Origin of the sequence: Candidatus Roseilinea sp. NK_OTU-006, assembly GCF_012931985.1 — a bacterium.
In the GTDB taxonomy this organism is placed as follows: domain Bacteria; phylum Chloroflexota; class Anaerolineae; order J036; family Brachytrichaceae; genus JAAFGM01.
In genome coordinates, this window is record NZ_JAAFGM010000015.1 from 1 (window position 1) to 57,671 (window position 57,671).

The 57,671-nt window shown below is 63.5% G+C and carries 42 protein-coding genes, 3 tRNA genes and 1 pseudogene (1 of these 46 running past the window's edge); 25 read left to right on the top strand and 21 right to left on the bottom strand.

Going from position 1 to position 57,671, the window contains the following annotated elements; genetic code table 11:
* From GXH28_RS09275 to GXH28_RS09340, 13 genes and pseudogenes are all read left to right on the top strand, one after another.
* Positions 1-353, top strand: a pseudogene (locus GXH28_RS09275) (restriction endonuclease); the annotation flags it as partial.
* A gap of 455 nt (positions 354-808) precedes the next feature.
* Entirely contained in the window at positions 809-1,279 is a 471-nt protein-coding gene (locus tag GXH28_RS09285; protein ID WP_169238749.1) for a hypothetical protein, read from the top strand.
* 345 nt (positions 1,280-1,624) lie between these two features.
* A complete protein-coding gene (locus tag GXH28_RS09290; protein WP_169238750.1) occupies positions 1,625-6,061 on the top strand; it encodes a S8 family serine peptidase in 4,437 nt (1,478 codons plus the stop codon).
* A 188-nt stretch (positions 6,062-6,249) separates the two neighbouring features.
* Positions 6,250-6,322, top strand: a tRNA-Phe gene (locus GXH28_RS09295).
* 38 nt (positions 6,323-6,360) lie between these two features.
* A tRNA-Gly gene (locus GXH28_RS09300) sits at positions 6,361-6,433 on the top strand.
* A gap of 47 nt (positions 6,434-6,480) precedes the next feature.
* Positions 6,481-6,553: transfer RNA gene (locus GXH28_RS09305), tRNA-Ala, on the top strand.
* A gap of 110 nt (positions 6,554-6,663) precedes the next feature.
* Positions 6,664-7,584 carry a nucleoside hydrolase gene (locus GXH28_RS09310; protein ID WP_169238751.1) on the top strand — a complete coding sequence of 307 codons (921 nt, stop codon included), beginning with the start codon at positions 6,664-6,666 and terminating at the stop codon, positions 7,582-7,584.
* Positions 7,581-8,906, top strand: coding sequence for an amidohydrolase family protein (locus tag GXH28_RS09315; RefSeq protein ID WP_169238752.1), 1,326 nt, complete (start codon positions 7,581-7,583; stop codon positions 8,904-8,906). The genes GXH28_RS09310 and GXH28_RS09315 overlap by 4 nt, the downstream gene beginning before the upstream one ends.
* A 43-nt stretch (positions 8,907-8,949) precedes the next feature.
* Complete coding sequence (locus GXH28_RS09320; protein WP_169238753.1) at positions 8,950-10,089, top strand: BMP family ABC transporter substrate-binding protein; 1,140 nt, start codon at positions 8,950-8,952, stop codon at positions 10,087-10,089.
* A 131-nt stretch (positions 10,090-10,220) separates the two neighbouring features.
* The gene (locus GXH28_RS09325; protein WP_169238754.1) at positions 10,221-11,816 is read left to right on the top strand and encodes an ABC transporter ATP-binding protein; all 1,596 of its coding nucleotides are present in this window, start codon (positions 10,221-10,223) and stop codon (positions 11,814-11,816) included.
* Between the two features lies 1 nt (position 11,817).
* A complete protein-coding gene (locus tag GXH28_RS09330; protein ID WP_169238755.1) occupies positions 11,818-12,945 on the top strand; it encodes an ABC transporter permease in 1,128 nt (375 codons plus the stop codon).
* A gap of 34 nt (positions 12,946-12,979) precedes the next feature.
* Positions 12,980-13,927, top strand: coding sequence for an ABC transporter permease (locus GXH28_RS09335; protein ID WP_169238756.1), 948 nt, complete (start codon positions 12,980-12,982; stop codon positions 13,925-13,927).
* 22 nt (positions 13,928-13,949) lie between these two features.
* Entirely contained in the window at positions 13,950-14,981 is a 1,032-nt protein-coding gene (locus GXH28_RS09340; RefSeq protein ID WP_169238757.1) for an ADP-ribosylglycohydrolase family protein, read from the top strand.
* Between the two features lie 11 nt (positions 14,982-14,992).
* Here GXH28_RS09340 and ssnA read toward each other — a convergent pair whose 3' ends face one another.
* The 5 genes from ssnA to GXH28_RS09365 form a co-directional block, all read right to left on the bottom strand.
* Positions 14,993-16,342 (bottom strand): putative aminohydrolase SsnA, encoded by a 1,350-nt coding sequence (gene ssnA, locus GXH28_RS09345; RefSeq protein WP_169238758.1) that lies wholly within the window; start codon positions 16,340-16,342, stop codon positions 14,993-14,995.
* A gap of 75 nt (positions 16,343-16,417) precedes the next feature.
* Complete coding sequence (locus tag GXH28_RS09350; RefSeq protein WP_169238759.1) at positions 16,418-16,816, bottom strand: hypothetical protein; 399 nt, start codon at positions 16,814-16,816, stop codon at positions 16,418-16,420.
* A gap of 280 nt (positions 16,817-17,096) precedes the next feature.
* Positions 17,097-18,494, bottom strand: coding sequence for a PLP-dependent cysteine synthase family protein (locus tag GXH28_RS09355; RefSeq protein ID WP_169238760.1), 1,398 nt, complete (start codon positions 18,492-18,494; stop codon positions 17,097-17,099).
* A gap of 93 nt (positions 18,495-18,587) precedes the next feature.
* A complete protein-coding gene (locus GXH28_RS09360; RefSeq protein ID WP_169238761.1) occupies positions 18,588-19,403 on the bottom strand; it encodes an MBL fold metallo-hydrolase in 816 nt (271 codons plus the stop codon).
* Positions 19,404-19,407: 4 nt separating this feature from the next.
* Entirely contained in the window at positions 19,408-20,121 is a 714-nt protein-coding gene (locus GXH28_RS09365; protein WP_169238762.1) for a VOC family protein, read from the bottom strand.
* Positions 20,122-20,733: 612 nt separating this feature from the next.
* Here GXH28_RS09365 and GXH28_RS09370 point away from each other — a divergent pair.
* Positions 20,734-21,729, top strand: a complete 996-nt coding sequence (locus GXH28_RS09370; protein WP_169238763.1) for a S1 RNA-binding domain-containing protein — start codon at positions 20,734-20,736, stop codon at positions 21,727-21,729.
* A gap of 70 nt (positions 21,730-21,799) precedes the next feature.
* Positions 21,800-23,359, top strand: a complete 1,560-nt coding sequence (gene lysS / locus GXH28_RS09375; RefSeq protein ID WP_169238764.1) for a lysine--tRNA ligase — start codon at positions 21,800-21,802, stop codon at positions 23,357-23,359.
* A gap of 18 nt (positions 23,360-23,377) precedes the next feature.
* Here lysS and GXH28_RS09380 read toward each other — a convergent pair whose 3' ends face one another.
* Positions 23,378-24,307 carry an SDR family NAD(P)-dependent oxidoreductase gene (locus tag GXH28_RS09380; RefSeq protein ID WP_169238765.1) on the bottom strand — a complete coding sequence of 310 codons (930 nt, stop codon included), beginning with the start codon at positions 24,305-24,307 and terminating at the stop codon, positions 23,378-23,380.
* 476 nt (positions 24,308-24,783) lie between these two features.
* Between GXH28_RS09380 and GXH28_RS09385 the strand changes: the two genes are divergently transcribed.
* From GXH28_RS09385 to GXH28_RS09405, 5 genes are read left to right on the top strand one after another with little or no spacing between them, the layout of a single operon-like run.
* Positions 24,784-25,152, top strand: a complete 369-nt coding sequence (locus GXH28_RS09385) for a hypothetical protein (protein ID WP_169238766.1) — start codon at positions 24,784-24,786, stop codon at positions 25,150-25,152.
* Between the two features lie 17 nt (positions 25,153-25,169).
* Entirely contained in the window at positions 25,170-25,934 is a 765-nt protein-coding gene (locus tag GXH28_RS09390) for a hypothetical protein (RefSeq protein ID WP_169238767.1), read from the top strand.
* A gap of 49 nt (positions 25,935-25,983) precedes the next feature.
* Positions 25,984-27,123, top strand: a complete 1,140-nt coding sequence (locus GXH28_RS09395) for a M50 family metallopeptidase (RefSeq protein WP_169238768.1) — start codon at positions 25,984-25,986, stop codon at positions 27,121-27,123.
* Between the two features lies 1 nt (position 27,124).
* Positions 27,125-28,120, top strand: coding sequence for a HEAT repeat domain-containing protein (locus GXH28_RS09400; protein ID WP_169238769.1), 996 nt, complete (start codon positions 27,125-27,127; stop codon positions 28,118-28,120).
* Between the two features lie 42 nt (positions 28,121-28,162).
* Positions 28,163-31,546 carry an O-antigen ligase family protein gene (locus tag GXH28_RS09405; protein ID WP_169238770.1) on the top strand — a complete coding sequence of 1,128 codons (3,384 nt, stop codon included), beginning with the start codon at positions 28,163-28,165 and terminating at the stop codon, positions 31,544-31,546.
* On the opposite strand, the gene GXH28_RS09410 is transcribed toward GXH28_RS09405, so the two are convergent.
* From GXH28_RS09410 to GXH28_RS09455, 10 genes are all read right to left on the bottom strand, one after another.
* The gene (locus GXH28_RS09410; RefSeq protein ID WP_169238771.1) at positions 31,543-32,244 is read right to left on the bottom strand and encodes a ThuA domain-containing protein; all 702 of its coding nucleotides are present in this window, start codon (positions 32,242-32,244) and stop codon (positions 31,543-31,545) included. The genes GXH28_RS09405 and GXH28_RS09410 overlap by 4 nt on opposite strands.
* A 42-nt stretch (positions 32,245-32,286) precedes the next feature.
* Complete coding sequence (locus tag GXH28_RS09415; protein ID WP_169238772.1) at positions 32,287-34,374, bottom strand: histidine kinase N-terminal 7TM domain-containing protein; 2,088 nt, start codon at positions 34,372-34,374, stop codon at positions 32,287-32,289.
* A 21-nt stretch (positions 34,375-34,395) separates the two neighbouring features.
* The gene (locus GXH28_RS09420) at positions 34,396-34,932 is read right to left on the bottom strand and encodes a GNAT family N-acetyltransferase (RefSeq protein WP_169238773.1); all 537 of its coding nucleotides are present in this window, start codon (positions 34,930-34,932) and stop codon (positions 34,396-34,398) included.
* A gap of 2 nt (positions 34,933-34,934) precedes the next feature.
* Entirely contained in the window at positions 34,935-35,912 is a 978-nt protein-coding gene (locus GXH28_RS09425) for a hypothetical protein (RefSeq protein ID WP_169238774.1), read from the bottom strand.
* A gap of 47 nt (positions 35,913-35,959) precedes the next feature.
* Positions 35,960-36,823, bottom strand: coding sequence for a purine-nucleoside phosphorylase (locus tag GXH28_RS09430; RefSeq protein WP_169238775.1), 864 nt, complete (start codon positions 36,821-36,823; stop codon positions 35,960-35,962).
* A gap of 75 nt (positions 36,824-36,898) precedes the next feature.
* Positions 36,899-37,789 (bottom strand): tyrosine recombinase, encoded by an 891-nt coding sequence (locus GXH28_RS09435; RefSeq protein WP_169238776.1) that lies wholly within the window; start codon positions 37,787-37,789, stop codon positions 36,899-36,901.
* A gap of 81 nt (positions 37,790-37,870) precedes the next feature.
* Complete coding sequence (locus tag GXH28_RS09440) at positions 37,871-40,144, bottom strand: ComEC/Rec2 family competence protein (protein WP_169238777.1); 2,274 nt, start codon at positions 40,142-40,144, stop codon at positions 37,871-37,873.
* 73 nt (positions 40,145-40,217) lie between these two features.
* A complete protein-coding gene (locus GXH28_RS09445; protein ID WP_169238778.1) occupies positions 40,218-41,252 on the bottom strand; it encodes an NAD-dependent epimerase/dehydratase family protein in 1,035 nt (344 codons plus the stop codon).
* A complete protein-coding gene (gene galK / locus GXH28_RS09450) occupies positions 41,249-42,406 on the bottom strand; it encodes a galactokinase (protein ID WP_240550306.1) in 1,158 nt (385 codons plus the stop codon). Before galK ends, GXH28_RS09445 begins: the two co-directional genes overlap by 4 nt.
* A gap of 78 nt (positions 42,407-42,484) precedes the next feature.
* Positions 42,485-42,748 (bottom strand): hypothetical protein, encoded by a 264-nt coding sequence (locus GXH28_RS09455; RefSeq protein WP_169238779.1) that lies wholly within the window; start codon positions 42,746-42,748, stop codon positions 42,485-42,487.
* A 511-nt stretch (positions 42,749-43,259) separates the two neighbouring features.
* On the opposite strand from GXH28_RS09455, the gene trpS reads away from it, so the two are divergent.
* The 5 genes from trpS to murJ all read left to right on the top strand — a co-directional run bounded on the left by trpS (position 43,260) and on the right by murJ (position 53,333).
* Positions 43,260-44,273 carry a tryptophan--tRNA ligase gene (trpS, locus tag GXH28_RS09460; protein ID WP_169238780.1) on the top strand — a complete coding sequence of 338 codons (1,014 nt, stop codon included), beginning with the start codon at positions 43,260-43,262 and terminating at the stop codon, positions 44,271-44,273.
* Positions 44,274-44,405: 132 nt separating this feature from the next.
* A complete protein-coding gene (gene glpK / locus GXH28_RS09465) occupies positions 44,406-45,905 on the top strand; it encodes a glycerol kinase GlpK (protein WP_169238781.1) in 1,500 nt (499 codons plus the stop codon).
* Between the two features lie 176 nt (positions 45,906-46,081).
* Entirely contained in the window at positions 46,082-48,115 is a 2,034-nt protein-coding gene (locus tag GXH28_RS09470; RefSeq protein WP_169238782.1) for a protein kinase domain-containing protein, read from the top strand.
* Positions 48,116-48,184: 69 nt separating this feature from the next.
* Positions 48,185-51,721, top strand: a complete 3,537-nt coding sequence (mfd, locus tag GXH28_RS09475; protein WP_169238783.1) for a transcription-repair coupling factor — start codon at positions 48,185-48,187, stop codon at positions 51,719-51,721.
* Positions 51,722-51,740: 19 nt separating this feature from the next.
* Positions 51,741-53,333, top strand: a complete 1,593-nt coding sequence (murJ, locus tag GXH28_RS09480) for a murein biosynthesis integral membrane protein MurJ (RefSeq protein WP_169238784.1) — start codon at positions 51,741-51,743, stop codon at positions 53,331-53,333.
* Positions 53,334-53,355: 22 nt separating this feature from the next.
* On the opposite strand, the gene GXH28_RS09485 is transcribed toward murJ, so the two are convergent.
* The 5 genes in view from GXH28_RS09485 to GXH28_RS09505 are tightly spaced (at most 39 nt apart) and all read right to left on the bottom strand, a layout consistent with a single transcriptional unit that may run on beyond the window.
* Entirely contained in the window at positions 53,356-54,534 is a 1,179-nt protein-coding gene (locus tag GXH28_RS09485; RefSeq protein WP_255464560.1) for a cystathionine gamma-synthase, read from the bottom strand.
* Positions 54,535-54,573: 39 nt separating this feature from the next.
* Positions 54,574-55,050, bottom strand: a complete 477-nt coding sequence (locus GXH28_RS09490; protein ID WP_169238786.1) for a hypothetical protein — start codon at positions 55,048-55,050, stop codon at positions 54,574-54,576.
* A gap of 36 nt (positions 55,051-55,086) precedes the next feature.
* A complete protein-coding gene (locus GXH28_RS09495) occupies positions 55,087-56,175 on the bottom strand; it encodes a D-alanine--D-alanine ligase family protein (RefSeq protein WP_169238787.1) in 1,089 nt (362 codons plus the stop codon).
* A 13-nt stretch (positions 56,176-56,188) separates the two neighbouring features.
* Positions 56,189-56,704: a GNAT family N-acetyltransferase gene (locus GXH28_RS09500; protein ID WP_169238788.1), complete on the bottom strand. Its 516-nt coding sequence runs from the start codon at positions 56,702-56,704 to the stop codon at positions 56,189-56,191.
* Positions 56,701-57,671, bottom strand: partial view of a D-alanine--D-alanine ligase family protein gene (locus GXH28_RS09505; RefSeq protein ID WP_169238789.1) — the 3' portion only. The gene runs 55 nt beyond the window's last position; 971 of the gene's 1,026 nt are visible here — the last part of the coding sequence; its start codon lies beyond the right edge, outside the window; its stop codon occupies positions 56,701-56,703. Before GXH28_RS09505 ends, GXH28_RS09500 begins: the two co-directional genes overlap by 4 nt.

Here is a 57,671-nt window from a genome sequence, read left to right on the forward strand (position 1 = left end):
TCAAGAGCAAGCGCAAACAGATTCAGGAAAAGCTCATCAAGCTGGCGACGCGCATCCCCATTTTTATGTATTTGACCGACCATCGGGAACAAACGCTGCGCGATGTGATCACGCAGTTGGAGCCGGGGTTGTTCAAGAACGTCACGGGGCTGACGGTGAAAGACTTTGAACTCCTCGTCAGCCTCGGCGTCTTTAACAGCGCGCTGATGAACGATGCGGTGTACAAGTTCAAGCGCTACGAGGACCCCAGCCTGGTTTATATGGGCGTTGACCGTCATTCAGGGCAGGATATAGGTTTGTACGATACCGTTCTGCGGCGGTCAGAGTACGAGGCAATTCTCGCAGAAGAATAAGCCGCGCGCGCATGCAACGAACACAAACAACGCGCGGCGCGTGTTGCAACCCGTAATGGGCTTGTGCATGTCCAATCGGATGTCGGCGTGCGTTGCTCGACCGCTTGCCCGCTGCGCGTGGTGAAGCGCAGCACAGCGCGCCGCGCCGATGAATATCCGCGCGATGCCTCCACTTCGCCGACGACGGCGGTCACAGCGTGAGACAGAGCGCGCCATCACAACCCCCCCGCCGCCAAGAACAGGCCCCCGGTGCGGTCAGCGGCATGGCAATCATCAAACGCCGCGTCGCCATACGGCGAAATGTTGGTGAAATCACCACGAAAGGCCAATCCACTTTCGCCGAAGAGGCGGCAGAAACGTTATATGCTTTCCCCATGACGCCTGATGACCCAACCCCTGCCAGACCTGCGGCTGTGCACCAAAGCGATCAACTTTTCAGGGAGGAGGTCTTGGCCTTGCGCTCAGAAGTCATGGCCCATGCTGTGCAGTGGCCGCTGGCGGCGCTGGGCATTGCGGGACTGCTCTTGTCGCTTTTGGCCGATACGCGAGTCAACAGTTTGATGCACATTGTCCCTTACGAACTCGCAATAGCGGCGGCCATCATCGGCCTGTGGCAATCGCACCATCGCCCTCGGTTGGCGCTGATGATCGTGGGTTGGGGCGCATGGGGAGTTGCGCTCTCTTTCAGCTTGATTCACGCCATCGGCGCTGCGATGATCGGCATTAGGGTGGCATGCGCAGCCGGCATCATTCTGATCGGGTCATGGGCCGGCTGGGCAATGTGGGCGGGCGCAGTGGTCATCCTGGCCGCTCATGGCACCCTCGCCGCCTACCCCTACCCCACCCCGGCTCAACTGGCCGCGGTGACCATCGGGGCCGGATTGGCCAGAAATTCTTTGTGCAGGGCATCGCACTCACCGGACTAAAAGGCTAAGCCCCATCCGAACGTCGTCAGCGTGAAGCGCTCCGACACCAAGCCCGCAAGCAGAGAATGTGCGACCGCATCGCTCGGTAGGGTTCAAGGCAGGGTGAAACAGATAGCAAGGTGATTGCCTCGGCGCTCTGGTCGGCATACAATCTCACGCTGTGGCCAGACGTCCTGACGCATCTCGCGTTTGCCCCCGTCTGATTCCCGAACCGCCTCCAGCGCCGCAAGCTCATCGCCGAACCTCACCGCAGTTGGCTGGCGCGCACTCGGCCTGGCGACATACAAGACAGCGCCAGACACATCCAAACTCAAGATTGATTCATACCGGCAGATAGGCCCGAACATGCCGCGCTTTCCGTTGCGTCTCTCGATTGCGCTCACGCTCACGCTGAGCCTCAGCATCAGCAGCACGCCGGCGCGCGCCGATCACGCGCTTCAACCGACGCGCCCATTGCGCCTGGATAAAGCGCTGGCTGCTGCGCTGAACGTGCTGCCGGCCAATGCCGATGTGCGCGTGATCGTTCGTCTCGATCCCACGGCCCATCAACGCGCCATCCAAGCGCAGTTGGGCCGGCCTATGGATGCGCGCCGCGCACAGCGTGCAACGCTGGTCGCGGCCTTGCAGGACGCTGCACAACGCAGCCAACGCGACGTGCTTGAGTTCCTCGCCCAGCCGGCTATCGCGGCGCGCACACGCGCGGTGCGACCGCTGTGGATCGTGAACGCAATTGCGCTCAGCGCCACCCCCGACGTTGTGCGCGCCCTGGCGGCTCGCGACGACGTGCTCATGGTGACGCTCGATCGCTGGCAAAAGTGGATTGCCGACGACGCCACGCCGTTCCCCGGCCCGCTCCGTTCGGCTGCGCTGCCGCCGTTCCGCACTCCGCTCAGCGCCACCCTTGGCGCGCGCGTTTACGCCGATCCTCCCGCCCCTGGCGAGGCTACGTGGGGCATCGTCCGCATCGGCGCAGACCGCGTGTGGCGTGAGCTTGGCGTGACGGGCAGTAACGTGGTGGTAGCCAACATTGACACCGGCGTGGATTGGCATCACCCTGCCCTTAAGTCGCGCTACCGCGGCTGGAACGGCGGGTCGGCGACCGACCATCTGCACAATTGGTTCGACGCCACCGACGAAGGCGCAGCCTATCCATCGGACTTGCACGGTCACGGCACGCACACCATGGGCACCCTGGTCGGCGAGGGGGGCATTGGCGTAGCGCCGGGCGCACGGTGGATGGCCGCCAAAGGGTTAAATGGCCAAGGCTTCGGCTACTTCAGTTGGCTCCATGCCGCGTTTCAATTCATGTTAGCGCCCAACGGTAACCCGGCGCTGGCACCGCACGTGTTGAGCAACTCCTGGGGGAGCAACGACGGCGGCAGCACAGAATTCCTCGCCGACGTGCAGGCGCTGCGCGCGGCGGGCATTGTGGTGGTTTTTGCGAACGGCAACAGCGGTCCTGCGGCAGGCACGGTAGGCGCTCCGGCCAGCCTACCCGGCGTCATCGCGGTGGGTGCGAGCGATCCCGACGACGACGTCGCTCGCTTCTCCAGCCGCGGCCCTTCTCCTTTAGACGGCGTGCGCCCCCACTTGACTGCCCCAGGGGTGGGCATCGTCTCCAGCTTCCCCGGCGGCGGCTACGCCAGCGCCAGCGGCACCTCCATGGCCGCGCCGCACCTGGCCGGCGTCGCTGCGCTCTTGCTCAGCGTCAGCCCCACGCTTGACATCACCGCCACGCTCTTCGCCCTCACGAACACGGCGGTCCCGCTCTCCACCACCGTGCCGAATAACGTGAGCGGTTGGGGGCGCGTTGACGCTTATCGCGCCGTGCTCAGCGTCTTACCCCACGGCGTGATCACCGGTTACGTGCTTCATGCCGGCCAACCCATCAGCGGCGCGCAGGTTCAGGCGTACGACGGCATCCACAGCCCCAGCGCAACCACGGACGCCTTAGGCCGCTATGCCATTCCTGCGCCGCCGGGAATTTACACCCTCACGGCGCAAGCGTTCGGCTTCGCGCCCTCCACCTCGCCTCCCAAGATCGTCGCCATCGGCCAGGGCGTTCACGTCAATTTCTCCCTCGCACCGCTGCCCTCTGGCATCGTGAGGGGAACAGTAAGCGACCTATCCACCGGCCACCTGCTCACCCAGACGCTCGTGCGCGCGCTCGGCACCCCAGTCCTATCGCGCGCCGATAGCGGGCCAGGCTATTACGTGCTCCATTTGCCGAGCGGCACATACACCCTTGAAGCACGCTTGACCGGCTACTGGGTGCACACCCAAGTGGTGACGGTCAGCGACGGCGTCATCACCGACGCCCCGATCACCCTCACCCCCACCCAGCGCGTGCTGCTGGTGGACAGCGGCGCATGGTACTACGCCAGCGCAGCGCACTTTTATCGGCGGGCGTTCGATGACCTGCGCCTGGCCTACGACGAGCGACGCATCAAGCGCGTCCCACAAGACACACCCACCCTCACCGAGTTGCTGCGCTACGACGCCGTGGTGTGGTCTGCGCCGTGGGATGCGCCTGGGATGGTGGGAGCGGGCGAGGCGATCTCGCGCTACTTGGCGAGCGGCGGCAGCCTCCTGCTCAGCGGGCAAGACGTAGCGTTCTACGACGGTTACTACGCGCCCCATCCCTACTTTGCCCGCCTGAACGCTGCGCTGCTCAGCGACGAGGCCCCTTCGCGACGGGTCGTGGGCCCCCCCAATAGCCTGTTGGCCGGACGGGCGTTCAGCATCACCGGCGGCGATGGCGCGAATAACCAGGATACACCCGACGTGCTCACGATGCGCAACGCTGACGTGAGCATACCCATTGCCCGCTACGATGGCGACGTCCGCGACAATGCCTGGGCGGGTGTGCTTTCCCGCCCTTGCCTGGACTATCAGGCTGCGCTGCTCAGCTTTGGCATCGAGGGCATTGATACTGCCACGAGCCGCGCTGCGGTGCTCAGCCAAACTTTGGCCGCCTTCATCGCCCCGCGGCCGAGTGAGGGCGTAGCGCTGGCCGAATCCCCCCACCCCAACCTAGAGGTGCCGGTGGTCGCCCCAGGCCAATCGCTCACTTACACCATACGCGTGCGACACATCGGCGAGCAGGGCGTCCCGCAAGCATTTGCCCTCACAGCAACCAGCAGCGACTGGTCGGTGCACGTGCTCTCCCCCACCCTTGTGCTCGGCCCATGTCAGGCGGTCAGCGTGCCGTTGCAGGTCACCGCGCCGCCCACAGCGCCGTGGAACACGCACAACGTGGTCACCCTGACGGCAACTGCGGTGACCTCCCCTCACGTCAGCGCCACGCTCACGCTACGCAGCAAAACACCGGCAGGCATCCTGTTGGTGGACGATGACCGCTTCTTTGACCGCGAGGCCGACTACGTGCACGCCTTAGCCGCTCACGGCAACGCGGCAGATCGCTGGAGCACCCGCGGCGGCGATGCACAATACGCCCCTCCCACCGAGACGCTGCGCCTGTATCCCCTGGTGATCTGGTTCAACGCCTACGATTGGTTCGATCCGCTGAGCGATGGCGAAGCGACGCGCTTGGCCGCATATCTGGCGAGCGGTGGGCGCTTGTTCCTCACTTCGCAGGCGGCGTTGTACTACGTCGCCTCAACGCACCCCTTAATCGCGCGTTACTTTGGCGTCGGCGCCATTGACGATACCGACGCCACCAGCAGCGTGGTGGGCGCGCCGGGACACGTGATCGGACGCCGCTTCCCCGACAACACCCTGCTCACCGGGCCAGGCGGTCGCTTCCCCTACAACTGGAACTTGAGCACCGCCATCCAACCAGCGCGCGGCGCGCGCGTTGTGTTGCGCGGCGAACAACACCAACCGTTTGGCTTGGCCAACAGCGGCCCGGCAACACTGCCCACCGCGCCACGGGCCACAGGCGATCTGGCGCCGGCCGATTGGCGGGCTGTGCTCATGCCGTTTGCATTCGAGGCCCTCACCGCTACAGCCCGCGCCGACCTGATGAACCGCGTTGTGGGGTGGCTCTCATGGCTAGGCGAATCCAGCCTGGTGCCGCACGCGGCCGTTGTCGGCGCAGGCCAACCCGCAACCTTCACTCTGTGGCTGCGCCCGGATCTCTCGGCGCATGGGCCGCTGACGACGCGCCTGGCAATCTCGGCGCAGGTGTCCCCCTCGGCCGACGTGCTGACCTCTGAACTCAGCCACCCCGCCGGCCATTACGCCGGCGATTGGCAGGGCGTGATCACGGCCGGCCAAGCGATAAGCTGGACCTTCGTCATCAGCCCGAACAGCGCCCTTTCACCCGGCAGCTCCCTCTCAGCGACGGCTTTCTTCTCGCTCGAGGACATCGGCATGCGCTTCTCGCAGCAAGCTGAGATACAGATAGATGCGCCGACGCTGACCGCGACGCTCGCGCTCACGCCCACACCATCGCGCTGGGGCGAGCCGATCACAGCGACGCTGTGGATGACAAACTTAGGTTACGATTCAGCGCCTGCCGCCGTCGCGTTGGCCATCGTTCCTTATCCACTTCGCTTGCTTACGCCTACCGTTAGCGCATCATCCGGCGCCGTGATCTCCGCATCGCGCTGGGTGCGTTGGCAAGGCGCCCTCAACTCAGGGCAAAGCATCACCCTGACCTACGTCATGACACTGCCGGCATTTGCGGTATGGCCTGGGGCATACTATCACGCGGTGAGCTTCGGCCCGCACGACGCCTGGCACGACCAGCGCGACGTTTGGATCGAGCCGAGGACGATGCGCCACTTCCTGCCAATCATACGACGCACCACGCCATGAGGTAACGTGATCCTTCCCTCTCCCGAAGTTGGGCAAGCGCCAACACAACGTTCGTCGGCGTGTCCACGATATGAGCTGGATCGGCGACAGGCAGCGGCGCCGGCAACGAATCATCGTGTGGAGCGGATGAGCGGATGATGGGCGGGTTGACAGATTGGCAACTTCGATTAGGATTAACAGGCCATTGCGCCGATGTAGCTCAGTTGGTAGAGCACACGACTGAAAATCGTGGGGTCGTCAGTTCGATCCTGACCGTCGGCATTGACCGGCAAGTGTGCTATAATCGCATTGCACAAAGTGCGGGAGTAGCTTAGTTGGTAGAGCGATTCCTTGCCAAGGAATAGGTCGCGGGTTCAAGTCCCGTCTCCCGCTTTGGAGCGCATAGGGGCGAGCGGGCGCAGTCGCCTCTTAACCTGTTCGGGCCTGTGGCGTAGCTGGGAGCGCGCCTCAATCGCACTGAGGAGGTCAGGGGTTCAAGTCCCCTCAGGTCCATTCGCTTTGCATCCTAACCTCCTGCGGCAAAGCCGCCCTCTGTTACGGACGAACAGCGTTGTGCTGTTCGTCCGTAACTTTTCCGCAGTTGCAGTTACCATAGCCTAACTATGCGCTGGATCATTGACACCGACGCCGGCATAGACGATGCCATTGGGCTAGGGTTGCCGTTCGCGCCAGGACTAGCGCCCACCCACATCCTCCTGGCCGTCACGACCGTCTCCGGCAACGTGCACGTCGCCCAGGTGAACGTGAACGTAGGCGCCGTGCTGGATGTGCTGGAAGCACCAACGCCGATCTACTCGGGCTGCGATCGGCCGATGATCGAACCGCGCGTTCACGCCGAGGATTTTCACGGCCCAGATGGCCTGGGCGGGGCCGGTTTATCCAAGACGACGCGCCGCCCCGAAAGGGAACATGCTGCCCTCGCCATCAGTCGTCTAGCGCGTCAGCACCGCGGCGCCTTGGGCCTGATCGCGCTCGGGCCGCTCACCAACGTGGCCTTGGCGTGCAACCTAGACCCTGAACTGCCGCATCACATCGCTCGGCTGATCGTCATGGGAGGCGCCTGGCAAGCGCGCGGCAATCAGACTTCGGCCGCCGAATTCAACTTTGCGGTTGATCCGGAGTCGGCGCACGTTGTCTTTGAGCGGTTCTCGAACGTGATCATGGTGCCATGGGAGGTTTCGCTCGACCAGATGATGCCGTTTGAGCTCTTCGAGCGCATCCGCGCCGGCGCCACCCCGCGGGCGCGATTCTTCGCCGCTATGACGCGCATCGTTTACGATTGGCGGGACCAATTTGGATTTACCGGCGTACCCCTTCCCGATCCGTTGGCGGTGGCCGTTGCGCTTGATGAGGGTGTGATCGCACGCGCGGTGCAGGCGCGGGTCAAGGTGGACATCGGCCATTCGGTCGGCCGCGCCTTATCTTCTCTCGATTACCGCCATCCCCAGCCGAACGCCCAGGTCGTTGTGCAAGTACATGCCGATGTCGCCTGGCAGATGATCGAACGCGCTTGGACCCAATGAGAACGCTTCTCCTCGCCGACATGGTCCTGACGATGGACGATCAGGGGCGCATCCATCACGACGCCGGCGTGTTGGTGGAAGACAACCGCATCATCGCCATCGCGCCACGCGGAGCATTCGAGGGAGCGGTTGCCGAGCGGGTTCCCCTCAGCCGTCGTCTGCTCATGCCCGGCCTCATCAATGCCCATACCCACACGCCGATGACGCTCTTTCGCGGCCTGGCCGAGGGTTTCTCGTTGCTTACATTGGAAGGATGGTTCCACGGCATACGACTGTGGGAACTGTCCATGACGCCGGACATGATCCCGCCGGCGGTTGCGGTCTCGTGCGCCGAGATGATCCGCACCGGCACCACGTGCTTTGCCGATCAGTACTTCTTCATGGACCGCATCGCGCCGGTGGTGCGCGCCAGCGGCATGCGCGCGGCGCTAGCCTACGGCATCGTCGAGGTGGGCGATGAGCGCGCGCACGATTGGGCGCTTCGCGCGGCCGAGGCGTTCCTGGAGTCACTGCGCCACGATGCGCGCCTGACCGGCTGGGTTGGCCCGCATGCGCTGTTTGTAGACAACCCACTGCCGACGATTCAGGCGGAGCTTGCGCTGGCCGACGCCTACAGCGCCGGCTTGCACATCCACCTTTCGACATCGGGCGAAGAAGACGCGTACTGTTTGCAACACTACGGTGTGACGGCCGTGCAGCAGATGAAGCGCATCGGCGCGCTGGACAGGCGAATGATCGCGGCGCACTGCCTGACAATCCCTGAAGAAGACCTGGCGACGTTGGCAGCGGCGCCGTTCGCAGCGGTCATCGCGCCCTCGGCGTGTATGCGCGCCGGACGACCGGCGGCTCCACTCAAGCGCATGTTGGCCGAAGGGGTCCGCGTCGCGCTCGGGACGGACAACGTAGCGGCCAACAATTCTTACGACCTGTTCAAGGAGATGCAGATTTTGGGCAAGCTGATGGCATATCGTGAGGGCGAGCCGAACCCCATCCCCGCTAAGACCCTCGTCGAGATGGTCACGACGCGCGCCGCCGATGCGCTCGGCCTGGCAGAGCAAGTCGGGTCGCTGGAAGCCGGCAAGCGCGCCGACTTGATCGCCCTCGATCTCGATGCGCCGGGCTTCGCGCCGCGCGGCGCGCAGGATATTTACACCACGCTTGTCTATGCTGTGAGCGGGTTGGCCGTGCAGGATGTCATGTGCGAGGGGCGATGGTTGATGCGCGACGGGCGATTGCTCACGGTGGACTATCGCGCTGCATGCGATGCGTTGGAGGTCGCCTTCGCAGAGTTGCAAACGCGACGTGCGCGACTAAAATCATAGAGTCATCGTTCCTCAAACTCATATGTCCAAAGGAGAGAAAACTGTGAATAAGAGAACCAGCGCCATTTTTGGCTTCACTTTGGCAGCGAGCCTCATACTGGCCGCGTGTGCGCCTGCGGCGCCGACAGCCCCTGCCGGACCGGCAGCGACTCAGGCTCCGGCGAGCGCTGCCCCCGCAGCCGGCGCAAAGAAGCGCGTCAAGCTTGTGCTGAACGGCACGTTGGGCGACAAGTCATTCTTCGACAGCGCTCAACGCGGCATGGAGATGATCAAGAAGGAGTTGGGCTATGAGGTGCGCACTATCGAGCTGGGCTACGACCGCAACAAGTGGGAGCCCGGCCTCGAAGACGCTGCGGCTGCCGATGACTACGACATTCTCGTTGCCGGCACGTTCGACATGAGCAGCTACATCAGCCGCATCGCTCCCCAACATCCCGACAAGAAGTTCTGGATGTTCGATGCCGGTCCGGATTACGAAGGCAAGGAAGGCGGCTGCAGCAACAAATGCGAGAACGTCTACACCGTGCTCTTCCGGCAAAACGAAGGCTCGTATCTGCTCGGGGTATTAGTCGGTGAGCTGATCAAAGCCGGCGCGCTGCCCGGCGCCGAAGGACGGAACAAGGTAGGCATCGTCGGCGGCCTGGACATCCCTGTCATCAACGACTTCATCGTGGGGTTCAAGCAAGGATTCGCTGAGTCCGGCCTGAACCCGGAGGAACACGTGCTGGTCCAGTATGTCGGCGGCGACAGCCCCTTTAACAACCCGGCAAAGGGCAAGGAGATTGCCAGCGCGATGTATGACCAAGGGGCAGCCATCGTGTGGGGCGTGGCCGGCAACTCCGGCAACGGCGTATTCGAGGCCGCAGTGGAGAAGAAGCTCTACGCGCTTGGCGTGGACAGCGACCAGTATCAAACCATCGCCGATCCAGCCCAGAAGGCAACCATCATCACCTCGATGCTGAAGAACGTAGATCAAGGCCTGCTGCGCGCCGCCAAATTGGACGCCGAGGGCAAATTGGTATACGGCGCACCGGAGAGCATCGGCGTCGCCGCAGACGCGGTCGGGGTCGCTGACAACGAGAACTACCAGAAATTCGTCCCTCAAGACATCCAGGCCAAAGTGAAAGCGGCCTATGAAAAGGTGGCCAAGGGCGAAGTGAAAGTGGATTCCGCGTTCAAGTAAGTCGGCAGGCGCAAGCGTCGTGACACTTGACACCGGGCGCGCGGGGAATTAAATTCCGTCGCGCGCCCTATTCGTTCGCGCCTGGCTGTGATTTCCGGGGAAACAGGCCTTTCACAACCCGAGCCAATCTGATGAGCACGCACGCGCCTCACCCCACCTCCCCATCTGCAACCGACTCGGCCGCTGCGCCGCTGGTCGAGATGCGAGGCATCACCAAGATTTATCCCAACGGCGTGCTGGCCAACCACGAGGTCACGTTCGCCGTGCGCGCCGGGGAAATTCATGCGCTGGTCGGCGAAAACGGGGCCGGCAAATCCACGCTCATGAAAATCCTGTACGGCATGGAGCGCCCTTCTGCCGGTCAGATTTTCCTCCGCGGCAAGCCGACGACGATCCACAGCCCGCACGAGGCCATCACCCAAGGCATTGGCATGGTGCATCAAAACTTCATGCTCGTGCCATCGTTCACCATCGCGGAAAACATCGTGTTGGGCACGGAGCCGTCGCGCGGCGCATTTGTGGATAGGCGCGCGGCCATTGCCGCCGCGGCGCAACTGGCGCAACAATACGGCCTCAGCGTGGATCCTGAAGCGCGGGTGGATGTTGTGCCGGTGGGCATGCGCCAACGGGTGGAGATCTTGAAAGCGCTCTATCGCGGCGCCGATGTTCTCATCCTTGACGAGCCGACCGCCGTGCTCACGCCGCAGGAAACCCATGAGCTTTTCACGGCCATCCAACGGCTCATCCAGGTGGGCAAAACGGTGATCTTCATCTCGCACAAGCTGCACGAGGTGATGGAGATCAGCGATCGCATCAGCGTGATGCGCGACGCGCGCCTGGTGGGCACGCTCGACAAGCACGAAGCCAACGAGCGCTTGCTGGCCAAGATGATGGTCGGCCGCGAGGTATTCCTCAACATCGAGAAAACGCCGGCGCAACGCGGCCCACTCGTGTTGAAAGTGCGCAACCTGGAATACGCCACCGAAACCGGCGTCGAAGTGCTCAAAGGCGTGTCGCTCAGCGTTTACGCCGGCGAAATTCTGGGCATCGCCGGGGTAGAAGGCAACGGACAAACCGAACTGGTTGAGGTGATTGCCGGGTTGCGCACTCCCCTTAGCGGCGTCATCGAGCTGAACGGCAAGTCCATCGCCGGTCTGACGCCGCGCCAAGTACGACAGGCCGGCGTCGCGCACATCCCCGAAGATCGGCTGACCAACGGCGTCGCCCTGACCGCAAGCATTCAGGAGAACCTGATCGTAGATCGCTACACGCGTGAGCCGTTTACGCGCGGCGGCCTGATGCGCCCGGCAGCCATCGCACGCAACAGCGAGGCCCTGATCGAAGCGTATGCCATTCGCGCACCGGACGGCAGTTTGCCGGTGGGGGCGTTGTCAGGCGGCAATATGCAAAAGGTGGTCGTGGCGCGCGAGCTGTCCTCGCAGCCGAAGTTGCTGATCGCCGCTCAGCCCACGCGCGGCGTGGACATCGGCGCGACCGAATTCATGCACGAACAATTGGTGCGCGCGCGCAACGCCGGCGTGGCCATCTTGTTGGTCTCCGCCGACCTCAGCGAGGTGATGTCGCTCTCCGATAGACTGGCGGTCATGCACGCCGGCCGCATCGTCGCCCTCTTCCCCAGCACCGAGGGATTAACCGAGGAAGAGGTGGGGTTGTATATGCTCGGCACCAAAACCATGTCACAATCCGAGATCGAGAGTCACTGGTAACATGCAAGTCACCCTTCCCTCATCCGCTTCATCCTTCGATCGCGCTGCAGAACGCGCCCGGGTGCAGCAGGAACGCCGCCGCAGCGCCATCGTTGATCTCGTCGTCACGCTCAGCACCATCGCCCTGGCGCTGCTGGTCGGGTTTCTGGTGATGTTGATCGTCGGCAAAGATCCGATCCTCGCTTACTCCTCGTTGCTCAGTGGCCCGTTGAGCCGCAGCCATCGCGCCGGCCGGTGGATCGAAGATGCCACCACGCTCATCATCCTGGGGCTATCGGTCGCGATCCCCTTCCGGGCCCGCCAATTCAGCCTGGGCGCACAAGGACAGATGTTCATCGCGGCCATGATCGCTGCCGTCATCGCCATCTATCTCCCCTTGCCGCCAGTCCTCGCCATCCTGCTGCCGCTGGTGGCGGCAATGCTGGCCGGCTTTGTCACCGGCCTACTGCCCGGCTTAATAAAGGCCTACCTGAACGCCAACGAGATCGTCTCCACGCTCATGCTCAACGCGGTGATCGTGTTGCTCTATGACTTTCTGTTGACCAACGTGTTCACGCCGCCAGGCGCCCAGTCCTTGCGTTCGGAGCTGATCCAGCCGAACAGCATGTTGCTGCGGCTGAGCGCCATCTTCGGCATCAACCTGGGCCGCGCCAACCTGGCCGTAGTGATGGTCGCCGTGCTCGTGCTGGCCGTATGGGTGCTCTTGAGCCGCACCCCGCTCGGCTACGAGATTCGCATCATCGGCGCGAACGAGAAGTTCGCCCGCTACGGCGGCATCAACACCCAGCGCACCATCGCGCTCTCGTTTGCCATCGGCGGAGCAATCGCTGCGGTGGCCGGCGTGCACCTGGTCCTCGGCGTGCATCAGCGCCTCATCCCAGCCATCGCTGCCGGACTGGGGTTTGAGGGCATCGTGGTGGCCCTCTTGGCACGCAACAATCCGCTGCTTATCCCCATCACCGGCCTGTTCTACTCTTACCTGCGGGTGGGTGGGGACATCATGGAACAAGAAGCGGCTGTTGGCGCAGAGATCGTGCAGGTGATCCAGGCCGTCATCATCTTGCTGCTCACCGCCCAGGTGCTGGTGAACTACGCCAAATCGCGCCACCGCCTCATGCGCAGCACATGAGGCGCCATGCGACGTATTTTCCTGTCTGCATCCCATGGAACAAGCACTTCAAGCGATCTTCAGCGCGACCTTCGTCGCCGCAGTGTTACGGGTGACCACGCCGATCTTGCTGCCGGCGCTGGGCGGATTGATCGCCGAACTCGGCGGCGTAGCCAACATTGCCCTGGAGGGCATCATGCTCATCTCGGCCTGCGCCGGCGTGCTGGTTAGCATCGCAACGCAAAGCGAGTGGCTGGGGTTGCTGGCCGGATTAGCTGCCGGGATCATCACTGCCCTAGTGCTGGCTTTCTTTCACCTCGACCTTAAAGCGGACATCATCCTCTCGGCGATCGCCATCAACATCCTGGCTTCGGGGGGGACCATCTTCGTGGTATTTCTGCTCACCGGCGACAAGGGCAGCACCAGCGCCCTGGTGAGCCGACAAATGCCATTTATCGAAATCCCCATCATCAAAGACATCCCGCTGCTCGGGCCGATCCTGAGCGGCCAGAACTTGCTGACCTATATCGCCTTCATCGCCGTCGCCGGGGTTGCGATATTTCTTTACCGCATGCGCGCCGGTATTCATCTGCGCGCGGTGGGCGAAAACCCGGACGCCGCGCGCTCGGTCGGCATCAACGTGCGCAGTCAGCAGTATTTGGCGCTGGCGCTGAGCGGCGCGCTGGCCGCGTTGGGCGGCGTGTATCTCAGCATGGGCTACGTCAAGTTCTTCGCCCGCGACATGACCGCCGGTCGTGGTTTCATCGCACTTGCAGCCATCTTCCTGGGCGGCAAAACACCGCTGGGGACCATGATCGCCGCATTGGTGTTCGGCTTGGCCGAGGCACTCTCCGTACAACTCGGCAACTTGCGCGTGCCCAATCAACTCGTGCAGATGATCCCCTACATCGCTACGCTCATCGCACTGGTGGTATATGCGCTTGTCCAGCGCCAACGCGCCATCGCACACCAGCGGAGGTTCCGCCAAGCGCCTACCCCCTAACTGCACCTTCCCCTACAGCACAATGCAAGCACGCTCAACTTCCTCGCTCCGCTCGAAGATCTACGGCGGCCTGTATGGCCAAGCGTTGGGCGATGCATTCGGCATGCCCGCGTTGCTTTCCCCCGCACAAACCCGCGCGCGCTTCGGCCAGATCGCCCATTTCATCCCCGCACCCGACGATCACCCCGTGCACGGCGGCTTGCCCGCCGGCCGCATCACCGATGACACCGAGCAAGCCATCTGGCTGGCACGCGAGATCATCCGCGCCGGCGGCGTGACGCTTGAGGGCACCGCGCGCGCGCTCCTGAGCTGGTACGATGCCATCGGCGGCGATGCGTGCCCGTTCGTCGGGCCGAGCACACGCCGGGGCATCGCCAAGATCCGGGCCGGGATTGATCTCCGTCACTCTGGTTTGGGCGGCGATACGAACGGCGCCGCGATGCGCGCTTCGGTGGTCGGGCTGATCCATCCCGGAGACGTAGAGGCTGCCGCCCGCGACGCCGCCCTCACCGCCCTCCCCACCCACAACACGCACGTCGCATGTGCTGCTGCGGCGGCCGTCGCCGGAGCAGTGGCCTGCGCCCTCCGCCCCGATGCGGAGCTGCGCGACATCTTGGCCGCCAGCATCACCGCGGCGCAGATTGGCGAGAAGCTCGGCGCACCTGCCCTCGGCGCATCGGTGGCACGACGGATCGAGCTGGCCATCAGCCTGGCGCGCGATGAGATCGGCGACGACAGGAGCCGACTTCAGGCGATCTACGATCTCATCGGCACGGGCCTGCCGGCCAGCGAGGCCACGCCGGCAGCGATGGGCGTTGTCGCCCTGGCCGACGGCGACCCGATGCGTGCCGCGATGTTGGCGGCTGAACTCTCCGGCGATGCAGACACCATCGGCGCTATGGCGTGCGCCGTGTGCGGGGCCTGGCGCGGCATCGAGGCCATCCCTATCGAAATGCGCCAAGCCCTGCGCGACGCCAACCCCGACTACGACTTCGACGCTGTAGCCGAGGGACTGCTGCAAGTCGCCTTGCAAGCGTCGTCAAAACCCGCGTGACAGCGGTCACGTCACAGTTCGGCCACGCGGCGCCATGCCCGATCGGACGCCTCACGCGCTTTTGCGGTGATGGCTGCTTCGTCGAGGGTGAGCAATTCGCGGTCGGCCATCAACAATCGCCCATGGCAGAGGGTGTGGGTCACCATGCCGCCATGGACGCCGAAGAGCAAATGCCAAGGAGCGTTATCAGCGGTGAGCGCGGTGAACGGCCGATAGTCCACCACGACCACATCCGCCGGCGCTCCCACTTCGAGCACGCCGCGCACATCTGGCCAGAAGCACTGCGCGATGCGGGCATTGTTCTGATAGGCCATGCGCACCACCCGATCAGCCCCCATGGCGCGCGGATCGCGCGCATGCACCTTGTGCAGCAGATCGCACACCTTCATCTCGGCAAAGGCATCGTTGGAGAACCCATCGTTGCCCAGGCCGACGCACATGCCGCGTTCCAACATTGCCGCCACCGGCGCAACGCCCACGCCATTGTTCATGTTGCTGCGCGGTTGGTGCATGACTTTGGCCTGCGCGTGGGCCAGCAAGTCCATCTCGCGCTCGTTAATGTGAATGCAATGCGCGCAAAGGGTATTCTCGGTCAGCGCGCGATGCAACGCCAAGCGCTCGACCACCGAGACGCGATAGCTGCGGTAGCTATCGTCCTCGTCCACAACGTCCTCGGCGACGTGGATGTGGATGGGGATGCCGAGCTGTGCTGCCTGGGTGACGCACGCATCCAGCGTTTCATCGCTCACCGTGAACGAGGCGTGAATGCCCATCGCCGCAGCGAGCTGAGCGGATGGCGTATGCGCCAGGCGGGTTGCAAAGCGCACGTTCTCCGCGATGCCGCGTTGGGCTCCATCGCGGCCATTGCGATCGGTCACCTCGTAACACAACGCTGCGCGCCCCCCAGCCTGAACCACAGCGTCGGCGATGACATCCAAGGCGCCCTCGATGGCGTTCGGGCTGGCGTGGTGGTCTATGAGCGTGGTGGTGCCGTGCTTGATCGCGTCCACCAAACACACCAGCGCCGAATATTTCACGCCCTCCAAGTCGAGGGCGCGATCGAGTTTCCACCACAGCTTTTGCAGCACCTCCATGAAGTTGCACGGCGGATCCCCGGGGATGGCCATGCCGCGCGCGAAGGCCCCGTAAAAGTGCGTGTGCGCGCAAATGTTGGCCGGCAAGACGAGCCTGCCCATCGCATCCAGATTGGGCACGTCGCGCAACTGTTGGCCGTGGCGTGCGCGCAACGCATCCGTAGGCCCCAGATCGGCGATTCGCCCATCTTGGATCAGCAACGCGCCGTCTTCGATCACGACGTTCGGCTCGGTCATCGTGATCACCGTTCCGTGGGTGATGAACATATTGCTCCTGTGCGAGGGTGTTGAGGGATAGTGTCGCTTGAAGTATGTGAGCGGCTTGCTCAACTGCAACTCACCTCAGTCGAGATCCTCCTGCGTTTCCAAGAGCTTGACGAAGCGATCACTGCGCGCGGTGAGATCGCCGATCTCCAGCGCATGCATCAAACGATCGCCGGTGGTCTGGATGAAGGTGATGCGCCGCCAACGCAACGAGGGGATGGGGCGCGGCAGGCGCTGCAACGGGCCGAGTTGCATCTTGTAGTACGGCTCGTTGGCCCGCGGATGATCAGCCTCATCAGGGAACAGGTCCACCCGCCGCACCAGCTCATGGCCGCGCACTTTGGCGTATTCATGAATCGCCCACTTTTCGTCGCCAAACGCCTCGGTGAGGTAAAACGCCAGGTAGTCAGCCAAGTAGTCGCTCGGGGCATGTTTGACCGGGATGCGATACCAATGATCCCACCGCGCAATCTCCAAGTCACGCGGATTATTGATCAGGCAAACCAGGACACGAGCATCAGAAGCGATCACGTTTTTCTCCACGTCGCCTCACGCGCTATGCGGTCGGAGCGCGATGCTGCACGCCTACACACGAGCGTTCGCCTCAGCCCGCCACGCACCGCGGTTGAACACGGACCAAGCGCTCACCGCCACCCGCCCAGCAGCGCCGCGCTCATCGTCGGGTGAAATTGTACGGCGAAGCGCGTTTTAGACAAACTTCGGGGGCACACGCAGCGAAATTCGATCATCCTGGCGCTCAGCCGCGCAGGGCAACGATCTTGCGATCGAGATCAGCGACTTTTGCCTGCTCGGCTAACCACCACTCAGGATCAAGCTGGGCGTTGAGTTCCTCGACGGTCTTGCCCTGCTGTTCTACCCAGGTGTAGTACTTCAAGTTGTGCCATTGCCGCCGGTGATCGGGGGTGCCGTCCTTGATCCAATCCGTCTTCTGCCGATGCAGCACTTCGGCAATGCAGGCTTCGGCGGCTGCTGGGCTGAGAGGGAAGCGTGCATTCCAAGCCTCCATCACAGAGCGGTAGCGATCAGGGCCATCGGTGGCCACGGTGACGAGGACATCATGCTTGCCCAGGCCAAAATGCTTGGCTGCCTTGATCGCGCCGATCAGGTTACACACCCCGCTGATGCCGAACACCGTGCTGACGTGATGCGCCGTTGTGGCGTCTATGCCGAAGCGCTGCACAAGCGCTTCACAGCCCACCGGATGGGTGAACACCTGCAAAACGCGTAGGCATTCTATGTCGTCAATGCACGCCAGCGCGTCCATGTTGGTGACGTGGTGAATCCAGGTGACGTGTTTATCGCCGATGCCTTGGATCTCGTGGCTGCCGTAGCCGTTGTTGTAGAGCGTCGGACATTGCACTGGCTCCAGGCCAACGACGCGACACGATGGAAAGACCTGCTTCAGGCGATCGCCCGCGGCGATGGTGCCCGCGCTGCCCATGGCCGAACAAAACGCCGCAATGCCGCGTGCGCCTAAACGAGCGTTCAACTCCGCCGCCAGCTCCACGATGGTATTGCCGGTGACGTAGTAATGAAAGCGGTAGTTGCCCATCTCGCTGAACTGGTTCAGGATGCGCACGGTATCGGGATGCTCGCGCATCAGCCGCTTACATTCATCGTAGATTTCTTTGACGTTGCTCTCGCTGCCATGGGTCTTGATATAGCTCGCACCATAGCCCTCGATCTTTTCAAACCGCTCGCGGCTCATGCCCTCTGGCAGGATCACCATGCTCTTAAAGCCAGCGCGCGGGCCAACCCATGCCCCGCCGATGCCAAAGTTGCCGGTGCTGGGGAATACCAGCGTATGCCTATTCGGCTCGATCTCGCCGCTGATGTACTTCTCGATGAGCACAGAATAGGCCGGCCCCACTTTGTGGCTCCCCGTAGGGAAGTCCTTGGCGATCAACACCACGATCTCCGCATCCACCCCGGTCAGCGCACGGGGCATGACCAGATAGTTGACCGGGGGCACGCCATTGTGCGCACCCGCATCCGGCTTGCGCCAGTGGATGTTGAAGAGGTTGATGGAATCAAGCGGCGCTTCGGTGCGCGCGCGCTCCGCGCGCTGACGGATGGTGGGGTCCACGCGCTGAGGATGAAGCATCTCTTCGAAAGTGGGAAACAGAACGGTCATATGAAGTCTCCGGATCGGTCTAGCGACCAGTTACAAGTTACGAGTTTCAGGATACCAGTGATAAGTGGCAGGTTGCAAGTTACAGCTCGCATGTCAAGCGCCGCCGAGGACGATGCTAAGGCCGGCGACCGGCGCGAACACGTGGCCGTCGAACTCGCGCTGCGCTTCCTCGACGAGCGCGCGTTCTTGGCCTTCGTACATCGCGTCAATGTGCACGAGCGCTAGGCGCTTGGCCCCGGCGGCTTTGGCGTTGCGCCCGGCGATTTGCGCGGTGCTGTGGCCGTAGGCACCGGCGGCATACTCCGGATTGAGCGTTGCGCTGTAGGTCGCTTCGTGGACGAGCAGCTCGGCTTCGCGGGCCAATAACGCAATGTGATCGTTGGGGCCAGTGTCGCCGGTGAGGGCGATAACATGGTCTCCGAAATGATGGCGCGTTTCGATGCGCAGGCCAAGCGAAGGCGCGAAGTCCGAATGCGTCATCGGCACGGTGGTCAGCATGATGTTGGGATGAATCTGCGTCTGGCCGATGCGTTCCTGCGGGGCTATGATGCGCGGCGCGCTCTCGGCCACGCCCTCCATCGGCCCATAGCTCACGCGCATTAATGTGTCAAGGGCGTCGAAGGTCTGCGCACTGGCAATGAGCGTGGGCGCTTGTTGCCGCGCATCCGCGCTGATTTCATACCACAGCATCAGCATGGGATAGCCGAGCACATGATCGCCGTGGCGATGGGTGAAGAAGATGTGCGTGATTTCTGCCGGCGAGACGCCCACCGCGTCGAGTTGTTGCAGGATAGCCGGCCCGCAGTCAATCAGGATACGTTCGTTGCCAATGCGGATGAGATAGGCGGTGTTGGCGCTGTTGCGCATGGGGATCGCTGCCCCCACGCCAAGGAAGATGATTTCGACCATCGCGCTAGCCTTTTACGTTTGGATACTGCCACAGGCCGCTGCCGGCAAGGGCAACGGTAAGCGAGGCCGGCCCTGGCCCGCGCCGAGCGAGCGCCGGATATTCCGACAGCCGGCAAATGTACAGCATGGCGCTGCCCAGAGCGAAGGCATGCGGCCCATCAGTGCTCATGACTGCGCTGCTGAGTAGCGCCGCCAAGTCGTGCGTGGCGCGGTCAGGATCGTTGACGGCGACGATCAATTCAGCGATCCGCTGCGCGCCGTTGGGATGGTTGCGATGCTCGCCGGCAGGGACGCGCAACTCGCGCGGCGTCAAGTCCTCGATCAGGAATGGCAGACCCTCGGCGCCTTGTGGCGGCCAACTCGTTCGCCAGCGGATCGTGACGCCATCGGGGCGCCGTCGCCCGCCCTCGATGGCCGGCGTGTAGCCGAGGCCACGACCGTTGACCTGCTGCACAAATGCCGGCAGATCGTGCAGCATGATGGCGTAATCAATGGGCCCGGGGAAGGCGCGGAAGCGCTCCCAGCGATGCGCCGTGCCGGCCTGGGTGCGAAAGGCGAGCAGCTCGATGTAGCTGCCGTCGGCGAAGCAGATCAGGGCGTTGTGAGTGAGGCCGTCGGCATGCACGCCGCCGGGAGCGACGTTGAAGCCGGCGTCGCGCCATTGCCGCTGAGCGGCATCCAGGTCTTCAACCAAGATGACGACGTGGTCGAGTTCCATCGCGCGTGAAGTATAGACTGCTCATGCGCCGCACAAGAAGGCGTGTAACGCTCTTCATACGGCAAATGCATTTAAACCCTCTCGCACTGTCTGAGCGTTGACCGCGGACCGCCCGGGCCGCGGCCTTGCCAGACTGCTCTGCCCTTGCCGTCCCCGCGCTGCCCTGTTGGCCAAGATGACCGCGAGGGTGCTGCGATGCCCTGCTGTGTCTGCGCTACTGCCCCCTTTGCTGTGTGGGCCAACGCACCGTGACCAAGTCACAATGCCACGACCACGCTTCACCATCCCCGCCGCCCGTCCCTGGATGGGCTGGCCCAACGGCTCGCGCTTCACCAGCGCCGCAAGGCGCAGCAGATTAGACCTCACTCCGTCCACGTGTGGCACCGCCGCCGTGACGCGCATTGCTGATCAGAGCCTTCCTCATTCGGCTGACCAGGGCGCCGGCCATTTCTGACGCGGCAGAAATTTTAAGGTTTTGCGCGGCGCAAGCCAGGAGCGCGAGCAGAAACTTCAGCACGCGCGTCCTCGACATCCGCTTGAATTTCGGCTAAAATCGGGATGTCTTCATTGCTATTCATATCTCCTCAGAATTCACACGAAGAGGGTTTGCCTGTGAGCGACGGAAATCTGACGACCCCAACCACCAACGGCACGGCGAGCGCCGAAAACAGCGGGCATTCGCCGGCCAGTTCCGGCTTGAGCCTCGACACGCTCAAGCCACGGATGGCGTTCACGGGCCGCGTGACGCGCGTCGAGTTGGGAGGCGTTTTCGTAGATATTGGCGTGGGTGTGGACGGTTTCCTTCACATCTCACAAATTGTCAGCGACAAGCCGGTGCTGCGCGTCGCGGACATCTTTCGTCCCAACGACAAGGTTCAGGTCTACGTGTTGCGCGTCAACACGAAGAATAAGCGCATTGACCTGACTATGCACAAACCTCCCACCTACGACTGGAGCAACCTTGAGGTCGGCACCAAGCTCAGCGGCGTCCGCGTTGTCTCCATCGAGAGCTTCGGCGTATTCGTTGACTTCGACGGCCCCAAGCATGGCCTGATCCCTTTCAACCTCATGCCTAAGGGCACGCGGCCGAAGGTGGGCGATTGCATAGATGACGTCTGGGTGGTCGAAGTAGACGAGAGCAAGCGACGCATTGGCCTAACCATGATCGAGCCGCCGGCGCTGCCCTGGGAGAAGATCAAGAAGGGCAATCGCTACGTCGGCAAAGTGACCCGGGTGGAGCGCAATGTGGCATACGTGGACATCGGCGCAGAGCGTGAGGGACTGGTGCGCCTCGCTTCGCTCAATGTCGCTTACGCAGACATGCACACCTTCGTCACTGAGGGCGAGGAAGTCAACGTCCGCGTGCTGAAAGTGGATCCCCACAAGCGGCAGATAGATCTCACGCTGGAAGGGGTCAAAGCCGAAGACTACGCGCTATCGTCCGGCCCCGACGAGCATCTAAGTCCGTTTGCCGTTGCGCTGCAGCGCGCTCAACGCCTCAAACGTGCGCAGATGGCCGCAGCGACCAGCCAGGCGGCTCAGAAGGCCACCCCCCAGGACGAGCTGCTGGAGCGCGCGCTGCAACAGATGCAGAAGAAGGACAACTAGGTCTGCGATTGGAGATTAGAGATTGGGGATTACGAAAATCAATCGCTAATCTCCAATCTCTACTCTCTCCATGGAATTCACCGAAGTCGAACGCGAACGCCTGGCGAAGCTGGAAAGGCTCCGCGCGTCGGGCGTCGAACCCTATCCGCTGCGTTCCCAGTTCGTGCGCCGGCGCGTGATGGCCGCTGATGCCGTCCGGCGCGCGCTGGCCTCGGCGCAAAATCACGCCGACACGCTAGAAAACGACGAGGTGGCGGTCATGGGGCGCGTCGTTGCCCGGCGCATCATGGGCAAAGCAGCCTTTCTCGGCGTCGAAGACGTCAGCGGCAAAATTCAATTCTACGCCCGCGTCGGCGATGACTCACTCGACGCCGACTCGTTTGCCCGCTTTAAGGAACTCGACCTGGGCGACTTCATCGAGGCCAAAGGCGCGCTGTTCGTCACTAAGACTGGCGAACCCTCGCTGCGCGTGACCGACTGGCGCCTGCTGGCCAAGGCCATTAGCCCACTGCCCATCGCCAAAGAAGAAAAACTGCCCGATGGATCGGTCGTGCGCTACAGCGCGTTCAGCGATCCTGAGCTGCGCTACCGCCAGCGCTACGTGGACCTGGCCGTGAACCCTGAAGTGCGCGAAATTTTCGTGACGCGCGCCAAGATCATCAAAGCCATTCGCGAGTTTCTGGATAGCAAAGGGTTCCTTGAAGTGGAAACGCCGGTGCTACAGCCGATCTACGGCGGCGCCGCAGCCCGGCCGTTCATCACCCACCACAACCAGCTCAACCAGGATCTTTACCTGCGCATTTCGTTCGAACTCTATCTCAAGCGGCTGATCGTCGGCAACCTGGAGCGCGTGTACGAGATCGGGCGCGACTTCCGCAACGAAGGCGTGAGCTTCAAGCACAACCCCGAATTCACCCAGCTTGAGTTCTATGCCGCCTATATGGACATGTATGACGTGATGGACCTGGCCGAAGAGATGCTCCAATACGTCGCGCGCCGCGTGCTGCCGCCCACAGCCGAGGGCAAGAGCCAATTTCGCGGGCACACCATCAACTGGCTGCAACCGTTCAAACGCATCAAACTGCGCGACGCGATCCTCGAGCGGACCGGCGTGGACTACACCCAATTTCCCGACCGCCAGTCGCTGGCCGACGAGGTGCTGCGGCGGGAACTGCTCGCGCCCGACGTGATCCGCGGCAAGCCCTGGGGCAAGATTGTGGACGGCTTGATCGGCGACTATGTGGAGAAAACGCTGATCGAGCCGACTTTCCTCTACGAATACCCGCGCGACATCTCACCGTTCGCCAAGAGCATCCCCGGCAACCCTAACACTGTTGAGCGATTCGAGGGATTCGTCGGCGGCGTGGAACTGTGCAACGCCTTCAGCGAGTTGAATGATCCATTCGAGCAACGGCAGCGCTTCCTCGAAGAAGCCGTCAATGCGGAAGAGGGCGAAGCCAACCCGGTGGACGAGGATTACGTGCGCGCCTTGATGTACGGCATGCCAGCCACCGGCGGCTTCGGCATGGGGATTGACCGGCTGGTGATGATGTTCACCAACCGCGACTCGATCCGCGAGGTACTGCTGTTCCCCGCCCTGCGGCAAGAGGAACGCGCCACAACACACTGAACCCCGCGCAGCCGGCGTTCACACAGGCGATGCGCGCCGCCAGACCGCATTCACCAGACCCATCGGTGCGAAGTTGCCGACGAGCGCAATGAGCCGGTTGTGCGCGCCGGGGATACAGACCACCTCACGACCCAGCGCATTCAACGACGCCGCAACCACCGCCTCTGCCGTTTGCCACATGAATGCCGGCAATTGCTCGCGCCGGAAGCCGCTGGCGCGATATGGCTCCCGATCATGAAACTCGGAATAGGTGAAGCCCGGACACAGCGCCTGAACGCACACGCCCGAGCCCTCTAACTCCGCCTGAAGCGATTCGGAAAAGTTGATCAGGTATCGCTTGGTCGCGCTGTAGGTCGCGTTGCCCGCCAAAGGATACCAGCCGGCCGTCGAAGCCACATTGATAATGCCGCCGCGGCGTCGCCGCAACATGCCCGGCAACGCCGCCCGCATCAGGCGCATCGGCGCGGCAAGGTGCACATGGAGCATATCGAGTTGGCTTTCAAACGGCAGATCAGCGTATTTACCCACTGTGCCAAAGCCGGCATTGTTGATGAGCAAGTCCAGCCGACCCGCCTCGCTCACATCCGCTGCGACATCGGCGACGCGCTCGATGTCGTCCGAGTCGGCCAAATCGGCATCGAGCACATGCGCCTCAATCGCATGTTGCTGCCGCAGCGAATCGGCGAGCGCCGTGAGCCGCTCCTTACGCCGCGCAACCAACACCAGGTCGTAGCCAGCGCGCGCCAATTGCCGGGCGAACGCTGCGCCGATGCCCGCCGATGCGCCGGTGACCAACGCGATAGGCGGCCGGCCATCGCGGCCTCCTTCGGCGCCGGCCAGAAAGCGCGAGGGGCTGCGCTGGACGAACTCCGGCTGCAGCAACTTCCAGGCGAACGCGCCGCCCATCGCTGCGCCGATCCATGTGAAGAGTCGTGTGACGATGCTCATATATCCACGGCGATGACACCAATGCTTCAACGCAGCGCGTATGCTAACACGTCCACGAGCACGCCGGCCAATCGCATGGCAGGCGTCGTCTTCCCGTCGAGCAACGTTCGCCGTTTTGTTGTAAGATTCGCGGGTTGCTTGCAGTCGCTTGGACTCATCACACTCACTCCGCAGGCGCGACTCAAGTAATCAGGCGTGATTGAAGCACACCGGCGCTGAAAGCAACACACTGCGCATCACCGAGCCAACACCGCTGCGCGTCGGACGACACGATAGCCAATCGCCGTTTGGTGTGCTTTCGATGCATGGTGGCCAGCATCGTTGACTTCGTCGCCGCCCGGCCACCATGTTCACGCTTGGCTTAACGAAGCCCCGCGGGTGGCGCGTTCTTTCTCCCTAAGCGCGCCGCTCGACTAGCCGAGCAATGCGCCCCTGCCGGCCTGCGAAGATTGCAGGATAATTCAGGCGCTCGACCGATGAACCCGTTCACTCAGTCCATTGCTTCCCGCTTGCGCTCGCGCCAGCTTAGACAGTTCATCGAGCGCTGGGACGCGCTGGAGGCGCTGGTGATTCGCGTGTATCGCAACGCCGTGGCCACCGAGGCCGATGATGCGGAGTTCGCCGAACTGAAACATTGGCTGCGCGAGCATTATCCCGATTGGCAAACACGCCTGGAGCCATATTGGCGATCCACCCTGCAGGGCGGACGACCCACGCAGGACGACCCCTTCATCTTTCTGTTCGCGCCGGAACACGCGGCAGCCTTCTGCGGCAGTTGGGCGCACATGCAGGCGCTGCCGGCGGCCCGCGAGGCCCTGAATCGTTTGATCCTCGAAGCACGCTGATCGAAATGCGCCGCGCCATGGGCTACTACATCCGACATTTCAAGGACCTTGCAGATCACGAGCACTGCGAAGCCATTCAGGCGAAGGTGTGGGGTGAGCCGTTCGTCGTGCCGACCAATATGACCGTCACCCTCCAACGGCACGGCGGCTTAGCCATCGGCGCATTCGAGCCTGGCCCCGAAGGCGAGCAGATGATCGGGTTCGTCGTCGGCTTCATGTCGCCGACGCACCACGCAGGCGCGAATCGTGCGCTCAGCCATCACTCGCACATAGCCGCCGTGCTGCCGGAAAAGCAAGGGCGGGGCATCGGCGAGGCGCTCAAGCGCGCGCAGGGCGAAGCGGTACGGGCGCAGGGGCTGAATCTCATCACCTGGACATACGATCCGCTGGAGGCAAAGAACGCCCGGCTGAATATCAGCAAGCTCGGCTGCATCTGTCGGACGTACATTCGCAACGCCTACGGCGATATGCGCGACACGCTCAACGCCGGCCTGCCCTCCGATCGCTTCGAGGTAGAGTGGTGGCTTGACCAACGATATGTGGGCGGCGAACGGCGCATGGCAAACGACCAGGTGCGTTTCTCGAACCCCCACGATCAGCTCTCAATAGAGATCCCGCGCAACTTCCAGGCGCTGAAGCGCGCCGACCCGGAGGCCGCGCTGCGTTGCCGGCTGGAGATGCGCGAGCGGTTCGAGCAAGCCTTCGCGCAAGGTTACGCCGTCACCGGCTTCACGCTGGACAATGAGCGCGCTGTTTACACGCTTACGCGCCTCAGTGGGTGAGGCAGACTCTCATACGCTTCCAACCTTTCACCGCTAGACTCATGGCGCTATGGACTTATTCAACTCAATCCTAGTTGGCCTGCCCGTCTTCATCCTCCTGCTCGGACCGCTCATGCTCATCCACGAACTCGGCCACTTTCTGTTGGCCAAGAAGGCCGGCATCCGCGTTGAAGAATTCGGCATGGGCCTGCCCCCGCGCGCAGCGCGCTTGTTCAAGCGCGGCGAGACCGAATACACCTTGAACTGGCTGCCCTTTGGCGCGTTCGTGCGCATGACCGGCGAAGAAGACCCAAGCGATCCGCGCAGCTTTGCAGCGCAGCCCAAACGCTGGCGGTTGGCCACCCTGGCCGCCGGTCCGTTCATGAACTTCCTGGGCGGCTTCGTCATCCTCACCCTAGCCTATTTGTTCTTCGCAACGCAGCCGACGGAGTTCCAGTACCGCATCAACTCAGTCATGGCCGGCAGCCCCGCCGAACGCCTGGGATTGCAGCCGGGCGACGTCATCCTTGCGGTCAACGGCGCAGACATGACCCAGCGCATCTCCCCTGCGCACCACGAGCAGCCGGCGGCGAACGCCCTGCGCATGCAGACGCAAAAAGCCATCGGCAAGGACATCACCGTAGTCGTGCAGCGCACAATCAAAGGCGAGGCGCAGCCCCGCCAGGTGACGCTGACCGGCCACATTCCCGCCAACGCCAACCCGAACGCGCCGCTCGGCGTGAGCTTGTCTTTCAACGTCACGAAGTCGGAGCGCGCCACACATTCCATCCCGGACGCGATAGCCGCCGCCACAGACGACATCGCCAGCATTTTCCTCGCGCTAGCGCGCCTGCCAGGCGAACTGATCAACCAAAACATCCCGCTGGAACAAGCCCGGCCGGTCGGCATCGTCGGCATCACCTCGATCGGCGTCTCGCTCGTTGATGAGCGCACGACCGAGACACAAGGATTACTGCCGTTCTTGCGCTTCGCGGGGTTCATCAGCATTATGATTGGACTCACCAACCTCTTGCCGATCCCGGCGCTGGACGGGGGGCGCATCCTCTTCATTCTGATCGAGGTCATTCGCGGCAAGCGCGTGGATCCACAACGCGAACGGTGGGCGCACGCCGTCGGCATGATAATCCTGCTGAGCTTGTCAGCCGTGATCGTCGTGATGGACATCGCACAACCCATTACGATCCGTTGACATGACCAAGAAAACATCCGGCTCAAAGGTTACGTTCGAGCGCGCCATCGAAGCCTTGCGCGCAGAGACAGAGCCCAGCCAGGAGAGTTTGCTGGCGTTCTCCGATCTGGCAGGTGAGCGGCTCGCGCGCTGGCAGAGCGTGTGGGTCACCTTGCCCAGCGATCGGCGCGCCAGCCTGACCGAACAGTTGCGCGAGTTGGCCGAAGAGGACATCGAGGCCGACTTCCGCCCGATCTTTCGTTTCGGCTTGTCCGACCCCGATGAGCGCGTGCGCCTAGCTTCGGTCGAGGGACTGTTCGAGGACGATCATCCGAGCTTGATACCGCTGTTGATTACGGCGCTACGCGACGATCCATCCCCAACGGTGCGCGCTGCAGCGGCGGAGTCGCTCGGTCGCTTTGTCTACTTCGGCGAAATGGATCGCTTGAGCGAGGCGCGACGCAGGCAGGTATATGCAGCGCTGATGCACGCGCTCCTCACCTCACCCGAGGACTCCCCCGTGCGCCGTCGGGCGCTGGAGTCGCTGGCCTACGTCCCGAACGAAGAAGTGGACTTGCACATTCGCGAGGCTTATCACTCCGAGAACGACCTGCTGCGGCTGAGCGCAATCGTCGCGATGGGGCGCAGCGGCAACCGCGCTTATTGCGAGATCGTGCGCAGCGAACTGCACAGTGTGTCGCCGGCGGTGCGCCGCCGGGCTGCCGAAGCGAGCGGTGAACTGGAGGACGAAGACGCGGTGAGCGATCTGGCGCAGTTGCTAGACGACCCGGACGACGAGGTGCGCTTCGCAGCGTTGGATGCGCTGGCGCTCATCGGCGGCAACGAAGCCCAAAAGTTGTTGCGCGCCGCCGCTGATTCGGACGACGACGCGCTCGCGGAATATGCCGAACAAGCGCTGGAAGAGTTCGAGTTCTGGCACGGCGAGATGGACTTCCCGATGGCGCTGTTCGAAGAAGAAGACCTCAAGCCGAAACCGATCCGGCGTCAAGGGAAGTAGCAGGGCATCCCACTGCAGCCGCGTACAATCGGCAGCGCGATCGTGAATTCATCCATCCGGCACCCCCGCGCGCTGTTTCTCGCCGCACTGATCACCCTCGTGCTATCTGTCACTTCTCTGATCGGCTTGCAATCCGCTCAGGTGTTGCACGCGCGCGGGCGCGTGCTCCCCTTCCCGCCGCCGATATTTGGGGCGGAATCGCTGCGTCTGGGCGCGAACGCCGCCCTCGAACAATACGAGGAAGAGACGCTCGACGCCTTGCTCGACGATCTGGCGCGGCGCGGGGTGCGTTGGGTGCGCCAGGAATTCCGTTGGAGCGAGATCGAACCGAAGCGCGGCCAGTTCGACTGGTCGGCGAGCGACCGCATCTTCAGCGCTGCCGCTCGCCACGGCATCAACATCCTGCCCGTGCTATGGACGACGCCGCCTTGGGCGCGCGCGCCATCCGCCTCCGCGCAGTTCCCACCTATCGAGACTGCGCCGCCGGCAGACCTGAATGACTTCGCGCAGTTCGTGCGCGCATTCGCCGAGCGCTACGATGCAGGACGCCTAAGCCAAGCCTCCGCATCGTCTTCCGACTCCCAGTTCGCATCTCCCATCTTCGCCTACCAAATCTGGGACGAGCCGAACCTGAGCGCAGCCTGGGGCAACGCGCTCATAGACCCGACGTATTACCTGCAGATGCTGCGCGCCGCGCGCCGCGCGATTCACGAAGTGAACCCGAACGCGCGCATCATGCTGGCCGGCTTGGCGCCTACCGTCGAACAGAGCAACGTCAACCTTGCGCCGCAGACCTTCTTGCTCAAGCTGTATCAGCTCGGCGGGCACGAGGCGTTCGACATCGCCGCTGCCAAAGCCTATGGTTTCGACTTTCCGCCGGATGACCGTCGTGTAGATGCCGGTGTGCTGAACTTTTCGCATGTGATCCTGATGCGCGAGATGATGGCGGCGCACAACGACGGCCACAAAGCGATCTGGCTGACGCCGTTTGGGTGGAACGCGCTGCCGGCCGGATGGTCGGGCGAGCCCTCGATCTGGGGCAACACCAGCGAGGCGCAACAGGCAGATTACACGCGTAGCGCCGTTCGGCGCGCTGCGATGGAATGGCCATGGGTGGGTGGGATGTTCGTTGACGGCCTGCAACCGCGCCCGCGCCCCCTGCGACCCAAGGCCGACGCGCGCTGGGGCTTTGCGCTGCTCGACGCGCAAGGGCGGCCTCGGCCGGTCTATGAAGCGCTGACGCAGGCCGTCGGCGACGCCGCGCACGCGCCACGCGCGCAGTTGTTTGCGAACTGTCAGTCGCCTCAGAGCCTCTATCGCGCGCTCAACCTCGACAACGTGACGACGGCCATGCCGGAGATCCTGGCCTCCAAACCGGACTGCGCAACACCCAACCCGCGCGCGCAATTCAGCGAAGGATGGCGCTTCGGTCAACTGGGCGCCGATGTCCCCGACCGGCCCGATGCCAAAGTCAGCTTTCGCTTCACGGGCAACGCGTTGGCGCTCATTGTGCGGCGGGGCAACTACCGCGCCTACACCTTCGTGCGCGTGGACGGTCGGCCGGCCAACCGCTTGCCCACCGAGCCGCGCGGCGCATACCTGATCATGACTTCGCCCGGCCTCTATCCGGTCATCGAGATGATTCCGGTGGCCGACGGCCTGGGCGAGGGCGAGCACGTCGCCGAGATCACAGTGGACCGCGGCTGGAATCAGTGGGCGCTGATCGGCTGGAGCAGCGCGCCAGTTGGCGATTGGCGATTGGCGATTGGCGAATGGTTCGCGGCAGGCATAGGCGTGCTGAGCGCGATTGCCTTGATCGTGCTTGCGCCGCGCGCCCGCTGGGGCGAATGGTGGGCAGCACGGATGGCGCACCTTCGCAGCCATCGGCCAGATACTGCCCGATGGAACGCGCGCGCCGTTGTCGCTGCGCTCATCCTATGGCTGACCGCAGCGCTGACCTGGGCGCAGGACGCTGCTACGGCCTATCGCAACCTCGGCTTGGGGCCGAATGTCGTCTTCACCGGCTTCGCCTCCGGCGTGTTGTTCTGGTCGCCGACGATGGTGGTCAGCTTAATCGCGCTCGCCGCGCTGACCATGCTCGTGTTGCTGCGGCTGGAGGCCGGCTTGATGCTGCTGGCGTTCTTCATCCCGTTCTACCTCTTGCCGCAGCGCCTGTTCGAGCGGTCGTTCGCGATGGTCGAGTTGCTGACGCTGATCAGTCTGGCATCGTGGGGGGCGCGATGGCTTCGCATTGGCTTACGGGCAAAACGTGAAGGGGCGCCATTCGCCGTCACGCCTCCGCGACTCACGTTGTTCGATTGGAGCGCGCTTGCTTTAGTCGGCGTGGGGCTGCTCTCGGCGCTACAAGCGGATTTTCGCGTCGAGGCGTTCCGCGAACTGCGGCTCGTCATCGTCGAGCCGGCGCTGGTCTATCTCATGCTGCGGATGCTGCCCCCCGACCGCAACGAGGGGCTGACGCCTGAGCAGCGAGCCATGCCGATCCTCGACGGCTTTGCGCTGGGCGCCGTCGCCGTAGCAATGATCGGCCTGATCAACTATGCGCAGGGGAACACCATCGAGGCCGAGTTCGGCCTGCCGCGCATCAAGAGCGTGTTCGGTTCGCCCAACAACGACGCGCTATACCTGGAGCGCGCGCTGCCGATGATGCTGGCCGTTGCGCTCCTCGGCCGACCGGCGGGACGCACGGAGCGCGGCGCATTCCAGATCTCCGCCATCGGCGCTTCGCGCGTTGCGCTCTACGGGGTTGGCTCCGTCCCCGTCGCCCTGGCGCTGCTGCTCACCCAATCGCGCGGGGCGCTGCTGCTGGGCGCGCCGGCGGCAATCGCTGTGATGGCGCTGTTGGCCGGCGGACGGTGGCGCTGGATCGGGGTTGGGGTGCTTATCGCGGTCGCCCTGGCGTTCGCCGTGCTGCTCAGCGGCGCGGCGCAGCCGTTGCTGACAGGCACGCGCTTCGGCAACGCCCTGGACCTACAGCGCGGCACCGGCTTCTTTCGGCTCAACCTGTGGCAGAGCGCCCTCAACATGTGGCGCGACCATCCGTTGCTCGGCGTTGGGCCGGACAATTTCCTATACGCATATCGCAGCTTCTACATCCTGCCGGCGGCCTGGCAGGAACCGAACCTCTCGCACCCGCACAACCTGTTGCTCGACTTCGCCGCTCGACTCGGGGCGTTGGGGCTGATCGTCGGCGTGGGGTTGACTATCGGCTATGGGATGCTGGTGAAGCGGACGCTGCCGGTCAATCGTCCGCTGGCCGTCGGCTGCGCCGGTTTGCTGGCTGCTATGCTGGCGCACGGCCTGGTGGATCACAGCTTCTTCCTGGTGGAGCTGGCGCACGCTTTCATGCTGACGGCAGGGGTGATGGCGACGATAGCCGTGCAGGAACGGCCCGGGCGCTCGGGCTAATCCGGACGCGTCGGCTTGGCGGCCGAGCAATACACCTTGGCGAACGGCAACCCCATATCGGTCTGCCACTCGCCGGCAGCCCAACGCATCCCACGCGCCATCATCGTCAGCACCGGCGGCATGGCCACGATGTTCGCCTGATGGCCCAATGAGCAGTAGAACACTCGCCCTTTGCCGTAAGTCTTCGTCCACACCACCGGCATGATGGTGTCGCCGTAGTCCTCGAAGGTCGTCGTCGCCATCACCCGGATGGCCGGGTCAACGTGCATGTAGTACTTCTCGGTCCACACCTCAAAGTCCCGGATGCCCTCGGTAATGGGATTGTCGTCAATGATGTTGACCCAGTAATGCCGGCCGTCGTTACCCGGATGCGCCACCCACTGGCCGCCGGTCATGAACTGATACTCGGTCTCGGTACGAAAGGCGTCGCACATGCCGCCGTGACAGCCGGCCAGGCCGACCCCGCTGCGCACGGCTTCTAACAAGGGTTCGAGTTGCTCGCGTTTGATTGTGCCCATCGTCCAGATCGGCACGATGAGGTTCAGCGATTTGAGCCGATTCGCGTCAAGAAAAGCGTCAAGCGTATCCGCGCGTTCAACCGAAAACCCAGCGCGGGCCAGCGCGTCGCCTAAGAGTTCCGAGACTTCCCTCGGCTGGTGACCCTCCCAGCCGCCGTAAACGATGAGCGCTTGCTTCATACGCAACCGCGATTGTAGGGCGGTCCGGGCGCAAAAGCAAATCTACGGCGCAGAGGGGCCGGCCGTCACAGCCGGTTCTTCCTTCTCGCAGCCCGCGCGCGCCTGCGCGCCGACATCCGACGATAACCGCATCGCCTGTTGCTCGCGCCGGCGCGCCTCGCGCTCCATCTCCGCCACGATGCGCGCGACCTCCTCAAAGGCGGCGCGCTGTTTGCGATACAGGTCGCTTTCGCTCATCACCAGCTTACGCGCCACATCGCGCACCTTCATATTCTGCATAATTTTGAGTTCGAGGATGTTGTAAAGCATCCACTCGGCGGCGGTGAAACTACGTGCGCCATCCGGTTTTAAGCGTTCGATAGCTTCGGCCAGCACGCGGCGCAGCGCTTTGGTGGCGTTGCCATTCTCCTGCTTGATCGCCTCGCCGACCACGCGCAAGTTCAGCAAGGGCGACTCGGCCAGCTTAGGCCCACCCCAGTACTGGCTGAGCGCGTCGCGCACGAGTTGGGTGAGATCATCGTGATTGTCCACCGGGACGCGCTCGAAGTCGGCAATGGTAGGCGCGGCGGGGTTGCGTGTGCCGGCCATGCGCCGCTGCATGTCATCCGCTTCTGGCACCAGTCGTTCCAGCGCCTCGAAGGCGCGACGCTGCTTGGCGGCGTCTTCCAGGGCACGCGCAGCCTGTGATACCAGCACAGCCACACCTTCGCGTTCCTCGTCGCTCAGGTCGGGCTCGGCAGTGCGTGCAGCCAGTCCCATCACCCCCAACACCTCATCCTGTGAGCGCAGGGGGATCAACCAGTAGCCCCCCCAGACGATGAAGTCACTTTCAGCTTCGAAGGTGTGGGAAGAGGGCAGCGGTTGGTCATTTGCGCCGTTGGTGGACCGCCCTGGCAGAAGCATCGCCGCCGAGCGCACGGCGTCAGGCGGCACGGGCAATGAGCCAGGCGCGTCATCCGGCGCAACGTCGCCGATAATGACGTTGATCGGCGCAGCACAAGCATCCTGCGAGTCGTTCAGGCAGGTTGTGATGAAGGCCGTTTTTGCGCGCAGCAAGTCACACAGCGCGGCGAGGATATTCTCCAAGTACTGGGTGAGGTCCGACGTCGTCATCAGCCGGGCGCTGAACTGTTGTAAGCGGCGCACTTCCTCGGCGTCGTCTCCAGCGATCAGCCGGTCGAGCGTCGGTTGCACCATGTCAATGAACCATTGGACCATCAGGATGATCGTCGCCGCAGCAATCAAGCCGACGAACGCACCGGGCAAATCCAGCCAGCGTTCGACGCGCGTGCTAACCACGAAAGCGGTGATGACCGCCGCTGCCGTCAGCGGCCCGCGGATGAGATATTTCACCATGCGCCGCTTGATCACCCGGTCGGGCGCGCTGGCGCCGAAGTAAGCCACCGTGTAACCCATGAAAGTGATCGCCGCGCCAACGACCATGTTGACGAGCAGGATGCCGACCCACGACAGCAAATTGGGAAGAGCCGACGGCCAGCCCACAGGCAACAAGTAGGGAAACATGCCGAGGGACGGCGCAGCGAACGCTGAAGCAAAATAGGTCATGCGCCGCTTGCTCGTCGCGGTGAGCGAGCGCCGGCGCGCCTCGAAGACGTTGTACGTCGCCCAAGCGACGCTGCCAAAGTAATAAAGCGTGAATGGATAAAACAGCGGCCCCGGCGCGAGGTGCGTCAGCCCTTCGGTGGAGACGCCTGGCGTCGCAATCAGCGCGGTGCTCAGGACAAGGGCGAAGACCACCACGCTGAAGCCGTAGCCGATCTGGACCGCTAACCATCGCAGTGGGGAGCTATCGCCCGTAGCACGCAACAAAGCGTCCGACAACGCCAGCGAGGCCGCCGGAATGAACGCGATGCCGATCCATTGCAGGCGCAGCCAGAGTTCCGTACTGTCTGCGCGTGGGTCGAGTTCCGACACTTGTGCGAGCAGGTCGCCCAGATACGCGCCAATGACGCAGAGCAAGACCAGGGCGTAATTGCGCGCGATTGAGCTGCGCCGGTTGTATAGCCCAATGTAGATCACCAGCGCGAACGCAGTGACGAGGATGCCGGCGACCGTAATCCGGTTGAGCAATTGAACAGCGCCTAATGCAGCGCTCAGCAGTGCGTCCATACGACGATGGGTTGGCTTCGATCACTTGATTCTATACGTGAAGAATAGGGCGATGTCACGGCCCGCATAGTAATTATCGGCGTAGCCACTGAAGCGCATGCCGCGCGTCTGGCAGAAACGCGTAGCCGGATAGTTCTTGGTCGGCAGGCTCAACGTGACGTTGTGTAAGCCGGCGACGCGGGCCTGCGCCACGGCGGCGTGCAGCAACTGAGTGCCGATGCCCTTGCGCCGCATATGCGGCGCGACGGCCAACGCCGGAATCCAGCCGGTGTTGTGCCACGGCAGCAACGCCATGCCGATGTAACCGTAAATCTCATGGCTCGCCGGCGCTTGCATCACCCACAGATAGTCACAGCGGTGCAGGCAACGCCGAAGCACGTGTGGCTCATAGGGCGACGGCGTTTGGATCTGGCGTGGCAATCGCACCAACCGGAAGGTGGCCATCTGTTCGCCCGCAGAGTTTTGCCCGCTCATTTGCCAGACGTGATCGGTGGTATAGCTGTGATCGAGCGCGAGGATGGCTTCCAGGTCGGCAAGCTCAGCAGGACGGATGCGCATGGTCAGGCAATTCTGATTTGGACGCTGCAATAGATATTCGTATCCTGCCCCGCCGCGTCCACCAACGACAGTCGCAGGGTATAGACGCCGGGTGGGAAGAGGGAGGAATCGAACCGGGGCATCAGCACGCCATCTCTGACGGCGTTGTAGTTCTCCCATAGAAACGCCCAACCGGGGATGTTCGGGCGAAGGATTTCGAGCTTGTAGCGACCAACGCCGCCAGGGAAATCGGCCGTGCCGCGCACCACGTAGATGCCGGAAACGGTTTCACCTGCGACGGGGTTATCTATGCGCGCAACGGTGGGATACGGGCAATCGGCGACCAACGCATCGGCCGACGGGGTAGCCGGCGCCTCTACAGGCGCGGGCGGCCCAGCCGGCGTGGCCATCGGCTCCGGCTGGGCCGCGGCGAATGCCGGCGTCGGCGTGGCAGTCGCGACCACAATGAACGGCAACTGTTCCTGTGGCGGAGGCTGCGTAGGCATGGGCGGCAGAGCCGGTGTGGCCGTCGGCGGAATCGGCGTCGGGAACAGAACGGGCGTCTGTGTGGGTAGCGCAACCGGCGTTGGCGGCGCCGATTTCAGATCTACCGTCGCAACAGCAGCGCGGGCTTCAGCCGGCGCCGCCGTCATCTGCAACAACGCAGCGGACAGGTCGGCAGTGAGAATCGGCGTTGGTTCGACCGCATTGGCTTCGACCGTTGGCGTGAAGGCGAGCGGGTTCTCGACTATATCGGCTTGGGACTCGGGCGCTACATTCGTCGCGATCCAAATCGCCAGACCCAGGACGGCGAGAAGCCCCGCCTTGAGCCAGGCATCCACGATGCGCGTGACAATGGCGCTGCGTTCCAGACGGAACATCGCCCGGCGCAATTCGCGCAGCGAACTTAGACCGACAAAGAGAAAGGCCACGCAAGAAATCCAGATGATCGCGACGATCACCAGTCGCAGTTCGATCAGCAAGCGTAGGAGGACTTCCATGAGCGTGATTGACCACCGCGGCCGGCGAGCTGGATCACCGCAGACGCTCAGAGCATCTGCGGCAACACATCGCGCACGATCGCGAATATCTTGGGCGCAATCTGCGCGCTTGCCTGCATCACTTCTTCGTGCGAGGGCGGCGCGCCTTCGTCCGCGCTCAGGCGCGCCACGTTGGTAATGCCGCTGAGGCCCAGCACGCGCAGACCAGCGTGTCGTGCCACGAGCACCTCATGCACGGTGGACATGCCGACGGCATCGGCGCCAATCGCGCGCAAAAAGCGCAACTCGGCCGGCGTCTCGAAGTTCGGCCCGGCCAAGCACACATAAACGCCCTGGCGCAGCTCGATGCCGGCAGCTTGCGCAGCCTGGGCAGCGCGCTGACGCAACTCAGGATCATACGCTGTGGTCATCTCAGGAAAGCGAGGGCCGTATTCGTCCAGATTCGGCCCGATCAACGGATTATGGCCCGCCATGCCCACCAGGTTGATGTGATCGGTGATGAGCATCACGTCGGCGATGTTGAACGCACGGTTGATGCCGCCCGCAGCGTTGGTGACGATCATGTGCGTAGCGCCCATCGCACGCGCCACGCGCACCGGCAAGGTAACCTGCCACAGCGGATAGCCTTCGTAGAAATGCATCCGCCCCTGCATGATGGCCACCGGCACGCCGAACAATGTGCCGATCACGAACTGGCCCTTGTGACCTTGGACGGTGGATCGCGCAAAGCCGGGGATATCTGCGTATGGGATGCGCTTCGCATCGGCCACTTCGTCGGCCAGCGCCCCCAAGCCACTGCCCAGGATGATCAGCACACGCCACGGGCGCGCATCCAGGTGGCGCAGATGTGTCACTGCGGCCTCAATGGATTCGCGCAGGGTCTGTTGTATCGAAGCCGTTACATTTGCCATCAGATGTACGCGACAATGGTGCGACGCACCCAGCGATGCAACTCAGGTCCTCACCCCGCGCGCCTCACCAGACAGTTACGAGCTGGCGGGAACGAGTTTATTCTCTTTGTCCTGGCGCGGCCGATACATTTGCGTCGTCGCCAGGTTGGCATGGCCCAGCCACTCCTGCACCCGCCGGATGTCTTCGCCACTGTTCAACATGTGCGCCGCGCGCGAGTGTCGCAATGTGTGCGGCGTCAGCTCACCCTCAATGCCGGCTTCCTGAGCGTACTGGCGTGTGAGTTGCCACACGGCCTGGCGCGTTAATTTGCCCCCCAGCGGACTGATGAACACGAAGTCGGTGTGCGTGTCGTTCACCATGGCGCCGCGCGCGTGCTCCAGATAGGCACGCAATGCCGCCGATGCCTGTGCAGTGAGTGGGATCGTGCGCTGACGCGCACCGCGCCCCGCGCAGCGCACGGTGTTCGCTTCAAGATCCACATCGTCCAGGCGCAGGCTAATGGCCTCTGACACGCGCATGCCGGTCGCGTAGATCACCTCGAGCAGCGCCCGGTCGCGCAACGAACGCGGCGACAATATCTTCGAAGCGCTCTCGAACAAGCGATTCACTTCTTCTTCGCTCAGCAGGCGGGGCATGCGTTTCTCCACTCTTGGCGAACGCAGCCGCAGCGTCGGGTCCTCCGTCACCAACCCGCGCTGGCTCAGCCAGTGGAAGAAAGTCTTCAACGCAGCGACCTTGCGCGCGATCGTTGAGGCGGTGTAGTTTTGCTCCGTGAGCCGCTGGACATAGGCCTCCAGTATATCGGTAGTTACGTTCGACCAGGGCGTATCCTGCGGCAGTGTTGCGCTCAAGTAATTGATGAGCTGCACGAGGTCGTTGCGATAGGCCATGATTGTGTTGACCGAAGCGCCACGCTCTGTTTGAATGGATGCCAGAAATTCATCAACCGTGCTGCGCCATTCCATAAGTTGTCACCTAACAGGGGATTATACAGGAAGCTCACTCAGGCCAGGATGCCCTCACAAGGGGCGAATCGAAGCGCTCACCTACCGGCGCACGATAAGTCGAACGCCGTCGCTCGTGTAGGCAATTTGCCCTACGTCCCGCAAGCTGACCGCGCGGATGCGCGGATCGAGTCCCGCCAACGGCGCGCCGGATGTGTCTGCCCAGACGACCCAGCGCGGCCGTGCGCGGTTCAGCTTCGTCACATCGGCTTTGGCCGGACCCAAGAAGATCAGATCAGGCTGCGCCGGATGGCCGACTGCCTCGTAACGGCCCACGAGGTCAATCACCACCGAATGATGAATGAGTTGCGCGCCAATGACCTGAGACCCACCACGCTCAGGTGCGCGTATCTCGACCACAACAGACACATCAGCATCCAGCGTGAACGACGTGCTGATCGAGGCTGTTAACACGCGCCCTACGCTGGAGACGAGCACGCGTTGCCATTCGGCCAACGAGTCACCCTCAGCTTCGCTGCCGTCGGGGACGACGAGCGTCTGAACGCGATAACGTTGGAGCAGCGGCAGGGTATCCCTTCGGGTGTATTCGCTACGCTGCGGCGTAATCAACAATTCGATCTCGCGATCCCAAAGCGGCGCAATGCGATCCAGCGTCGAAGCCACATCGCCGCCGCCACCGGCGAACACCGCCTGATGGCCGGATGGCGACTGGATGATGGCACTGCCGCCCAAGAAGATCGCGTGCAATTTGCCATCCGGCCGCTGAAACCAATACACGCCGCCGAGCGCGAGCGCGACGCCTGCGATGCCCAGGATTGCCGTCGTCTTGAGACGCGCGCGAAGGAGGTCGGCGATAGCACGTCGCGCCAAAGCCGGCTGCAACGCGAAGGCTGTGAGCGCCAGCAGGACGATGTAGTACGCCAGCACAGCCGGAGGACCGAAACCATACACCGAAATCGCCGCCGCCTCGAACTCGCTTAGCCAGGCGATGATGCGGATCGTGGTGGTGAGGAAGGCGTGGGCAGGCAGCGCTGCGAGCGCGCCGATGGTCTGTGGCGCGAAGAGCGCGATAACGGCCGCGAGGCCGCCGAGGATCATGATCGGCGGTTGCAGCGGCAGGATAAGGAGGTTAGCCGGCAAAGAGATGATCGAGAGCTGGCTATAGGTTGCGAGAATGAGCGGCAGCGTCGTCAGTTGCGCCGCCAGCGTCACCAGCGCGCCGTCCAGGATCAACATGATCGCCTTCTGCGCGCGCTCGTTGCGCAGGCGCAGTTGCGCCCACGTCCGCACCGGCCCGGACAGCCGGTCGGCGTACAACACCAACCCCAGCGTAGCCATGAAGCTGAGCTGAAAGCCGACGTCGAACAGCGTGTGCGGGTTGGCGACCAGCATCAGGCACGCCGCCGCACACAACGTGTTCAGCGTAAAGCCCTTGCGCCAGAACAGGGCGCCGAACAAGCCGATGCCCGCCATCGTCGCTGCGCGCACAACCGAGGCCGACGCGCCGACAAAGACGGTGTAGACCGCGATGGCGGGGATGGCGAAGAGCGCCGCCCGACGCGGGTTCAACATCCGGCCGAGCAGCGGGATCACTAACGCGATGACGATGCTGACGTTGAAGCCGGAGATGGCGACGATGTGTGACGTGCCGGTGCGCCGGAAAGCCTCTTGCACAGCGTCGGGGATGTCTTTGTCGTCGCCGATCAAGACGCCGTTCAGCAACGCCGCCTCCGGCCGGGGCAAGATTCGGCGCACAGCTTGGCGCACGGCATCCTTCGCATCGAGCAGGCGTGCGACGAGCGGGTTGCCATAGCCCTCGCCGATGCGCGCCAGGGCGCGCGGCTGTGGCATCCACGAGAACACGCCCTGCCGGGCCAGATACTCGCGGTAGTCGAACGCGCTCATGCGCGGCGGGGCATCGAGCAGGCCCGTGGCGCGCAGGGCGTCGCCATACCGCCAGCGCGTCGCGTCGGTTCCGGCGGCAATTCGGATCAGCACAAGGTCATCAAGTGCTTCGTCGAAGCCAGATGCGCCGAGCACGCGCCACGGCCGCAGACGCAAGTTAGTGTGCGTCGGGCGCACATCCGGTTCTGCGGCGATCACCCCGTCTAACGTCACGCGCTGGCCGTTGTAGCGCGCGATGGACTGCGGCGAAGGGAGCGGCGCACTCAGCGTATAGCGCAGCGCGCCAAGCGCCATAAGTGCGCCAAACGCCGCTAGCCAGATCGTCTCGGCTGCGCTGCGCAGCCGCCATGCGCCGAGCAACGCCAACACACTGACGCCCAGCGCCAGCGCCGGCAACCACAACGGCATCGGGAACTGCGACGCCAACCAAACGCCGGCAGCGACCGCCAAGGCGATCAGAGCGAACGGTGAACTGCGCGTTACCCCATACCCAAAGCATAGCCGCTGCCGAAGGCCGCGCTCATCAGAAGAACCGTTTGACGATCCCCAGCACCCCTTGCTTCCACGGCACGCGGTGCGACACCCCCGATTTATCCGCGAACTTCGCGTAGTTGTCCAGATACCACTGATAATTCCTCAGCAGCGCATCTTTGTTGGAGTACTTCGGTTTGAAGCCCAACACACGTTCGGCTTTCTCGATGGACACAAAGGAGTCTTTGGCGATCGTCTCGTACACCCACTTGTACAACGGCGAGAGCCTCAATACCTCCAGGATGCGCAACCCCCAGATCATCGGCGCGGCGGGGAAGGGCTTGACCTTCTTGCCATAGCCGGCGTAGTCGAGCACGGCCTGAAAGTCCTCGGCCACGGTGCCAAACTCCTTTGCGCCGATGTTAAACGTGTCGTTGGTCTGCTCGCGCGGCAAGGTGCAACACAGATAGATCGCATCACACAGATCCTCCACATCGAGATACTGGTAGCGATTCTTACCGTTGCCCAGCACAGGGAAGCCGCGTCCGTCACGCGCCCAGTCGTAGAGCAGCGCAAATACGCCCAGCCGCTCCGGGCCGATGAACGACTTGGGCCGGATGATCGGAATGCACATGCCCTTTTCGCGATACTCCAGACAGATGCGTTCTGCTTCGATCTTGGCTTCGCCGTATGGACCCACGCCCTGCAGCTTGTCGTCTTCGTAAAGCGGGTGATGGTCTGGAATGCCGTAGACCGCGGTCGAGGAGATGTGAATCAGCCGTTCTACGCCGGCCTGGTAGGCCGCATCCACCACGTTGCGCGTACCGAGGATGTCGGTGGTGTAGATATCCTCTTTGGAGTAGAGGGGCAACGCAGCCGCGGTGTGCACGACGATGTTCACGCCGGGCATGACGCGATCAAGCATCGCGCGGTCGCGGATGTCAGCCTTGACGAACGTGATGCGGTCGCGCTCCGGATAGTCGAAGTCCGCGATGTCGTAGCAGACCACCTGATGCCCTTTGTTCAGCAGGTATCGCGTCAAATTGATTCCGAGGAAACCGGAACCACCGGTGATCAGAAACCTCATAGCATCCTCCAGCTTGCACCATTGCTCGCCACACAGGCATAGACCTTGGGCTCGCGGCCGACGCGTTGCGGATACTGGCGAAGGACGGCCTGTGTCAGCGCGCCGACCTGCGCATCGTCCACCAAGGCGATGGCGCAGCCACCGAAGCCTGCACCGGTCATGCGCGCGCCATGCACGCCAGGGACGCGCTGCGCAATCTCCACCGCCGCGTCCAGCGCCTCGCTGCTCACCTCATACGCGTCGCGCAGGCTGGCGTGCGATTGGTTCATCAGCCGGCCGAACGTCGCCACGTCATTGGCGCGGAGCGCAGCGACGGCGTCCAGCACGCGCCGATTCTCGTAGATCACGTGCGCCGCGCGCCGCGCGATCAAGTCGGGCAATTCGCTGCGACGTCGCTCAAACGTCTCGACCGACACATCGCGCAACGCCGGCGCATCGAGCAGACGCGCTGCCGCTTCGCACTGGGCGCGGCGCTCGTTGTAGGCGCTGGCGGCCAAACTGCGCGGCATGGAAGTATCCACCACCAACACGGTCACACCCTTGGGCATGGGCGTCAGCTCATAGGCCAACGAGCGACAGTCAATGAAAAGCGCATGGCCGGCCTTGCCGAGCGATGCGATCAACTGATCCATGATGCCGCAGTTGACGCCGACGAACTCGTTCTCGGCGCGTTGGGCCAGACGGGCAGCCTGCGCGCCGTCCAACGCCAAAGGCACCGATCCACCCACCCCTGCCGCGGCGAAGGCCATCAAGGTCGCCATCTCCATAGCGGCCGACGACGATAGCCCGCTGCCAATCGGCACTTCACCATAGATCACGCCATCAAAGCCGCACAAGGCAAAGCCCGCGCGCTGTAACACATCGGCCACGCCGCGCGCGTAGTTGCTCCAGGCGCCGTCGTGCGCTTTCTCGATGCGGTCGAGCACGAAGCAGGTTTCATCGCCGAAGTTGGTGGAGCGCAATCGCACGACACGGTCATCGCGCGACGCGCCGACGATGGTCACATCGCGGTCAATCGCCATCGGCAACACGAAGCCATCGTTATAGTCGGTGTGTTCGCCGATCAGGTTCACCCGGCCAGGTGCGCGCGCCACAAAGGTCGGGCGCCGGCCAAAGGTCTGCATAAATTGCGCGACGAGGTCTGCAACATTCATGACCGTGCAAAGTGTAACAAAAGCAAAGCCAGGCTCCATGACGAAGCCTGGCTTCAAATCGCCGAATTGAAATAGGACTTAGGGCACGAACAACGTTACGTTGTTTAGGAGCGCAGCAAGGGATGCGATGGCGATCATCACGCCGACGGCCATCAAAAACCCGCCGATGAAGCGCACAAAGCGCCAAGTGTCATCCGGCCCAAAGGCTTCGTTGATGCGACCGGCGAGCGGCATGCCCAGCGCTTTCTCTTGTGGCAGCAGCAAGGTGGCAAAGCCACACACGAAAAGCAAGCCGGCGACGGCGAGTCCGATAAACGGGCTCCAAATCTGTAAAGCGCTCATAAAGCACCTCCCTTGAAAGATAATGATGAAAGAAGAGATAAATCCGCTTGCGCAACCGCGCAAGACACACTGAGCATTGTACTACTATACGACCTCGACTTATTCTGCGTCCTGGGCCGATGGTCCGCGCGCCAGCGTAGTTCAGCGCTGCGATGCAGAGCGGTCGCCCATCGCTTGTATAATTCTTTGTGGCTAGGCTGATCGTCCCCGCGCAGTAGGGTTCGCGGATGCGTGACTCAGAAAGCTGGCGGCCGGTGCGAGCCAGCACGTGCGAAGCCGAATTGGAAGGGAACAAAACGTCAGCAATCGCCAATCCAACGAGTGGATGCGCAAACGCGCGTCAACTGAGGTGGCACCGCGAGTGCGTGATTCACGCGCCCGTCTTCAGATCCCGAAGGGGAGTGAGAGAGGACGGGCGCTTCCATTTTTGAACAAACGCTATCGGACTTCCGCGACTCGGCTGGGAGTCGGGAGGGGAGAATCAACCATCACGAATCATCGAGAGGGAAACATGACCAACAACATTGTCTTCTCCGGCATTCAACCGACCGGCGACATGCACATCGGCAATTACTTTGGTGCAGTAGTGAACTACGTGCGATTACAAAACACCGGCGTATATCGCACCATCTACTGCGTGGTAGACCTGCACGCGATGACCGTCCCTTACGAGCCGGCCGTGCTGCGCAGGAACACCGAGCAGATGTTCATTGACCTGCTGGCATGCGGCCTCGACCCGGAGAAGTCTATCGTCTTCGTGCAGTCCATGGTGCCCGAGCATGCCGAGTTGGCGTGGATCTTTGGCTGTGTATGTTCCTACGGCGACCTGACGCGCCAGGCGCAATTCAAGGAGAAAAGCGAACAGCTCCAAGGCAAGCAAGATGCCTTCATCTCCGCCGGTCTGTTCACCTATCCGGTGCTGCAGGCCGCAGACATCCTGCTGTATCGCGCGGCGCATGTGCCGGTTGGACAAGATCAGAAACAACACTTAGAACTATCGCGCACCATCGCCAACCGCTTCAACACACAGTTTGGGGAGTACTTTCCCGAGCCAGAGATGCTGGCCACCGAGACGCCGAAGATCCTCGCGCTCAACGAGCCGACCAAGAAGATGAGCAAGAGCCTCGGCCCGAAATCCTATGTCGGATTATTCGAGGACGAGCAGACGGTGCGCAGCAAGGTGCGCGCGGCCGTGACGGACGCCGGCGAGGCTGGCACGCCGCTGGGCGAAGGCGCCCGCAACCTGATTGGGCTGCTGCGCGCGTGCGGCAAGCACGACCAGGCCGATGCGTTCGAGCGAGAGTATGCGGCGGGCAACCGCCGCTATGCGCCGCTCAAAGACGCCGTCGCCGACGCGCTGATAGAACTCACCAGCGGCCTGCGCGCGCGCCGAGAGGCAATCGGCGCCGACCGTGCGCGCATCCGCCATTTGATGCAAGAAGGCGCGGAGAAGGCGCGCGCCATCGCGCGCGCGACGATGAAAGACGTGCGGGCGCTCACCGGCCTGCCGGAACACGCGCAATAGTGGCATGATCGACGCCGGTCACTCGGACAAGCGAAACGCAAGATTGTGGCGCAGCTTGGAGGACGGCCGTCTAGTTCAGGAAGACGCAATCAGGCCCAACTCGACCGCGCTCCACCCAACATTCGAAAAACCATGCTGATCGCCGCAATAGATCAGGGCACCACCAGCACGCGCTGCATCCTCTTCAACCACGAGGGGCAGCCGGTCGCAACTGCGCAACAGGAGCATCGCCAAATCTACCCCCGGCCCGGCTGGGTCGAGCACGACCCGATGGAGATTTGGGCGCACGCGCAAGGCATGTTCGCCGAGGCGCTGGCGCGGGTCAACGCGCGCGTTGCCGACATCGCCGCCATCGGCATCACCAACCAGCGCGAGACCACCATCGTGTGGGAGCGGGCGACCGGCAAGCCGATCTACAACGCCATCGTCTGGCAGGACACGCGCACCGCCGACATCTGTGCCGAGCTGGCGAAAGACGGCGGCCAGGATCGTTATCGCGCCAAGACCGGCCTGCCGCTGGCCACCTACTTCTCCGGCCCCAAACTCAAGTGGCTGCTAGACCACGTGCCCGGCGCGCGCGCCCGCGCTCAAGACGGCGAACTGCTGTTCGGCACAGTGGACACCTGGCTGATTTGGAACGCCACCGGCCACCACGTTACCGACGTGACCAACGCCGGGCGCACCATGCTGATGAACTTGGCGACGCTGGATTGGGACGACGATATCCTGCGCGACCTGGATATCCCACGCGCCATGCTGCCGCGCATCGCTTCCTCGTCCGAGGTGTACGGCGAAACGCGCGAAGGCGCGCCGGTAGCCGGCGACATGGGCGACCAGCACGCTGCGCTGTTCGGTCAGACGTGCTTCGCGCCGGGCGAGGCGAAGAACACCTACGGCACCGGCTGCTTCATGCTGATGAACACCGGCGAGACGCCCGTGCCCTCCTCAAACGGCCTGCTCACCACGGTGGGCTACAAGATCGGCGACGCGAAGCCAGTTTACGCCTTGGAAGGTTCGATCGCCATCGCCGGCGCATTGGTGCAGTGGCTGCGCGACAACCTCGGCCTCATCCACCAATCGGGTGAAATCGAAGCGCTGGCGCGCTCGGTCGAGGATAACGGCGGGATTTACTTCGTGCCGGCGTTCAGCGGTTTGTATGCGCCCTACTGGCGCGAAGACGCCCGCGGCGTGATCGTCGGCCTGACGCGCTTCGTGAACAAAGGGCACCTCGCCCGCGCCGCGCTCGAGGCTACTGCCTACCAGACGCGCGATGTGCTTGACGCGATGAACCGCGACATCCAAGCCAGCATAGACACCCCGCAGGCCCCCATTTCTCCCCTCCAATCGCTCAAGGTGGACGGCGGCATGGTGCGCAACGAATTGCTGATGCAGTTCCAGGCCGACATCTTGAACGTGCCGGTCATTCGTCCCACGGTGAGCGAGACCACCGCGCTGGGCGCAGCCTACGCAGCCGGGCTGGCCGTCGGCTATTGGCGCAACATCGAAGATCTGCGTGCGCACTGGCGCGCCGACAAGACGTGGCAGCCGCGCATGGACGACGCCACACGAGACCGAATGTATCGCGGTTGGCAGAAGGCGGTGACGCGGGCGTTTGGCTGGGTGGAGCAATAATTCTGCGCAGCGCGCGCTGCCGGCAGCCACTTCGCTGCCCCCTTGAAACCAATCCGGCGACGCCAGCGTCTCTTATGCGAGGACGAAGCAACAGCAACACACGTCGAGCGTCCAGAGGCAAAAGGCCGATAACGAACAACGCCAGTGTCGAGACGAGTAGAATGCGCGAGACCACGATGAGCAGTTCTCAGCCCAGCGCCGGAGGCCCATCGCCGAAATTCACCTTGCTCAACGACCGTTACCGGTTATTAGCGACGCTGGCCGCCGGCGGCATGGCGACGGTGTACAAGGGGCAGGACATGCTGCTCGGCCGTCTGGTTGCGATCAAGCTGCTGCGCGAGCGCTACGCCGGCGATCCCCACTTCGTGCAGCGCTTCCGACAAGAAGCGCAGGCCGCCGCCCACCTCAACCACCCCAACATCGTCACGATCTACGATGTTGGGCAAGACGTGGTGAACGGGCGCGAGCGCCACTACATCGTCATGGAGTTGGTGGAGGGACAAGACCTTAAGCAAGCGCTGCGCGGGCGCGCTGCCAACGGCCGGCCATTCACGATAGAAGAAGCCGTGGATGCCGCCCGCCAGGTCTGCGAAGGCGTCGGCTATGCGCACCGGCGCGGGCTGGTGCACTGTGACTTGAAGCCACAGAACGTCATGCTCACGGCCGACGGCCAGGCCAAAGTGACCGACTTTGGCATCGCGCGCGCCTACACCGCCATACCGAACACCGACGAGCGCGCCGACGTAGTGTGGGGCTCGCCGCAATACTACGCACCAGAACAAGCCGCCGGCGCACCGCCTACGCCCGCCAGCGATGTCTACAGCATCGGCGTGATGCTCTACGAGATGTTGGCCGGCCAGTTGCCCTTCGAGTCATCCGACCCGCTGCGCCTGGCGCAGATGCACCAGATGATGCCGCCGCCATCCCTGTGCACTTTAAACCCAAGCGTCTCGCCGCAACTAGAGAGCATCGTCATGCGCGCGCTGGCAAAAGATCCAGCTCAACGCTATCGCGATGCCAACCAGCTTGCCCGCGCGCTGTCGGCTTATGCGCTGCAGAGCGCGGAGCAAACGCTGATGAACCTGCCGCCGGTTGCGCCACCACCTGCTGCGGTTGTCCGACGCCCCACCCCACCGTCGTCAACCGGCGCGCCGAGTGCGCCGATGATCACGTCGCATGCCGCCGCGCCAACGGCAACGCCTGCGCAGACCGGCCCAGATGTGCTGCTGTGGCTGCTCGCGGCCATCGCGTTCTTGTGCGTGTTGGGGCTGATTCCCCTCTACGTGCTGGTCTACCAAGCGTATCAAACACCGCCTACGCCACGCGCGCCGACGGCTACGCCCCCGAACCCCACGGCGGCGCTGCCCATCACCAGCGGCAACTTCAAGGTAAAAACACCAGCGCTGGCCGGCAAGACGCTGGAAGAGGCAGCCCGCGAGCTGGCTCTGCTCGGCCTGGGCATTCGCGTCGCCGAGGAACGGCCGGACAACAGCACAGCCCAGCGCGTCGTGCTCGAGCAACGCCCACCGGCAGATATGCTGGTGGACCCAGGCGCGGTGATCGAGGTAGTGCTCAGCAAACCCGCCGAAGCGCGCGAAGTGCCCGGCGACCTAATCGGCCGCGCGCTGGACGCCACAATCAGCCAGACGCTGGCCACGCTGGGCTGGAACATCGCCGTCACCGAGGCGTTGGACTTCGCACCTCGCGGGGTTATCTTGGCAATGACCCCCCCGGCGGGCAGCAGGCTGGCCGCTGGGGAGACGTTGACGCTGACCGTGAGCAGCGGCGGGCGCATCGCGCTGAACGTGGACATGGGCCCGGTGACGCTGGAGGCGGTGACGCTGCAGCGCGCGACTTACTTCCCCGGTCAGACCGTGCAGTTTAATGTCACCTGGCGCGCCAACCAGCCGGTCGGGCGCGATTACAAGGTGGGTTGGTATCTCTTCAACCCCGAAATGACGGCCGTGCTGGCGCAAGGTGAAGATCGCGCGCCGCGCCACAAAGGCTTGCCGGCGCCGACCTCGGCGTGGAACAGCGGCATGATCATCGAAGACACCTACACCCTGCGCATTCCCGACGGCCTAGCGCCCGGCGCCTATGGCTTGGTCGTTGGCATGTATGACGGCAATGGCCGTCTGAACGTGCTCCACCCCGGCAATGCAGTGGCGCTCAACGACCTAGTGGTGCTCTGCCGCATCTTCGTGCAATGATTCGAGGCGGCGGCGCAGCGCAGCCGGCGCACGCCGGCCATGCGTCGGCACATACTACAATGACGTGCTATGCCGTTGCGCGGGCTTACCGAGGTCATCGCCCATGCGTCGGCGCTGGAGGTCCTGGCCGCGGAGATTGGCTCAGGACGAGCGCCGGTGAGCCTGGGCCTGCCTCGCGCCGCGCGACCGTTCGTCCTAGCCGCCCTGCAGCGCCACCTACAACGGCCGATCGTCTACGTCACTTCATCGGTGGAGTCTTCGCGCATCGCAACCGACGCGCTGAGCAATCTATCCGACGCGCCGCCGCTGCACTTCGCCGAACCGAACACAGCCTTCTACGATAGCGTCGCGCCGGTGCGTGAGGTGATCGCGCAACGGTCGGTCGTGCTTGCGACGCTCAGCCTGCGCGCAGATCACAGGCCTCCCCTCATCGTTACCAGCCCGCGCGCGCTGATGCACCCCGTCCTGCCGCCGGCGGCGTTTGCGCAGAACACGCGCGTGATTCGGCGCGACGCTGCAATCCACCTGGAAAGCGCGCTTGAGCATTGGGTGAAGATCGGCTATGAGGGCGAACCGGTGGTCGAACGCATCGGCGCCTTCAGCCGACGCGGCGGCATTGTGGATGTATGGTCGCCAGCGCACCCGTTGCCGGTGCGCATCGAGCTATTCGGCGACATCGCCGATTCGATCCGCGCTTTCGATCCGGGCACACAGCGCAGCAGCGAGTCGCTGACGCAAATCGTCATTGCACCGCTGGAGATCGCCGAGATCGGCAGCCGGCAACCGGAGACCCGTCATCAACCTCCGAGTGGCAAGCTGAGCTCGCTGCTCGATTACCTCGACGACCGCGCGCTGCTGGTGATTGACGACGAGGAAGCGCTGCGTGAGGCGTGGCGCACGCTGGAGGAGAAAGCCCAACGCGAACGTGAGACGCTGGCCGAATCCGGGATGACCGTGGACGCGCGCGCGCCATACATCTCCTGGGACGAGTTCACCACGGCCCGCGTTCGCGTCCAGACATTGGTGCTGGGCCAAAGCGAAGCCGGCACATTGAGCGCGCATCCGCTGGCCAGACAATTCGTCAATCCGCCGCACTTCGCCGCCCAAATCACCCCGCTGCTGGACTACCTGAAGACGCAACACAGCGCGGACGATAGCATCAAGACGGTCGTAGTCTCGCGGCAAGCCGCCCGACTCGCCGAACTGTGGTCCGAGCGCCACGCAGCCATCGCCGCGCAAACCGCGCTCGATGAACCGCCGTCCGGCGCGCTCACCTTCATCAGCGCCGCGCTGCCGGCAGGCTTCATCTGGCGGCCCGAGGCGGAGGGTCAGGCGCGCGGGCGCACGACCACGTTCATCCTCCTGACCGACGGCGAAATCTACGGCTACGTGCGGCCGGAATGGTTCCTGCGCACGCGGGCGCGCAAAGCTGCGCCGGAGAAGGCGTTCGCCGATTGGCAGCCAGGCGACGCCGTGGTGCACGAGGACTACGGCATCGGCATCTATCGCGGCCTGGTGCGGCTCACCATCAACACCGGCACAGCCACCCAACCGGTGGAAGGCGAGCGCGAGTATCTTCTGCTCGAATACGCGGATGGCGATCGGCTCTACGTGCCTTTACACCAGCTCGATCGCGTGTCGCGCTACGTGGGCAGCGACGACGCCCGGCCGCCACTCGACAAACTCGGCAGCGGCCAGTGGGAGCGCGCAAAACAGAAGGCGCGCGGCGCAGCCACAGAACTCGCGCGCGACCTGCTGCAGCTCTACGCCGAGCGCGAGCTGGCCCGCCGGCCGCCGTTCAGCAAAGACACGCCCTGGCAGATCGAGATGGAATCGGCCTTCCCGTTCATCGAGACCGACGATCAGCTTCAAGCCATTCGAGCGGTAAAGGCCGACATGGAGCGACCGCAACCGATGGACCGGCTGGTGGTGGGCGACGTCGGCTTCGGCAAAACCGAGGTGGCGTTGCGCGCCGCGTTTAAGGCCGTACAGGATGGCAAACAGGTCGCCGTGCTCGTGCCGACCACGGTGCTGGCACAACAGCACTGGAACACGTTCACCCAGCGGCTGGCACCGTATCCCATCCGGATCGAGATGCTGTCGCGCTTCCGCACGTCGGCGGAGAAACGCGCTGTGCTGCAGGGGCTGCGCGATGGCACTGTGGACATCGTCATCGGCACCCACGCGCTGCTGAGCCAGGAGGTCCAGTTCAACGACCTCGGCCTGCTCGTCATTGACGAGGAGCATCGTTTTGGCGTTGCCGCCAAGGAGAAGCTGAAGCGCCTGCGCACCCAGGTGGATGTGCTCACCCTGACCGCCACCCCGATCCCACGCACGCTGTATTTGGGCCTGAGCGGCGTGCGCGCCATCAGCCGCATCGAGACGCCGCCGGCCGAGCGTCTGCCCATCATCAGCTTCATCGGCCCATGGGACGACGCCATCGTGCAGCAGGCCATCCGCCGGGAACTCGATCGCGAGGGGCAGGTGTTCTTCGTGCACAACCGCGTGCAGACGATTCACCTGGTCGAACAAAAGCTGCGCCGGCTCACGCCGGAAGCCAACATCGCCGTGGCGCATGGCCAGATGAGCGAACGGGAGCTGGCCCAAGTGATGGCGCGCTTCGCCGAAGGCGGCGCAGGAGCCGACCGCATAGACGTGCTGCTATGCACGAACATCATCGAAAGCGGCCTGGACATCCCCAACGCCAACACCATCATCGTAGATCACGCCGATCAATTTGGGTTGGCCGAACTGTATCAACTGCGCGGTCGCGTCGGACGATCCACGATCCAGGCGTATGCGTACTTTCTGCACGCACGCCAGTCGCCCATGACGCCGGAAGCGCGCGAGCGGCTGGCAACGCTGCGCGAGACAGCCGGCCTTGGCGCTGGTTATTCCATCGCGCTGCGCGACCTGGAGATGCGCGGCGCAGGCGAGTTGCTCGGCGCCAAGCAAAGCGGCCACATCGCCGCCATCGGCTTCGACCTATACACGCGCCTGCTGGCCAACCAGGTGCAAATGCTGCGCGCCATGCGCGACGGCGCGCCGTTGCCGCCGCCGGAGCCGAAAGCCGTGACGATAGACCTGCCGCTCACCGTAGGCTTGCCGGAGAGCTACATCGGCGATGCGGCGTTGCGCGTGCAGTTGTACCGCCGCGCCGCCAGCTTGAACAGCGAAGAGGAGATCCGCGCGTTCGAAGCAGAGTTGGAAGATCGCTTTGGCAGGCTGCCGCCGGCAGCGCGCAACCTGACTTATCAACTCCGCTTGAAGCTGCTGGCCCATGCGCTCGACGCGCAGAGCATCACCACCGACGGCGACCGCTTTATCATCCGCGCTGAGGCCATCGGCCGGATGGATGCGCGCCACGTGCGCCGCCTGATCGGCGAAGATGCGTTGATCGGCCGAATGCAGGTTACCTTCCGGCGCTACGGGACACCAGAGCAATGGAAGCAGCGGCTGATGGACGTGTTGCGCCGGCTGACCGAGATCAAGGCGACGCTGCCGCCGGCGCCGACCAGGCCGAAGCAGTCGGCGCACTCAGGGCTAGCAGCACTTGCAACGCCAGCAGGGGCGCGCCTGCCGCCCCTCACGCAGGATCATGGGTGATCCTGCCCCTCGTCGCGTGATGTCGCGTCGTTCCCTCGCCCGATCTGCCGCCCTCGTCGGCGGGTTCTATGTGCTCAGCAACATCGCCGGCTTCGTCGCGCGCTTGCTGATCAACGCGCGTTTCGGCGCCGGCGCCGAGCAAGACGCCTTCCGCGCCGCGTTCGTCATTCCTGATCTGATGTTCAACGTGCTGGCCGGCGGCGCGCTGGCTTCGGCATTCATCCCGGTCTATGTGGGGCGGCTGAGCCGGGGCGAAAGGGATATCGCCCAACGGTTGGCGCGCGCCGTTGCGCAAGTCGTGTTCGGCGTGCTGAGCGCGCTGGCGCTCATAGCCGCCGCATCCGCGCCGGCGCTCATCCACCACGTCGTCGCGCGCCAATTCAGCCCTGCGCAAGTGGCGCTCACCGCGTCGCTCATGCGCATCATGTTGCTCGCGACGGTGATCTTCGGCGTCAGCGGCCTGCTGATGGGCGTGCTGCAATCGAACGAAGCGTTTCTCGCGCCGGCAATCGCCCCCAGCCTGTACCAGCTCGGCATGATCTTGGGCGCCACCGCGCTGAGCGGCTTGGGCGTCTACGGCCTGGCCGTGGGCGTAGTACTCGGCGCGTTGATGCATATCGGCGTGCAGTTGCCATCGCTGCGCTCGGTCCTGCGTCTTTCATCTGTCGCTGCCCCCGCGCACGGCGCCGGACAAAACGCATCACACGCTACACCGCGCGTAGATCATGCAGTACGCAGCGACCTGCGCCAAATCTTGACGCTCATGCCGCCGCGTATGTTGGGGCTAGGGGCGGTGCAGCTCAACAACTTGGTGAATACCACACTGGCCTCGGGCATCCCCGGCGGCGTGTCGGCGTTCAACAACGCATTTGCCATCCTGGTTTTGCCCATCGCCGTGATCGGCCAAGCCGTTGGCACGGCGCTGTTCCCGGCGATCAGCGCGCACGCGGCGCGAGGCGAAGGGGCATCGTTCGCGACATCGTTCACCCGCGCGCTCAACGCCGTCATCGCGCTCAGCCTGCCGGCGGCCGTTGGGCTGATCATCCTCGGCCAACCGCTGATCCGCCTTTTATTCGAGCGGGGCGCATTCGACGCGCGCTCGACCGAGTGGGTGGCGTTCGCGTTGGCGCTGTTGGCGATCGGCCTGCCGGCTCATGTGGCGCTTGAGGTGGTCACACGGGCGTTTTATGCGCTGAAGGACAGCGCACGGCCGGCGATGTTGGCCGTGTTCAGCGTTGCCTTGAACATCTTGCTAAGCGTCGGGCTATATCAGATGTTCGACCGCGCCGGCCGGTTGCCCTTTGGCGGGCTGGCGCTAGCCAATGCCCTCGCCACGATCCTGGAAACGCTCATCCTGTATGCGTTGCTCGTCCGCCGCGCAGAGCGCATACAGCCGCGTTCGACATGGGTCGCGTTTGGCAAAAGCGGGCTTGCGGCGCTGGCGATGGGGATCACCCTGTGGGGATGGGTGCGACTGGCCGGCGATGGCGCGCCGGCTACGATCGCCGCCATCATCCTCGGCGCAGCCGCCTACTTCGGCGTCGCCTTGATGTTGCGCAGCGAAGAGGCGCTGTTCGCAGCGCGGGGGGCGCGCAAATGGTTCGCAAGGTAAACCTCGCACCTCGAGCCTTCGGTCAGCGCGCTTCAAGCGCCTCTTTCAGATCGGCGATCAAGTCGTCCACATGTTCGATGCCAACAGACAGGCGGATGAGCGCCGGGCTGACTTCGAGGGGCGAGTTGGCAACGCTCATGTGCGTCATCGCCGCCGGCAGCTCGATCAGCGACTCGACGCCACCCAGCGATTCGGCCAGCGCGAAGAGCTTCGTCCCTTCGGCGACGCGGCGCGCTGCCTCCGGCCCACCTTTCACGACGAACGAGACCATGCCGCCAAACACGCGCATCTGCCGCCGGGCAATCGCATGCTGCGGATGCGAGGGCAAGCCGGGGTAGATCACGCGCTCCACGCGCGGATGCGATTCGAGCCAGGCCGCGACGGCCATCGCATTGGCGCTGTGACGTTCCATTCGCACGTGCAGGGTTTTGATGCCGCGCAGGACGAGGAAACAATCGAACGGCCCGGGCACCGCCCCAACGGCGTTTTGCAAAAACTTCAAGCGCGCAAATGTGGCGTCATCGTTCAAGGCAACCAGGCCGTTCACCACGTCGCTGTGTCCGCCCAGATACTTGGTTGCGCTGTGCACCACAATGTCCGCGCCGAGCTTGAGCGGCTGCTGCGCATACGGCGAGGCAAACGTGTTATCCACGACGATCTGCGGCGCGGCCCGGACTGCGTCGCGCAAATGGGCAATCGCAGCGATGTCGGCCACCTTGAGCAGCGGATTGGTTGGCGTCTCAATCCAGATCATGCGCGTATTGGGCCGCATGGCGGCGCGCACGGCGTCCAGATCGCTCATCTCGACAAATGAGGCCTGCACGCCGTAATCCTCATAGACGCGCTTAAAGATGCGATAGGTGCCGCCGTATACGTCGTTGCTGGCCAGCACGTGATCGCCGGGCCTGAGCAGCCGGATCACGCAGTCAATCGCTGCCATGCCGGAGGCAAACGCCAAGCCGTGCTTGCCACCTTCCAGCGCGGCGATGCAGTCCTGCAGCGCGGTGCGGGTGGGGTTGGCGGTTCGCGCGTAATCGTAAGCCGCCTCGCCGATTTTATTCTGCGCATAGGTCGAGGTCTGATAAATCGGTGTCATCACCGCGCCGTAGGCAGGGTCGGGCGGCTGGCCGGCATGGATGGCAAGGGTCTCGAAGTTCATGCGGCGAATTGTATGTGTGCGGACGACGTGCTTGCGGGGCATGTGCCGGATGCGCGTAGGGTCGCCTCCACCCACGGGCAGTCACCGCCAACGCTTCACCACGTGCTCGTCCCATTTGCCGTCTTCGGCCAGGATCAGCTCGAAGCCCAAGCGCCTGACCCAGAACTCGCGGATGGGCACTACGAGCCGCGGGTCGGTAAATTTCATCCGCTTGACCACGTTCCCGCGCCAGCCGCGTTTCAACAGCCAGCGCTCAAATGCGCCGAACAACGCTGCGTCTAGGCCTGTGGCGCGCAGGACATCGCTGACGCGAAAGACGGTGATTTCCAAACCGCGCGGCGCCGTGGGGTCGGGTTTGAGTTGATGCATGCCGATGATGGTCTGCCCGGGGCCCTCGAAGCCGACCAGACGTCCCAGGTCTTTTTGCCTATCGCCGATCGCAATCGTCCAGGGCGAGACGCCGCGTTCGGCAATGCCGAATGCTGCTTCGTCGAAGTTTATCGCGGCCTCAATCACACCGCCGTCGGCAGCTTTTGAAAAGAACACTTCACGCGCCATGCGCCAAATGCTATTGTGGCGTCGCGAGCACAGCTTTTATGCCAGCTCCGGCACGGCCGCATGACACCGCTTCGTCTGGCGCAGCCGCGCCAGCGTGTTGAACAACGCCTGGCGCCGGTTGCGCCGCGCTACCGCCATGGCGATGATGTTGCTCACCGCCTCGGCATAGGTATAGCCTGCGGCATAGCATGCGCCGGCAAAGCCGCCATCCGGGCAAATGTCGGGGTTCGGGTTCACATCCACCACATACGGTTGATCGTTTGCGTCAATGCGCAAATCCACTCGGGCATAGTCGCGGCAATCGAAGGCGCGATATGTGTCCAGGGCGATTTTCTCAATGCGTGCGCGCAACGTATCGGACACCACCGGCTGGGTGATGACCGGCATGCTATTCCATTCTGGGCTGTCGGGCACCCACTTGCTATCCCATGTCACCATGCGATGGAAGGGGTCGGCCACGCGCGAGAAGTCAATCTCGCGCAGCGGCAGCACGCGCGGGCGGCCGTTGCCCCAGATGGCCACGTTGATCTCGCGCCCGGCGATGAATTTCTCTGCCAGCGCCGGCTCTTTCACCGTCTCCAGCACATAGGCCACCCGCTGACGCAGCGATTCCAGACTGTGCACCACTGCATGCCGCGTAATAGCCACCGAGCAATGCGCGCTGACCGGTTTGACGATCGCCGGGAAGTTCGCTTCATCCCAGTTGGAGGGCGTCACTTCATCCGGGTGTTTGAACTCTCGCCCGCTGGGCGTCGGGATCTTCCAGCGCTGCAGCATCTTCTTCACGCGCCCCTTCTCCACCGATAGCCGGAGCGTGTAGGGCGAGTTGCCGGTGTAGGTGAAGCCCATCGCTTCCAGGTCGGCGCACACGCGCGCGTCTCCGCCGATCTCGCCCTCGACGCCTTCGCACCAGTTGAAGACGATCCACTCCGCCGGATCGTAAGGGCGCAGCGCTGACCGAACGTCCTTCCAAAACTCGGCGACGGCCACCCTGTGGCCTAACGCGCTCAGGCCGTCCACCATGATTTGGGTCAAGCGATCGGCCTCCGCCCTATCCTGCGGCGACCAACTCTGGTAGATGTTATAGAGCACGATGACCGGCGCGCGTGCTTTGTCCTTCGACATGCGTTTCTTCCCCTTATAAGCGCTTCCAGTAAATGTTCAAATCGTCGCCTTCAGCATAGTAATCGGGCACGACAGCGACGCAGACAAATCCGGCGCGTTCATACAACCGGCGCGCAGGCGCGTATTTCGGCGTGGACGAGGTGTAGATCACCATCAACCGTCCACCGGCCTGGCGCACTTGGGATTCGACTGCGACCATCAAGGCCCGGCCGGCCCCCTTGCCCCGCGCTTCCGGCACCACGCAAATCCAGAATAAATCCCAAGTGCGATCGGTGAGCGACTCCGGCCCGTAGCAGGCAAAGCCGATCATGCGTCCATCGCGCCAGCATGACAGCCAGCGATAGTGATCCTCGCGCGGCGGAGACTGCCACGTTTCGAGGAACATTGCGTCCACACACTCGGCATCCGCGCGACCGAAGATCTCCGAGCGCATCAGGATGTCGCCGATGGCCCGCCGCTCATCGAAGCGGGAAGGGCGCACCTCGACCTGCGCAGGCGCGCCGGCCCGCGCATACGACGCGTGCATCATCTCACCATCTCCATCACAGCGCGTGAATCACAAACCGGCATGCGACACATGGCCAGCCGGACAATGTGCTCCAGCATGTCGGCGTAGTCCAAGCCGGCGGCGCGCGCGGCATGGGCGAAGCCGCCGTCCGGGCTCACGTCGCAGTTGGCGTTCACGTCGAGGGCCATCGGCTGACTGCCCCGAAAGCGCAAGTCAACCCGACCGTAGTCGCGGCAGCCGGTCGCCCGATAGGCAGCCAGCGCGACCGCTTCGATCTTCGCTCGCAGCGCTGGAGAGACCGGCGCCGGACAGATGGCCGGGATGCGTTGATAAGCCTCGGATTCTGGCCTCCACTTTGCATCGAATGTGCAGAGTCGGTCTCGGATGTCATCGAAGGCGTCATAGGTCATCGTGCTGATGCCGAGCACGCTCACATCGTCGCCGCTCCCCCACAGCGACACGTTGTATTCGGGGCTGTCCAGGAACGTCTCGATCAGCGCCGGCTGACGAAATTCGTCAACGACACGGGCGACCTGCGCACGCGCCTCATCGGCGTTCATCACCACCGAGTCGCGCGTGATGCCATAAGAGCAGTGTTCGGCAGCCGGTTTGACGATGGCGGGGAAAGCCACGTCTTGCACGTCTTCCACGTCTTCCGCGCGTTCGACGACCGCCCAGGTCGGCGTCGGCACACCATGCGCCTCTAAAAGTGCTTTCATGCGCCACTTGTATTGCGTCTCATCCAGCGTCCAGGCGTCCGAGCCGGTAAAGGTGTAGCCCAGTTCGGCTAACTGGCGGGTGACGCGAGCGTAGTAGAACTCCTGCGACGGCGCGCCCTCGCACAGGTTGAAGATCAACCACTCGCCAGGGTTGAACGGTCGCAGCAGCGTGATCAGGTCGTGAGCGACTTGCAGTGGAAGCACGCGCCAACCGCGCGACAACAGCGCTTCCGTCGCGGCTTTGACCAGCGCCAGCGTAGATGCAATCT

What these genes read in the sequence shown, in the direction of transcription:
- GXH28_RS09430 (WP_169238775.1), bottom strand. Translation starts at nt 36,823, where the DNA reads ATGGCAAATGTAACGGCTTCGATACAACAGACCCTGCGCGAATCCATT.
- GXH28_RS09410 (WP_169238771.1), bottom strand. Translation starts at nt 32,244, where the DNA reads ATGAAGCAAGCGCTCATCGTTTACGGCGGCTGGGAGGGTCACCAGCCG.
- GXH28_RS09360 (WP_169238761.1), bottom strand. Translation starts at nt 19,403, where the DNA reads ATGGTCGAAATCATCTTCCTTGGCGTGGGGGCAGCGATCCCCATGCGC.
- mfd (WP_169238783.1), top strand. Translation starts at nt 48,185, where the DNA reads ATGCCGTTGCGCGGGCTTACCGAGGTCATCGCCCATGCGTCGGCGCTG.
- lysS (WP_169238764.1), top strand. Translation starts at nt 21,800, where the DNA reads ATGGAATTCACCGAAGTCGAACGCGAACGCCTGGCGAAGCTGGAAAGG.
- GXH28_RS09335 (WP_169238756.1), top strand. Translation starts at nt 12,980, where the DNA reads ATGGAACAAGCACTTCAAGCGATCTTCAGCGCGACCTTCGTCGCCGCA.
- GXH28_RS09325 (WP_169238754.1), top strand. Translation starts at nt 10,221, where the DNA reads ATGAGCACGCACGCGCCTCACCCCACCTCCCCATCTGCAACCGACTCG.
- GXH28_RS09355 (WP_169238760.1), bottom strand. Translation starts at nt 18,494, where the DNA reads ATGACCGTTCTGTTTCCCACTTTCGAAGAGATGCTTCATCCTCAGCGC.
- GXH28_RS09500 (WP_169238788.1), bottom strand. Translation starts at nt 56,704, where the DNA reads ATGATGCACGCGTCGTATGCGCGGGCCGGCGCGCCTGCGCAGGTCGAG.
- GXH28_RS09400 (WP_169238769.1), top strand. Translation starts at nt 27,125, where the DNA reads ATGACCAAGAAAACATCCGGCTCAAAGGTTACGTTCGAGCGCGCCATC.
- glpK (WP_169238781.1), top strand. Translation starts at nt 44,406, where the DNA reads ATGCTGATCGCCGCAATAGATCAGGGCACCACCAGCACGCGCTGCATC.
- GXH28_RS09470 (WP_169238782.1), top strand. Translation starts at nt 46,082, where the DNA reads ATGAGCAGTTCTCAGCCCAGCGCCGGAGGCCCATCGCCGAAATTCACC.
- GXH28_RS09390 (WP_169238767.1), top strand. Translation starts at nt 25,170, where the DNA reads ATGGGCTACTACATCCGACATTTCAAGGACCTTGCAGATCACGAGCAC.
- GXH28_RS09435 (WP_169238776.1), bottom strand. Translation starts at nt 37,789, where the DNA reads ATGGAATGGCGCAGCACGGTTGATGAATTTCTGGCATCCATTCAAACA.
- GXH28_RS09330 (WP_169238755.1), top strand. Translation starts at nt 11,818, where the DNA reads ATGCAAGTCACCCTTCCCTCATCCGCTTCATCCTTCGATCGCGCTGCA.
- GXH28_RS09380 (WP_169238765.1), bottom strand. Translation starts at nt 24,307, where the DNA reads ATGAGCATCGTCACACGACTCTTCACATGGATCGGCGCAGCGATGGGC.
- GXH28_RS09445 (WP_169238778.1), bottom strand. Translation starts at nt 41,252, where the DNA reads ATGAGGTTTCTGATCACCGGTGGTTCCGGTTTCCTCGGAATCAATTTG.
- trpS (WP_169238780.1), top strand. Translation starts at nt 43,260, where the DNA reads ATGACCAACAACATTGTCTTCTCCGGCATTCAACCGACCGGCGACATG.
- GXH28_RS09485 (WP_255464560.1), bottom strand. Translation starts at nt 54,534, where the DNA reads ATGCCCCGCAAGCACGTCGTCCGCACACATACAATTCGCCGCATGAAC.
- GXH28_RS09490 (WP_169238786.1), bottom strand. Translation starts at nt 55,050, where the DNA reads ATGGCGCGTGAAGTGTTCTTTTCAAAAGCTGCCGACGGCGGTGTGATT.
- GXH28_RS09315 (WP_169238752.1), top strand. Translation starts at nt 7,581, where the DNA reads ATGAGAACGCTTCTCCTCGCCGACATGGTCCTGACGATGGACGATCAG.
- GXH28_RS09395 (WP_169238768.1), top strand. Translation starts at nt 25,984, where the DNA reads ATGGACTTATTCAACTCAATCCTAGTTGGCCTGCCCGTCTTCATCCTC.
- GXH28_RS09340 (WP_169238757.1), top strand. Translation starts at nt 13,950, where the DNA reads ATGCAAGCACGCTCAACTTCCTCGCTCCGCTCGAAGATCTACGGCGGC.
- murJ (WP_169238784.1), top strand. Translation starts at nt 51,741, where the DNA reads ATGTCGCGTCGTTCCCTCGCCCGATCTGCCGCCCTCGTCGGCGGGTTC.
- GXH28_RS09455 (WP_169238779.1), bottom strand. Translation starts at nt 42,748, where the DNA reads ATGAGCGCTTTACAGATTTGGAGCCCGTTTATCGGACTCGCCGTCGCC.
- GXH28_RS09385 (WP_169238766.1), top strand. Translation starts at nt 24,784, where the DNA reads ATGAACCCGTTCACTCAGTCCATTGCTTCCCGCTTGCGCTCGCGCCAG.
- GXH28_RS09425 (WP_169238774.1), bottom strand. Translation starts at nt 35,912, where the DNA reads ATGGAAGTCCTCCTACGCTTGCTGATCGAACTGCGACTGGTGATCGTC.
- GXH28_RS09290 (WP_169238750.1), top strand. Translation starts at nt 1,625, where the DNA reads ATGCCGCGCTTTCCGTTGCGTCTCTCGATTGCGCTCACGCTCACGCTG.
- GXH28_RS09420 (WP_169238773.1), bottom strand. Translation starts at nt 34,932, where the DNA reads ATGCGCATCCGTCCTGCTGAGCTTGCCGACCTGGAAGCCATCCTCGCG.
- GXH28_RS09365 (WP_169238762.1), bottom strand. Translation starts at nt 20,121, where the DNA reads ATGGAACTCGACCACGTCGTCATCTTGGTTGAAGACCTGGATGCCGCT.
- GXH28_RS09310 (WP_169238751.1), top strand. Translation starts at nt 6,664, where the DNA reads ATGCGCTGGATCATTGACACCGACGCCGGCATAGACGATGCCATTGGG.
- galK (WP_240550306.1), bottom strand. Translation starts at nt 42,406, where the DNA reads ATGAATGTTGCAGACCTCGTCGCGCAATTTATGCAGACCTTTGGCCGG.
- GXH28_RS09415 (WP_169238772.1), bottom strand. Translation starts at nt 34,374, where the DNA reads ATGGACGCACTGCTGAGCGCTGCATTAGGCGCTGTTCAATTGCTCAAC.
- GXH28_RS09495 (WP_169238787.1), bottom strand. Translation starts at nt 56,175, where the DNA reads ATGTCGAAGGACAAAGCACGCGCGCCGGTCATCGTGCTCTATAACATC.
- ssnA (WP_169238758.1), bottom strand. Translation starts at nt 16,342, where the DNA reads ATGTTCATCACCCACGGAACGGTGATCACGATGACCGAGCCGAACGTC.